Here is a 57,671-nt window from a genome sequence, read left to right as displayed (position 1 = left end):
CCTATTAATGTCCATACGCCCTTGATAGTCATAATCTATTCCCTGTCTATCTTCACCATCAGGTTTTGAATAAAAAATAAAGCGATTAAAAGTGGGACTTTTTTCAACAATTTCATTTACTTTTTCACGTAAGGCATGTTGTTTACCATTATGTGTTCCGTGAATGAAATGAACAGAACGATTACTTTGTTTTTCATGCAGAAAAGACAGCATGGAATACATGGGAGTAATTCCAACCCCGGCACTCATAAGAATAATCGGATTTTTCCCTTGCTGATTTAGATAGAATTCTCCTGCTGGTGCAGACAGATCTATGATATCCCCAACATCATAACTCTTATGAAGTAGATTGGAAACCTTACCTGCCGGAGTTTTCCCCTTACCATCTTCACGTTTAACCGTAATACGCAACGTATCTTTTCCAGGAGAATCAGATAATGTATATTGACGCGGCTGAATTAAATTCCATTCTGGGACATAAATTCGAACTGAAACATATTGTCCAGGATAAAATTCCGGAAGCTTGCCCCCATCAACCGGTTGTAGATAAAACGACGTGATTTGTTCGCTTTCAGGAATTTTCTTGACTATTTTAAATCCTCTCCAACCTGTCCATGCATGTTCCCTGATCTGTTCTTTGTATATGCCCAATTCAATATCAATTAACAGTTGAGCCAATTGTTGATAGGCAGCTCCCCAAGCTTCGATCAAATCATCTGTAGCGGCTTCACCCAATACCTCACTAATAGATGCCAGAAGATGTTCCCCAACAATAGGATAATGTTCCGCCCGAATATTCAGGCTTACATGTTTATTGGCAATATGAATGAAAGCATTTTCTAGTATGGTTGGATTATCGATATTTTCTGCATATGCCAGGACAGCCGTAGCAAGTGCATGTTGTTGCTTTCCGGCTTCTTGATGTCCACGGTTAAAAATCTGTTTAAGTTCAGCATTATTATTCAACATCCGTTTATAGAAATAGGAAGTTAGTTCAATGCCATGCTCTCTTAAAACTGGCACTGTATTTTTAACAAGCGTTTTTTGAGCTTCGGTTAGCATTTATAGTGACCCTTAATTTTAATTAAATAATATATTTAAAATACATCTTTAATAAAAATCTTAACAAACCCTGTTACAACTAAGATAAATCATTAAAGATGTATTCAATATACTCTTTTTAAGAAAAAATAAAAGTAAATTATTAATAAAATTTTATAATTTTAATTTTAACTTTGCTTGATTGATGATCTCATCTGTATCATCAATCGAGGTGACACGCCATGTTTCAAGTTTCCCCTCAAACATCCTGATTCGTTTTTCATTAAACATTGAATTGATGAAGGAAGAAATTCTTTTTGATTTACCGGGCAATGGCAAGATCATTACTGGTACAGAAGTGGCAATAGCCTCAGAAACCATTGAAACACTATCAATTGTAACCAATATATAATCAGCACATGCCAGTAATCCTAAATAGGGATTTTCTCCCTCACCATTCCAAATATATACACTAAATGGTGATAATATCTCTTTCAATCTTTTTAAAGCTGAAGGATTCGTTCTTCTTGAAGGAGTTACCGCAAGTGAAATATTGTTTTTGGTAATAACCCTTTTTAATTGATAAGCAATCTGTTCAGCTTCTTTTACACCAAATTTGAATCTGCCATTATTTCCGCCCAGCAAAACACTTACCAATGGTTTTACCGGATCATGAAGAATGGAATTCCAATAATGCAAATTTTCAGACAGCAATGAGGGAGTTATATGATGCAATGCATTACGCGATACAAGAACATTATCCGCTTTAATATTATCATGAGGATTGGCAATGATAAGATCGAATTTATTTAATGCGATACGCGGATTCTGTATATGTATGGCTATATGATTTTTCTTGCGTAAGTCGGCATTTACAACACCCCCCACACTTCCTACGCTTACAATTACAGAATTATCTTTTGGTTGAAAAGGAAATACCGCTTTCAAAGGATTGGGCCAAAAGGGTGCTGAAATAAATTTCCAGGGAAATCTAGGTTTTAACTGATGAAAACTGTAATCAAATTGTGCTCTTTTAACAAACCCAAGGGCTTGCGTTTTCATTCCAGCAAAATTTTCTGTCAAAATTGAAACTTCTGTCATCGAGTATCTAACTTTAAATGAAAATTGAATTTCTCGTTTATTTGCGAAATTAAATCCTTTGCCATTTTTTTCCATTCATGTGACGTATCCATATGTTCTCTTTTTAACGGAAAAGGCAACTCCAGAATTTTATCAATATTTTTGGCTATATCTTCAGGATTGGGATTGCATAAAAAAACAAGGTCTTTATGATTGCATTGCTCCATTAATCCTCCTACCCTTGTTATTAAAACGGGTTTTGAAAATGCCAGGGCAATGGCCAAAACACCACTTTGACTGGCCTCCTCATACGGCAAGATTATAGCATCCGCCCATTCAAAAATGGAGGCAATTTCATTTTCCGGAACCCATCTATTTTCGACATATACATTTTTTCTACGATTTAACAATTTTAAAACCTTGCTTTTTGGACCCTGCCCTACTATACGAACTATATAAGACCTATCCGATTTGACTAGTTTTAAAGCGTCATTTAACAGATTAAACCCTTTATAAGGCAAAAGACGACCAAAATTCAAAAGATGTATTTCATTTTTGTTTTTTGAAACAGAAATATTTTCATAATCATATTTTAAAGGGGGATGCCATACCCTTATAAATTTTGATTTTGATAAAAAATTCCTTTTATTTAATTGATTGTATACGTATTGAGTAAAAGTTACGATCAAATCTGAATTTTTAATCAACTGTCTTTGCAAAAAATGTTGAAAAAGATATCCATCCCCTGGATGAGGATAAGCATCGTGAATAATTACAACACATGGGATTTTCAATATTTTCAAGGCCGAAATCATAATCATATCTAATAATCCCGGCATTGTGCATATGGCCAAGTCTACCTTATTTTTTTTAAGATGATATATCAAATACAATATCCAATAAGGAGACTCTATCCATCGTATTAAATATCCCAATATTGATGAATATGTTTTAAACTTTATACCAATTTGACATTCCGGATTATAATCAATAATTTCAGCCCGATCGGATAAGGATAGTAAAATGTTTAAATTTTTAATAGATCTTAAAGCATTTGACAATTCAACAGCAATTTTTGGTCCCGCTCCCTTTCTACCCCATTGCCATACTAAAATATTAAATGATTTATCCATTATTTCTTACCAAATAATTATTAAATCTTTTTTTTAAAAATTTTGAATTAAATATCGTTTTAATTTTATTTTTAGATAAAACACCTAAATTATTACGATAGTTTTCATTGTAAAACAATTCATTAATTTTTTTAGCGGTGAATTCAATATCAGGTTCAGCCCACAAGGCATTCGGCAATTCATATACTTTACGTGGGTCTTTTACAGGTATCAGTTTGTAATTAACAGGAACACCACAGTTTTCATCAATATACTCACTAGTTGCAGACCAATTAGTGGAAATAACAGCTTTTCCGTATTGCATAGCTTCTGCTGGCACCAACCCAAAACCTTCACTGCGATGAAGTGACAAAATAATATCAGAATGAAATATAAGCGCCCTATTTTCCTCTGTTGTCAATAAATTAGTATAAAGAATGATATTTTTTTGTCCATCTATCGCTTTCTTTAATTCATTAAAATCCTGACGGAAATCATTAATATAAGAAACCTTGAGAATAAGGCTAATTTTATCATGCGCTATTGTTTCACACGCTTTTCTAAAAGCCCTGATTGCGGCTATAGGATTTTTTCTAACAAAAGATGAAGAAAGATTAAAAGATGTTAATATATTTAAAGTTGCTTGGGGTAAACCAAGACTTTCACGAGTTAGACTTGACGCAATTGCTACAGGATATGCTGCAATAGGATGTGGAACAACCGTAATCTTTTTTTGATATTTATTAGCCCAATGTTTAACGGCTTTTGCGACAAAACGAGAGGGTACCCATATTTCATGAGCAAATCTGAAACCCACCTCCCATTCTTTTGGCAAAATTTCAAGCTCCCATGCCCAATAACCTATTATTTTTCTGTTTTTCAATAAAAAACGAGGTAAATTCAATAATGCAAATGCCAATTGTGGGGCATTGATATGAAAAATCAATGATGCGTATGGATAAACTGATAAAATTCTACACGCTTCCTTATATTTTGTATAAGAAAAACCATAGGGGTCAATATCAATTTTCTGAACGGTTACATTTTCGTTTTTAAGTGCATTATACATTATACGCGCCCCTTCACCCAAACCAGAAGCTTTTGAAAACTCACCAATTATAATTACGCTTTGATCACAAAAGGATTCTGATGATATAGAAGGTGCTAATATTCCCCCCACTTTGCTTAGATAAAATCTTCGCTGATATGGGGGCAATAAACGCCATAATTTATGAAATGGCTGAATCTGCAATACCCTTGAAATAATTACTGTTTATATATGGGAAAGCGTTTACATAAAGCCATGACTTTATTGCGAACAGCTTTTTCCGCAAAACTGTTATCATTATCTTTGGCATTTGCCAATGGAGTTAGAACTTCATTTATCAAGAGACCAATTTCACGAAATTCTGCTTCACCAAACCCTCTAGTTGTCCCTGCTGGACTACCTAGACGAATACCGGAAGTAATGGCCGGTTTTTCCGGATCAAAAGGAACCGCATTTTTATTTGCGGTTATTCCCGCTCTTTCCAAACTTTCTTCCGCCTGTTTTCCCGTTACTTTCTTGGGACGCAAATCAACAAGTAACAAATGGCTGTCCGTACCATTTGTAACAATATCAAATCCACATTCAATCAAGGTGTCTGCCAATACACGGGCATTGTTTGCCACCGCTTTTTGATAGGTCTTGAATTCTGGACGCATTGCTTCAGCAAAGGCCACCGCTTTTGCAGCGATGACATGCATCAATGGACCACCCTGTAATCCGGGAAATACTGCTGAATTGATTTTTTTAGCCAAATCGGGACTGTTTGTTAAAACAATTCCTCCACGAGGTCCACGTAAAGTTTTATGCGTTGTACTGGTGACAATATCAGCGTAATCCATTGGGTTTGGGAAAAGGCCTGCTGCAACCAATCCGGCAAAATGAGCCATGTCAACCATCAGAAAAGCACCAACTTCATCGGCAATTTTTCTGAAACGGGCGAAATCAATAATTCTGGGATATGCAGATCCACCTGCAATAATCAAACGTGGTTTTTCATTTCTTGCAGTCGCCTCGAGTTCGTCATAATCAATCAAGCCATCCTCTTTTCGAATTCCATAGTGCAATGCATGGAACCATTTTCCAGAAAAATTAGGTGCCGCACCATGGGTTAAATGTCCACCCGCTGCCAAATTCATTCCCAATACTTTTTCACCAGGTTTGACAGTAGCCATAAATGCAGCCAGATTGGCATTCGCACCAGAATGTGGTTGAACATTGGCAAATTGCGCGTTGAAAATTTTCTTGACACGTTCAATTGCAAGAACTTCCACCTTATCAACTTCACTACATCCGCCATAATAACGACGTCCGGGATATCCTTCAGCATATTTATTCGTCAATACGCTACCCTGAGCCTCTAAAACTGCCTTGGAAACAATATTTTCACTTGCTATTAACTCAATACCGTCCTGTTGACGGGTAAGTTCGCTTAGTAAAGCTGCGTAAACCTCAGGATCTGTTTGAGAAACATCAGATTGAAAAAATTGATGATATAAATTATTTTCGGACATTCATGGATTCCTAGAAAACTACATATTTAAGAGACTCTCTAATAAATATTCAATTTTGTGATTTTCTGCAATTAAATATGTAAGATAATACGCTATTACTGAAAAAATAAATTCCAAAAAAATATGATTTATTTTAAGAACTTTACACAATATTGTGATAAATTTTAAAAAAGGGCTATTCTATGGATCTATCCAAGAGAAAATCACTATTTAGAAAAAAATCCATAGAAAATAACCAGCATGAAAACGGTTTGGCGCGCGTAATCGGCATGCCTAGTCTGATTTTTTTTGGCGTTGGTGGAATTGTTGGAACCGGACTCTTTACGGTTACAGGTATTGCTGCATCAGAACATGCTGGTCCCGCCGTACTTCTTTCCTTCCTAATAGGAGCATTGGCATGTTCATTCATAGGATTATGTTACAGTGAACTTGCTGGAATGATTACAGAATCGGGCAGTTCTTACAGTTATATCTATATCGCTATGGGAGAATTTATAGCCTGGATTGTTGGATGGAATTTGGTGCTTGAATATTCTGTCGGAGCAGCAGCGGTAGCGGTAAGTTGGTCACAATATTTAAAGTCAATTCTGATAAGTTTTCACTTACACCTACCCTATCAATTTTTCGCTTCACCACTAGAGAAAATAAATATAGACGGCCAGAATATTTCTGGGATATTGAATCTTCCATCCACATTTGTCATCATATTTCTGTCTCTTTATCTGATACAAGGGATTAAACAATCCTTTCGAATGAACAATATGATTGTTTTGATCAAGTTGTTTGTTGTATTTGCTGTTATCGCTTTTGGATTTTCCTATGTTGATTTTGACAATTTCAAGCCTTTTATCCCAGAAAATACAGGTCAATTTGGTCATTTTGGCATTTCAGGAATCTTTCAAGCTGCCGGCATGATCTTTTTTGCCTATATAGGTTTTGATAGCGTAGCTTCTACTGCACAGGAAGTTAAAAATCCATCAAGGGATATCCCGAAAGCTATTTTAATAATCATTACAATTACAGCACTCATTTATGTCACGTTTGCCTTTGTTATTGTTGGGCTTGTCAATTTTCATCAATTGCTTGGTAATGGCGCACCTGTGGCAACAGCCATTGATCACACCCCTTATAAATGGTTACAGCCCGTAATCAAATTCAGTATCATCATTGGTTATTTTCCTGTTCTTGTATTACTTCTTGTAGGTCAAACTCGTATCTTTTTTACCCTTTCTAAAGACGGTTTGATTCCCAAATTCTTTTCTGTTATTCATCCCGACCATAAAACTCCTCATCTATCACACATGTTTTTTATGGTTTTTATCTGTATTCTATCTGCCTTTATTCCTATTTCAATTTTAAGTGAAATGTGCTCTATAGGTGCATTATCCGCCTTTTTTTTCGTATGTATATCAGTAATGATTTTACGTCGAACCCATAAAGATTTCCCTCGGCGTTTTAAGGTGCCAGGTGGCGATATCATACCGATATTTGGCACTTTGGTTTGTTGTGTGCTGATGTATTCCCTAAGCAATATAACATGGTTAACCATTGGGGGATGGATGTTCATAGGTATAATTATTTATTGGCTTTATGGTCATAAACACAGTAAATTACAACAGAAATTTCATAATTAATTAAGGATTGATACCATGATTGGAAGCTTTCCTCTGACTCGTATGCGACGCAATCGAATTGATTCTGCAACGCGTCGTCTGGTAGCTGAAAATAAATTGAGTAAAGATGATTTGATTTGGCCAATTTTTATTATTGAGGGCAACAATATTGAAACAGAAGTTTCTTCAATGCCTGGAATTAAACGGGTTACTGTTGATCGTCTGGCTGCATATATAGAACCTGCTGCAAATCTGGATATCCCCGCGCTTGCATTATTTCCTGTAACCACCAACGATAAACGTGATCCAGAGGGAAAGGAAGCCTATAATCCCGATAATCTAATTTGCCGTGCATCAAGAGAACTTAAAAAAAGATTTCCAGAAATATTATTAATCGGGGATGTAGCTCTTGATCCTTATACCAGCCATGGTCATGACGGTATAATAAAAAATGGTTATGTTGCCAATGATGAAACCATAGAGATACTTGTCAGGCAATCGATTAATCAAGCCCGAGCAGGTATGGATTTTATCGCACCTTCTGACATGATGGATGGTAGGGTCGCGGCAATCCGAAAGGCATTGGACAATGATAATTTTGTTAATACACGAATCATGTCATATGCCGCAAAATATGCCAGTGTTTATTATGGACCTTTCAGAGATGCGCTGGAATCAGGAAAACTTTTAAAAGGCGATAAAAAAACTTATCAGATGGATCCTGCCAATAGTCGAGAGGCTCTTTCTGAAGTCGAACTCGATATTCAAGAAGGTGCTGATTCAGTTATCATCAAACCGGGATTACCCTATTTGGACATAATCCGAATGGTAAGAGATAGATTCAATATTCCAATTGTCAGTTACCAGGTTTCTGGTGAATATGCCATGTTGAAAAACGCGATTAACCATGATTACCTTGATAATAATCAGGCTATTCTTGAAACGCTTCTCTGTTTCAAGAGAGCTGGAGCAAATGCGATTATGACATATTTTGCTCCAGAAGCGGCAAAATTATTAAAACAGTTATAATTTTCATCTATAAAGGGATATTTTAAATATTAATTAATTATTTTATAAATATCCTTTGGACTAGAATAAGACTAAATTCTCAACCAATTAGGAGATTTATGTCCAACAGATGCACGATTACCTATATAATTTTCCAATATTTCAAAATTTCTGACTTTTGTTTGACCAGGCATTGTAAAACCAATCTTAGAATCAAAAACTATAACCAGTTTCAGTTTTCCTTTACCCAATTTCTGTAATAAAACACCACTACCCTTTTTTAATTCAGGAATTTGTTCTAGTGGAAATATCAGAAATTTACTGGATGAATTCGCAATGGCAATATAATTTCCATTACTTTCAAGACAAGCGAATGTTTTTTCATTATCCTTTAAAGTTAAGACTTGTTTACCCGTTTTCCGTTCAGTAACTAGATTTTCCCCAGAAATGACAAATCCTTTTGCTGAGGTTGAAACAAGAACATATTTCTTTTTTTCATCTAAAATAAAAAATTCAATAACCTCAGCATCATTTGCTATGTCAGCAAGAAGACGTATGGGTTGACCATCACCTCGGCCTCTTGGTAAATCTAATGCCTTTATATTGAATGATTTACCTTCACTACCGATAATGCAAATTCGATCATTACTATGACATTCCAATATTTTAAATAAATGATCCCCTTCTTTGAATTTCAGCTTATCACTGTCAAGATTATGTCCTTTCAAAGCACGTATCCAACCTTTGGAGGATAAAATAATTGTCAGAGGTTCACGTTCCACCTCTTCCAGAATATCCATAACATCTATTGTTTTAGGCGCTTCAGAAATTTCCGTTTTTCTCAAACTATCATCGGACTGACCGAACGTTTTCAAACCCTCTTTCAATTCTTTGTTTATTTCTTTCCAGCAAAGAGATTCACTTGCCAGCAACGTTTTTAAATTAGATTTTTCATTGGTGAGTTGTGCATATTCATTTTTTATTGCATTTTCTTCCAATCGTCTCAAACTTCTCAAACGGATATTGAGAATGGCTTCAGCCTGAACATCCGACAGATTGAAAGTTTGCATCAAAACAGTTTTTACTTCATCTTCATCTCGAATTATACGAATAACTTCATCGAGATTTAGATATACCGCTAATAAACCCTCCAGAATTTCCAATCGCTGTTCAATAACATTTAACCGATATTGACTTCGACGTTTGAGAACTTCATAACGATGATCCAACCATGATTTCAAAATGGCTTTCAATCCCATCAATTTAGGAACGGCATTGCGATCAAGCACATTCATGTTGTAAGCAAACCGGTTTTCCAAGACAGTCAGTTTAAACATGGATTCCATTAAAATTTCAGGCTGCACCGTTTTAACTTTGGGCTCTAATATAAGCCGTATTTCATCAGTACTTTCATCTCTTATATCTGCCAATAATGGAAGCCTCTTCTGTTCCATCAAAGTGGCTATCTGTTCAATCAATTTGGATTTCTGCACTTGATAGGGTATTTCTTTAACAACGATAACCCAAGTTCCAAATCGACCATGTTCAATTTCCCATTTTGCCCTGAGCCTTAATGAGCCTCGACCAGTTTCGTAAGTTTGTTGAATAACATTTTGATTTTCAACAATTTTCCCACCTGTTGGAAAATCTGGACCTTTTACAAAATGCAACAAATCCTGTGTAGAGGCTTCAGGATTTTTAATAAGGGTCATAGCGGCCTGATAAATTTCACCCACATTATGTGGGGGAATGTTTGTTGCCATTCCAACAGCAATTCCGCTTGCACCGTTTGCCAAAAGATTTGGGAATGCACCTGGTAAAACAACGGGTTCTTTTTCCTCTCCATCATAGGTATCACGAAAATCAACACAATCTTCATCGATACCTTGCAATAAAGACTGGGCAATTCTTGTCATACGGGATTCTGTATAACGCATAGCCGCAGCATTATCACCATCAATGGATCCAAAATTCCCCTGTCCCTCAATCAAGGGATACCGTACAGCGAAATCCTGTGCGAGACGAACGAGCGCTTCATAGACAGCGGCATCCCCATGAGGATGATATTTACCAATAACATCCCCAACAATACGGGCGCATTTCTTGAATCCTGATTTTGGATCAAGTTTCAATTGACGCATGGCATATATCAAACGACGATGAACAGGTTTCAATCCATCCCTTACATCTGGTAATGAACGCGACATTATTGTTGACAGGGCATAGGCCAGATAACGTTCACTTAATGCCCTTGCAAAGGGAGCGTCCTTGATTAAACCGTCAGATGCAGCAGTCATATTATACTCTTGTATGTTTTAATTTTTTATTTGTATATGATTATACAGAATAGAGAATTAGTCCATCATAGGCAACTTCGATGTCCGGCGGCAGATTTGCCTTTAGCCAATTCCAATCCATATCAGGTCCCATATGCGTTAAAATCGTTCTTTTAGGCTTGATAATTTTTTTCCATTCCAGAACCTTGCCAATCCATGCATGAGCAGGATGTTCATTCCGTTGAAAACATCCCACAATAAACAGATCAAGATAGGATAAAATTTTCAACCCTTGTTCCGGAATCCGAACCACATCGGTACAATATGCCACATCACCACATCGTATACCCATGGATTTACAAAAACCATGTACCTGTTCACATGTTTGAATAGATTGATTTTCAATCATGAAATTATCATAATAATCAATCTGATGAACATCCAAAACTGGACGAAAAAAATATGGTTGGGTTTTCCATGGCTTAAATGCGTAGGCAAATCTTGATTTCAATTCGGATAATGTATCTTTCGTTGCATATATTGGTAAGGCTTTACCCAAAACTCTGTTGATTGAACGCAATTCATCCAGACCAGCAATATGATCTGCATGTGCATGAGAATAAATGACAGCGTCAACCCTGCCAATTTTTTCTCTCAATAACTGAGTTCGTATATCAGGACCTGAATCAATTAGAATTCTTTTGCCATTATTCAACTCAATAACGATAGAGGATCGAGTTCGTTGATTCTTTTGTTCCAGGGGATCACATATTCCCCAATTCCCCTGACCATCATCACCTCCTACCAATGGGACACCACCCGAACCTCCGCATCCCAGAATAGTAATTTTCATTAAACAATTTACCTTTTAAAAGACGCCTTTTTAAAAAGACGATGAAAATTATCTGTTGTTTGTTTTTTAAACGTTTCAAAATCGATTGCCAACAATTTGGCCATAAATTCTGCTGTTTGATAAACATATGCAGGTTCATTTTGTTTGCCCCGAAATGGTACGGGAGCCAGATAAGGAGAATCAGTTTCAACAAGAATTCTATCTTGAGGTAAATGGAGAACGATATCGCGTAAATCCTGGGCTTTTTTAAAAGTGATTATACCTGAAATACTAATATATCCACCCAAATCTAGAACTGTTTCGGCCAGTTTCATACTAGATGTAAAACAATGAATTAAAAATGGAAATCGTCCTCCTTTTTCTGTCTCTCTCTTTAAGATTTTGGCAATATCATCATCTGCATCCCGGGCATGAATACATACAGGCAATCCAGTTTGTTGCGAGGCACGGATATGATTTTCAAAAGATTCTTTCTGTCGTTCAAAAGCCTCTTGTTTACCGTAAAAATAATCAAGTCCGGTTTCACCTATACCTATAACTTTGGGATGATTGGTTAATTCAACAATTCTGTCAACAGAACAAAAAGGTTCATCCATCACATATTCAGGATGAGTTCCAATCGTGCACCATACACTCAAATGATCAGTTGTATAATCGGTTATTCCTATTTGCTGCCGCGCATTTGATAAACGCGTTCCTATTGTTACAACTTCACCCAAACCTGCATGTGTTGCACGATCAATAATGGCTTTTTTTTCATCATCATCAAAAAAATCAAGATGGCAGTGTGAATCAACCAGATGCATCAGATTTGTTCAGCTTCCGTATAACGAGGAAAAATAGGAGAAGGTAAAGGTAATTTTATTCCTGAATGAATTTCTTTTTCAAGATCTGAAAAATTACGTTCATTTTTACCAACCCCAAGCTGGGTCAATAATTTATCCATACTATTAGGCATGAATGGCTGTAAACAAGTAGCAATTTCGCGCAACATATCAACCAAGGTTCTTAAAACAGTCTTCATACGCTCGAAATCAGTTTTTTTCAATTTCCATGGCGCCTGATGATCGATATATGCATTTGAAGCGCGTATAACCTTCCAAATATCCTCTAAAGATTCATTAAAAGCCTGACGGTCCATTTGTTCCCTTAATAAAATCGGCAACAGTTTAGCTTTTGCTATCAACTGTATATCCACATCCAATCTTTTTCCAGTATCTGGTAAAATACCGTCACAATTTCTGGTAATTTGAGTCAAAGTTCTCTGTGCAAGATTACCCAGATCATTGGCCAATTCATTATTCATGCGATTGATCAGGGATTGTCTGCTATAGTCTCCGTCTCCACCGAAAGGAACTTCACGCAAAAGAAAAAATCGGACAGGATCCAGTCCGAACTCATTGATCAATTCAATAGGCTCAACAACATTTCCTACTGATTTACTCATTTTTTCACCTTCTACGGTCCACCATCCATGCGAAAATATTCGTCTGGGAACTTCCAAACCCGCCGCCATTAAAAAAGCTGGCCAATACAACGCATGGAAACGTGCAATTTCCTTCCCCACCAAATGCAAATCTGCTGGCCAAAAACGCCACCGATCTGATAATTCCGTATCAGGATAGCCCAATGCGGAAATATAATTTGTCAACGCATCGAACCATACATACATGACATGATCCTTATCGCCTGGAACTGGAATACCCCACTTGAAACTCGTACGACTGATGGATAAATCACGTAAACCAGATTTTACAAAACTTAACAGTTCATTCTTACGACTTTCTGGGCCGATAAATTCTGGATGTAACTCATAAAATTCCAACAACTTGTCTTGCCAGGCAGACAATCTAAAAAAATAGGATGGTTCTTTTAACCATTTAACCTGTGCCCCTGTGGGCGCAATCTTTTGTCCATCTGCTGTAGTAGTTAGTTCATCTTCACTATAATAACACTCATCCCTGAGTGAATACCACCCTTCATAAGCGCCAAGATAAATGTGACCAGCATCAGCGATTTTTTTCCATAAAGTCTGGCAGCTTCTTTTATGACGTTCCTCGGTCGTTCGTATAAAATCATTATATGATATGTTTAACTGATCAGCCATATTTCTGAATTTTGCAGAAATTTCATTTACAAATACTTCCGATGTTTGTTTATTATTGTGGGCAGCCTGCTCTACCTTTTGTCCATGCTCGTCAGTACCCGTCAAAAAGAATACATCATATCCATCCAATCGTTTGAATCGGGCCAAAACATCCGCAGCGATTGAGGTATAGGCATGACCAATATGGGGTAACCCGTTTACATAATAAATCGGGGTGGTTATCATATAATGGTTTTTCATAATTCACTTACTAGTTCGAAATCGGAAATTAGGGTTTGTCTTTTATCCAAATTAAAAGATTCTGTATCTTTATGCCATTTTAAAATTTTTTGCCAAATATCAATCCATTCCATTAATGTTCGAGATGGATTGCCAAATCGTTCCTGCCTTGATTTTATAGCCTCACCGATCAGCATATTGAATTTATCTGTCAATAAGCTAAAAAAAACAGAAAATCCATCTTCTTTTTGTAAAATATACTTAACTTTTTCATTCAGCTCACTTCCTTTGAAAGGCTTCTCGAAAAAGGCATCAACAATATTTTGCAAATTTGAGGCGTCAGAATTCAATAATGATAATGCTTTACCAATCGATCCCTGAGACAGGGTAATTATTTTTTGATATTCTGCCTCAGAATATTCGGGAGCTAATTTAATCAAGGCTTCTAATAAAACAGTATTTGATAAGGGATGAAGCATTAATTTACGACAACGACTTGAAATCGTTGGCAACAAACGGTTTGGATGTGCAGTGATCAAAAAAATTAAAGCAGCATCTGGAGGCTCTTCCAAAATTTTTAATAAACTATTGGCCGCATTCTGATTCATCAAATCCGCCTCTTCGATAATGACAATGCGCCACCCGCCATTGGCAGAAGTCAATCGTAAAAACGTTCCAACCGCTTTTATATCATCCATCAAAATTTCCGAACGAAGACGGTTTTTCTTTTCATCTATTCTTCGACTAACCGTTAATAAATCAGGATGACTACCCGCCTTTATCTTAGCCAACACATTTTCAGAGCTACCAAGAATCAAACGAATGACATGATTGACAAAAGTTTTTTTGCCTACCCCGACCTCACCACATATCAACCATGCATGATGAAGCTTATTCTGGAAAATGACTTGTTTGAAACAATCATATTCCTTTTCATGTCCCCATAAAGAGTCATCTAGTTTTGCTGTCATTGTTTTTAATATATCTTGATTCAGATAGTTTATGCGTGACGAGATTGTAAACTTCCCGAGTTACCTCATGCAATAATTTATGAGCTTTGATAACTTTACATCGATTTTTATTATTTTTAGCTATCAGTTGAAAACCATTCAGAACACGATAATGAAAATCATACCCGAGTTGTTCATAAGCATCAATTTTTGTTTGACGTTTTAGACAACGCTCAATAAGCGTTTCATAAGGAGCATCAAATATCAATGTTAAATTGGGAATTAAATCTATCAAATTGGATAATTTTTGAATAAAATTCAAAATATCCGGATTTTCCTTACCTAATCCATATCCTTGATATGCCAAGGTTGAATCAATAAAACGATCACACAGCACTATTTTACCCTGTTGAAGCGCTGGTTTTATGACCTGATCTACATGATCGCACCTTGCGGTAAAATGAGCCAGGATTTCAGCTTTAAGCGAAAAATCGCAATTCCCAAATAATAATAATTTCCTAATGGCCTCGGCACCCGTTGTTCCACCTGGCTCACGGGTTAAGAGCACATCAATATTATCTTTTTGCAGCTTTTCTTTCAATAATTGAGCTTGTGTAGATTTTCCAGCACCTTCACCGCCCTCAAAAGTAATAAAATATCCTGACATAAATAATAAAATAATGTTGATTAATTTTTATTCGTTAAACGATAGCTTACATTTTTCATCATACGTGAAATAATATTAGCTTTTTCAACAGTCTCACCAGCTATTATGGGAACTTGTACAGTAATTCCACCATTTTTTACAGACAGAGAGGCCTCAACATTTTGTCCTTTCATAACAGGTGCGGACAATGGGGCGTTATAATCAAGGGTTACCTTCAATTTATCACGCATCCCGACAGGCAAGGTTAAAACAAGATTTTCACCTGCAACCAGTGGAACTGTTTCTTGTGCTCCCAACCAAACTGGTGCCTGTTCAACAATATCCCCTTTATTGAATAACTTAACATTTTCAAATTGATTGAAAGACCATTCTATCAAACGTTCACTCTCATGGGCCCGCATATTCATCGAGGTTAATCCGTTGACCACCATTATGACCCGACGACCATTCCGTTCAGAACTGGCACATAATCCATAACCGCCAGCATCTGTATGTCCTGTTTTCAAACCGTCCGCAAGCCCTTTGTCTACCAAAACATTTCGATTGCCCTGGGTGATTTTATTGAAAGTGAATTCTTTTTCGGAAAAAAAATGATAGTATTCGGGATAATCATGAATAAGATGATAGGCTATCAGAGCAATATCACGGGCAGACATCAGATGATTGCTATCCGGCCATCCGGTACAGTTCATAAAATGAGAATTCCGCAATCCCATCTTGGGCGCCATTTCATTCATCATGGATACAAACTGCTGTTCAGATCCGGCAATTCCTTCGGCAAGTACAATACAGGCATCATTCCCGGATTGTATAACAACACCCTGGATCAAATCTTGGACAGAAACTTGTCCATTCAGGGGAACAAACATTTTTGATCCTTGCATTTTCCAGGCTTTCTCACTTACGGGAAGCAACTGATCAAGCTTTAAACGCCCGGTTCGCAGCATGGCAAAAACAATATAACAGGTCATGATTTTTGTCAAAGACGACGGATGCATAGGTTGGTCTGCCAATTTATCCATCAAAACGGTACCTGTATTATAATCCATGATAAAGGCGTATTGTGCCAGCGTGTCAAAAGGACCTATTGGTGTTACGGCTGGTGGACCATTCGAAATCGCCTCTTGAGTTGCTGACGAGAATTTCCTGCTTGCCGCCTTACGAATGGCTCTTCGGGCACTTGCTGAATTTGAATCTATCAGAGCCAGAGATGCAGCTACGCTACTAATTCCAGTCAATATTGATCTACGAGTATGCACGCTTGTTCCTATTCAACTATAATTTTGGCACCCTTAATGCCAGATTTTAACAAATAATCAAGATTTTGATCTGCACTTTCGACTGATTGATAGGGACCAGAACGAACATGCAATATTCTGCGCCCTCCTTCAAAACTATAGGTCACTCTCCCACCAATACGTGCCGCCAATTTATTAGCATAAATTCGCAAGGTGAAAGAGCCACAATCAATCCATATTTGCCCTCCTGTAATTTGACCCTGCGTAAAAGTGACGGGCAAATCTTTTAATATTAATGAAGAATTTAATGCTTTTTGGAAAGTGGGATCTGATTTTTTTTTCGCATTATTTTCGCTTGATTTGCCATTCAGATTTTCAACCATGATTGTATCCAAAGGCGCAGTGTTAACTTTCATTTCCGTTTGCGGACCATTGGGCATTTCAAAAGCAAGATTTTGGCTTTGATTTTCTTCCTCAACAATTTCGATTTTCGCTGTTTGACCGTTTGAAATTCCCAATAATTCACCAGCTTTTGGCGTCAATTCCAACAATCTTGAAGGATAAGATGATGGACGATCATTCAAACGAATTGAAATTTCCCTACCATTGTCAACATTGCGAACTTTTATAATACTTGGTAATTGCAATGTGGGATGTGCACCCGTCATACGTTGCGGATCATAATATTCCCCATCAGCAGTCACTTTATTTTTCTGATTTTTGGATATAACTGCCAAACCTGTTGCATGATAGGCAAAATTTTCCTCAGGATAATACCATTGTTCCCCAACCTGATAAGGTTGACCAACCACGTAGTGAATCTGAGCTGGTTGCAACGGTTTTTCTTCCTTGGTACAACAGGCTATACTTATCAACAATAGAGAAAATAAATATTTTTTCACGATATAATTCAAATTCACGAAATTAATATTTTGTTATTTTATATTTATATTACAAAAAAACAATCATTTTATGCAACTATCGCATCTCCCAGCAATCCGACTGCAAGTGCATAATAATCCGAAGGGTTGTAGCGGTGTATTACATTAAAATTATGATAAATCATAAAACCATTATTATTTTTCTCATCCGGTTTCAAAATACTGCCATAAATATCCAGACGGGAAAAATCCGAACCATCTGATCGCTTAACGCCTATTGATTTCCACTCATCAAGTGTTTTTGAAACATTATGTCCGATATATGAACCATTGAAATCATTTGGCAATAAAATTTTTTGTCCCCAGGGTTCAGATCCATGCCAACCATTTTTCCTCAGATAATTGGCAATTGAAGCCAGTACATCTTTTTCATTTGTCCAAATATTTGGATGACCGTTTCCTGAAAAATCAACCGCATACCGTAAATATGCACTTGGCATAAATTGGGGCTGGCCCATTGCACCAGCATAACTGCCCATCATATTTTCGGGATTGATATTTCTATGATTAAGAATTCTTAATGCATTCATGAGCTCAATTTTGAAAAATTTAGCTCTTCTACCTTCATAAGCCAAAGTTGCCAAAGCATCAATAACATTAAATTTTCCGAGAAATTTGCCATAAAAGGATTCTATGCCCCATATTCCAACAAGTATAGAAGGATCAACTTCATAACTCTGCCAAAGGGCAGTCAAAAACGTTTGAAGTTCCTGAAATTTATTGCGACCTTGTTCTATTTTTTCTACTGTTATGACTTTTTTATAATATTGTTGCCATGTCATGACAAATTCTGGCTGTTTATGATCAAGTTCAATCACTTTTTTATTCGGTAAAGAATAATTCAAAGCATGCCTCATAATAGAGGCATTCAATCCTAGCTGAACAGCCTGTTGATATATATTGAAAAGAAAGGATTTATATTCGGATGATGATCTCGCAAAAGCGGGGATATTCGAAAAAACAAATTTTCCACTTCCAACTGCCATAACTGCTGTGCCAATAGAATTTGCCAAAAATTGTCTTCGCTTCATCGCTATTACCCTTTTATGTCGATTAAAATATATTGGCTTACCAAATAATTTTAATTAAAATCATGTAATTATTTCACTTTTACTATAGCAATTTCATTTTCCTGCAAAAAGAGTGATATTTGATCCCCAAATTTCAGTTTACCTACACCCTTTGGCGTACCAGTGAAAATCACATCTGATTTTTTTAATGGAACAAACTGGCTAATATAGGATATAATCTTGCTGAAATTAAATATCATGTTATTGCTATTTCCTCTCTGACGCTCTTCTCCATTTAATTTCATTGAAAAGCAAATAGGAAGAGATAACAGTTCCTTTTTTACAAAAGAGGAAAGGTAACAGGAATCTTTAAAACCCTTTGCTAAAAACCAGGGCAATTTTTTCTCTTTCAATGCTGTTTGCAGGTCTCTAGCCGTCAAATCAAGGCCCAGAGCGATTTCATCATAATAATTCTCGGCTTTGTTCTCCGAAATTTTAAAACCATCCTGGGAAATCTTTAATACAATTTCAGTTTCATAATGAATATTCTGTGAAAAATCAGGTAGGATAATTGTATCTCCCTCAACCAAGGAGGTGTTGGGTTTACTAAAAATTACGGGGACAGATTCGATTTGATTTCCCAATTCTTTTGCATGTTCAGCAAAATTTCTGCCAACACAATAAATATTATTAATCATCATTTCATCCAATACACAAACAGGGAATTTTAGGTATTTTTTTAATTATACAGGTAAATTATGATGATTATATGTACAAACGAAAAACAATATTTTTTGAATTATGATTAGTTTTTTTTTACGGTTAGGATAAGATGGTGGGCGCAACAGGGATTGAACCTGTGACCCCTACCATGTCAAGGTAGTGCTCTCCCGCTGAGCTATGCGCCCATCTTAACGTTTGATAAACTGCTTGATACACATCTTAGTTTAAAAGCGCAAGTGGTCAAATGCAAAAAAATAAAATATTTTAATATAATCATTCTTTTTTTTCCGTTAGCAAGGTTATTTTGTGCCAATTCATAAAACAAAAATATATCATTTACAGAAACCTGATAATAATGTTTTACCGTTTTTAGTCAGCTCACCTCATTCTGGACAATTCTATCCAAAGAATTTGCTTGAACTAACAAGATTACCCTTGGATGAATTACGCAAGAGTGAAGACAGTTTTGTCCATGAACTTTTTCATCATGTATCTAATTATGGTGGAAGTTTGTTAAATGCAGAATTATCCCGTATTTTCTGTGATCTCAATCGATGGGCATGGGAACTTGATCCAAAAATGTTCAAAGAACAACTTCCCCCATGGTGTGATACAGAATCCGCTCGGGTAAACAACGGAATTGGAACAGTTCATAAAATCAGCAATTCAGGAAAAGTTATTTTCAAATATTATCTTTCATTTACCCATATTGAAAAACTAGTTCAAAATTATTGGTTTTCCTATCATCAACAAATTCAAAATTTCATTCATAATTGTAAAAATCGTTTCAATGGAGGCATTATCCTTGATGTACATTCAATGCCATCCCCACGCATCCAAACCTCTGCCTTTGCAGATATAATATTAGGGGACAATTTTTCAAAAAGCTGTTGCCCGCTATTAATAAACCAGACTGCTAGATATTTTCAATCAAAAGGCTTAACAGTGAAAAAAAATATACCTTATGCAGGAGGGTATATTACCAGTCATTATGGAAATCCTTTTAAAAATATTCATGTTTTACAAATTGAAATAAATAAAAAATTGTATTTGAATGAAGAATGTTTCCAACTCAATGAAAATTTTTTTAGAATTCAAAAAATTATGACTGAATTTCTGATTATGATTACCAGTCAGTGGAAAGAAATTTTAAAAATTTAATTGTTACCAAAAAAAATTATTAATTGTCTTCGTTAATTTCCAGTTTATTTTGTTATATAATTAATTCAAATTTAATTTTAACCCATAAATATGATAAAGGCTTACAAGTGAAAATGAGTGATGCAACATCTACGCATGCTGAAGAACAACACAATTTTAGTGCAGAAGTTGAACGCCTTATGGATCTGGTTGTTCATGCACTTTATTCAGAGAGAGAAATTTTTTTAAGAGAATTAATTGCCAACTCTGCAGATGCATTGGATAGAAGACGTTTTGAATCGCTTACCAATCAAACAGTTGCCTTGCCCGATAAACCCCAAATAATTTTAACCGTTGATAAAAAGGGAAATTTATTAACGATCAGTGATGATGGTCTCGGTATGAGTAAGGATGAGATGATCCAAAATCTCGGAACCATTGCAAAATCAGGAACAAGAACGTTTGAAAAACAGCTCAAGGATGCCAAACCCGAAGATCGTGTTAACCTCATCGGTCAATTTGGTGTTGGATTTTATTCAGCCTTCATGGTGGCGGATAAAGTTGAGGTGATTTCACGACGTGCCGGATCGGATGAAGCCTGGGCATGGAACTCTGAAGGTAAAGGCAAGTATAGTATCGCTTCCTCAACAAGAAATACACCTGGTACAGATGTTATTCTTCATATTAAAAAAGATGCTGAAGAATATTTGGAAAGCATGCGACTGGAGAATATTATCCGTAAATGGGCAGATCATATTGCCTGGCCCATTACGATTAAACAGGATGACAAAGAAACATCCGCCAATGAAGGTCAAGCAATCTGGACAAAACCACGTGGCGATATTTCCGATGAACAACTAGATGAATTCTATCGTCATGTAACCCATTTATTTGACAAACCACTGGCTACGCTTTTATGGCATGCTGAAGGCGTGATTGAATTCACTTCTTTGTTATTTATTCCCGGAATGGTTTCTCCATTCGCACCAGTTGATCAAGAAAGAAAAAGCAAGGTAAGATTGCATGTACGCCGTATGTTTATTACTGATGAAGCGGACATGCTTCCACCTTGGTTACGTTTCATTCAGGGGATTGTGGATACTGAAGATCTTCCCCTAAATGTATCTAGGGAAATGCTACAAAACACTCCCGTTCTTGCACGTATTCGTAAGAACCTTGTTAACCGTGTGATAAGTGAATTAAAAAAACTTTCGGAAGATAAAGAAAAATATACAAAATTTTGGGAACTTTTCGGGGCAATTCTTAAAGAAGGACTTTGGGAACCCAATGAAAACAATGATACAATTGCCAAAATCTCAAGATTCTATTCATCTACCGTTGATGGTTTGACAAGTCTTTCCGACTATGTGGAACGTATGAAAGAAAATCAGGAGGCCATCTATTTCTTGGCTGGAGATTCCCTTGAAGTCTTAAAAACCTCACCTCATCTTGAAGGTTTCAAGGCACAAGGAATCGAGGTCCTATTATTCACTGATCCCGTGGATGCTTTCTGGCCTGATCGATTTGGAAAATTTGAGGAAAAACCTTTACGCAGCATTACCCGTGCCAAGGAAGATCTCGATAAACTTATGGGAAAGGAGGAAAGATCAAACAGCGAGGAAGAAGAAAAACTTTTAAAAACTTTGATGGAAAGTTTGAAAGACAAAATTACGGATGCTCGCATGACGACACGCCTTGTTGACAGTCCTGTAATTTTGGCTGCAAAAGAGGACGGTCCCGATTTACAGATGCAACGTTTAATGCGTCGTAATGATCGCTCAATTCCTTCAGCCCCACCTGTTCTGGAAATTAATCCTAATCATAATTTAATCAAATCTTTAATCAAGAAGGTAAATTCAGGTGAGAATATAGATGAAGCTGCTTTTATACTGCTTGATCTTGCAAAAATACAGGATGGGGAAATGCCATCTGATCCAACATTATTTGCAAAACGTATTGCAGCCGCATTAGCATAATCTTATATATATTAAAAATGGCGATGCATCAATGAATGCTCGCCTTTTTCAAAACCTTAAACAAGAAATATTTGGTCTATTTTTCAAAACAGAATTCAGCGTTTGGAAACGTTCTGGATCTGACTTCCATGGCATATGATTTGACTGCCTCTTCCATTGTTTGACCAATTTGGGCATACCGTTTAACAAATTTTGGTTTAAATCCCTGAAAAACACCAAAAATATCATCACATACCAAGACTTGACCATCACAGGCTGGAGAAGCACCTATTCCAATTGTAGGTATTGATAATTGTTCAGTAATTGTTTTTGCCACTGATTCAACCACTCCCTCCAAAACAATTGCAAAAGCACCTGCTTTGGCAATAGCATTACTATCCCGCATGACTTTTTCAATTTGTTTGGTGTTTTTTCCTGCAATTTTAAACCCACCCATGGTTTGAACAGCTTGCGGCATCAATCCAACATGTCCACAAACAGGTATACCTCTTTTGACAAGAAATTCAACGGTTTCAGCCATTTCCTCCCCACCTTCGAGTTTCACTGCTGCTGCACCCGTTTCCTGCAATATGCGTGCTGCGTTCCTAAAGGCCTGCTGCGGATTTTCCTGATAGGAGGCGAAAGGTAAATCAACCATCACACATGCATTTTTTGATCCACGCATAACAGCCTTGCCATGTTCGATCATCATTTCAACTGTCACAGCCAAAGTCGTGTCAAATCCGTATATGACCATCCCGAGTGAATCACCCACGAGTATCAAATCAACATGAGGATCCACAATTTGTGCAACTGAAGCAGTATAGGCGGTCAAGGAAACAATTGGTTCCTTATTTTTTTTCGCCGATATCTGGGGAACAGTAATTCTTTTGATCTTATTCTCTATCATTCAAATCTCTATGATTTATAACTGATTAAACCTATTGTAAAATATTAATGACTATTTATTTTATGATGTTTTAACTAGCCCGATTAACAAATTATTTCAAAAAACTTTATTATAATTTTTTATTTTTTAGAATTGATCTACTTTTTCAACGCCATTGATCACTTTGATATGCTGTGCGAGAACGGGTGATACATTATAGTATCCTGGTAATAAAATTTCCACCTCTTGTTGCTGAACAAGATTGGGAATTAAAATGATTTTACCATTGCCTTTCTGCGTATTTTCCAACAATTTTGAAATTGTTTCTACAGCTTGGACGTCATCAATCCATATTTTGAGTTCCTTGACCAAACCCGATATCGATATTTCAAGATCTTCCACGTGATTTGCCGTTATACGCAAATTTTCTGCATCCAATCTTAAATCAACCGTTACGATAACCATTTTACCAGTCACAAGCAAATCACGGAAACGGTTCAAACTTTCAGAAAAAAAAGTTATCTCACAGGCTCCAGTTTTATCCGATAATCCAACCCAAGCCATTTTGGTTCCTTTACGGGTAGGACGTTCCTTACAATTTAATATACAGCCTGCAAGTTTAATTCTTCCCTCACCGGAACGAGCAATTGTTTCGAGATTATTTATCGGTTGTATTCCCAATTTGATCAGTAAAGCCCTAAACGAATCTAGTGGGTGGGCTGTCATATGATAGCCTATTGCCTCAGCTTCCAAAGTTAACCGTTCAATTTCGGGCCATTCAGCCACACTGTTAATTTTTAACGGTTCTGTCATTTGTGCCGTGGCATTTTGAAATAATCCAATTTGGCCACTTGCTTTTTCCTCTTTTCGTGCATGGGCTCTCCGTAAAATCACTTCGGCTGATGCAAAAACCTTATGTCTGTTATTTTCGATTGAATCAAAAACACCCGCCTTGGCAAGATTTTCAAGTTGGCCCTTATTTAAATTCTGATAATCAATGCGTTCGGCAAAATCTGCAAGATTTTTGAAATCTCGACCATCCCGATCATGAACCAAGGCTTCCATGGCGCTAAAACCCGCTCTTTTAACCGCAGCTAATGCATAGCGTATAGCCAAACTGCCATCAGGTTGTTTCTCAATTTCAAAATCAGCACCGGATTTGTTGATATCAGGAGGCAAGACAGAAATACCAATTCTTTTGGCCTCTTGTCGAAGAATGGCTAACTTATCCGTTTTTTCTCGTGCCAGTGACATACATGCGGCAAAAAAAGCCACTGGATAATTCGCTTTCATCCATGCTGTCTGATAAGAAACCAGAGCATAAGCAGCAGCGTGGGATTTATTGAACCCATAATCAGCAAACCGCGCCATCAAATCAAATATCTCTATCGCTTTTTGCCGATCAATACCATTTTTAGTTGCACCTTCAGTAAAAATCTCACGCTGCTTATCCATTTCGGAACGAATTTTCTTACCCATTGCTCGACGTAAGAGATCCGCCCCTCCAAGACTATAATTAGCCAATCTCTGGGCAATTTGCATGACCTGTTCTTGATAGACCATGATGCCATAAGTCTCTTCAAGAATATCCCTTATTTTTTCATGCGGTGATTGCCATTCCTCTCCATGCTTACGTCGACAATAATCGGGAATATTGGCCATCGGGCCTGGTCGGTACAAAGCGACAGCGGCAATCAGATCCTCTATACGACTGGGCTGCATTTGACGCAAAACATCACGCATTCCGGCGCCTTCAAATTGAAAAACGCCTCCGGATTCACCTCGACTCAACATTTCATAAGTCAGGGTATCATCAAGCGGAATTTTCGACAGATCAATATGTTGTCCCAACTTTTCCAGCATTTTAACAGCTCGCTGCAAAATCGTCAGGGTGGTTAATCCTAAAAAGTCAAATTTAACCAACCCAACTTGTTCGACAAATTTCATATTATATTGCGTAACAAGCATATCACTTTTCGGATCACGATAAAGTGGCACAAGTTCAACCAGCGGACGATCCCCTATAACCACACCCGCTGCATGCGTACCTGCATGACGGTATAATCCCTCCAACTGCAAAGCCACTTGTAAAAGACGATGTATATTTTCATCTGTTGCCTGCATTTCCTGCAATCTAGGTTCAGTTTCAATGGCCTGTTTCAAGGTAACTGGATGGGCGGGATTATTTGGAATGAGTTCAGCAACCTTATTGACCATTCCGAAAGGAAATCCAAGAACACGACCAACATCACGAACAGCAGCACGCGCAGCCAATTTTCCGAAAGTTATAATCTGTGCCACCTGATTGGTTCCATAGGCTTGTCTTACATATTCAATGACTTCATCTCGCCGGTCTTGACAAAAATCGATATCAAAATCCGGCATTGAAATACGTTCAGGATTTAAAAAGCGCTCAAACAGCAAATTAAAGCGCAAAGGATCCAAATCAGTAATCGTCAATGCCCAGGCCACCAAGGATCCTGCCCCAGATCCCCTTCCCGGTCCGACAGGAATATCATGTTCCTTGGCCCACTGAATAAAATCAGCAACTATAAGAAAATAACCTGAAAACCCCATATTCTTGATAATATTTATTTCGTAATCAAGACGATCTACATATTTCTGGCGATGATCTTGTGTAAGATCGCATATGGATATCAAACGTTTTTCCAGACCTGTTTTTGCCATATGTTCAAGCGTATCCTCGGCCGTTGTCCCCGCCTTGATTTTTCTACTATGTGGCAGCATCGGTTTTCTTGTTTCTATTTTCACTGCACACCGTTTTGCGATTTCAATCGTGTTACTGCATGCTTCAGGAAGATCCGAAAACAGATTACACATCATTTCCGGAGGCTTGAACCAGTGTTCAGGTGTAACTCTCCAACGATCCTGTATATCAACAGTGCATCCCTGCGCAATACAAATTAGCGCATCGTGCGCTTCGTACATTTCAGGAGTCGGAAAAAAACATTCATTTGTTGCTACAAGGGGTAAGCCATACCGGTCTGCCAGATCGATTAAACCTGGCTCAACCGATTTTTCCTCAGCCAGATTATGACGTTGCAATTCAACAGCCAGACGCTTTGGAAACGCTTTTGCAAACTGTTCAAGCAACATGGATGCATGCTTTTCCTGACCCTCAGATAATAATTGAAATATAGGCCCCCGTGTTCCACCAGTCAAAAGAATCAAACCCTCTGAATGTTCACATATTGTATCTATATTGACAAAGGGATCCGATGGATCTCCATTTAGAAAACCTTCTGATGAAAGAAATTGTAGATTCAACAATCCAATATCATTTTGAGCCAACAAAACAATTGGCCAATTTGTAATATGACGCGGTTGCTCACCTAAAACGGGAATACCGATCTGGGACCCGATAATCGGCTGTATGCCTGCTTCAACACAGGTTTTTGAAAATTCTAATGCCCCAAACAGATTTCCTGTATCCGTAATTGCGATAGCTGGCATGTTCATTGTCTTGGCCAGCTTAACCATTTGAGGTATGCGAATAGCCCCCTGACTTAGTGAATATGCAGAATGGCTACGAAGATGGATAAAAGAGGCAAGAGACATCTATTTTTATACCTTATTATAAATGAAAAGGAATTATTTTGCCCTCATGCAAGGTAACAACCCGATCCATTTTGGTGGCTAGGCAATGATTATGAGTAACGATCAAAGCTGTCAAACCTTCACTACGTACAACCTGTAACAGCAAATTAAAAACATGCTCGGAATTCTTTTCATCTAAATTTCCCGTTGGTTCATCCGCCAATAGAATTTTTGGTGAATTTACCAAAGCCCGTGCAATTGCAACCCGCTGTTTCTCTCCACCAGACAACTTTCCTGGGTAATGATCGACACGATGACCAAGACCAAATTTCTTTAACCAATCCCTACCTATATTTACCGCTTTCGTTTTAGAACTCCTTGCTATCAATTGTGGTATCAAAACATTTTCCAAGGCAGTAAATTCAGCAAGCAAATGATGAAACTGATAAACAAATCCTATTGAATTTAATCTTAATTGCGTTCTTTCCCGATCATTCAATCTGGATGATTTTCGACCTTGAATAATAATTTCGCCCTTTTGGGGTTTTTCAAGCAATCCTGCAATATGCAACAAGGTTGATTTACCCGTACCAGAAGGAGCAATCAGGGCAACAATTTCACCATGATTGAGCGTAAAATCAGCATTGTGCAAAATTTGAAGGTTCTCATCACCACTTTTATAGGCATGTGAAATTTTATCTAACTGAAGGACAACTTGATTATTCATTTCTCAATGCCTCAACTGGATCCGTTTTTGCTGCTTTCCAAGATGGGTATAATGTCGCCAGTAAAGAAAGAAACAGAGCCATTGACACAACCTGTATCACATCTGACCAATCTAACTTAGCCGGCAAATGTTCAAGATAATAAACCTCAGGATTAAATAGATTTGTTCCCGTGATTTTTTGCAAACCCTGACGTATATGTTCTATATTTTTACAAAATAAAATTCCCAATACAGTTCCTATCAGTGTTCCTGTTACCCCAACAGATGCCCCGCACATCAGGAATATCCGCATTATCGCACCACGTGATGCCCCCATGGTTCTAAGTATGGCAATATCACGTGTTTTATCCTTGACCATCATAATCAAAGAGGATATGACATTAAAAGCAGCAACCAAGATAATTAACGCCAGAATAAGAAACATCACATTCTGTTCAACTTGCACTGCTCCAAAAAAAGCATTGTTGCTCTGAGTCCAATCGACAAATTTCAGATTATCATTTCTAAACGAATTCTCAAGTTGATGCGTAACAGCTTGAATATGGGTTGAATCATTCGAGAATATCTGGATCCCTGTTACCTCATCATTAAGCTGAAAATATTTCTGTGCTGCCCGCATCGGTAAAAAAACATAACTGGAATTATATTCATGCATACCAGAATCAAAAATACCAATAATTCTATAGGATTTGATTCTGGGAATATTACCCATTACTGTTGCGGACCCTTTAGGTGAAATTAAAGTTAACCTTGAACCAACTCCCAGATTTGCTTGCTCAGCAAGAGTTTCACCAATAATGATGACATCATCGCCTTGAAATTGTTTCAAAACTGTTGGATCGAGAGTTTTGCTAATGACTTTAAGTTTTTTCAAACCAGAAGCTGTCATTCCCCTAACCATTCCACCAGAGTTGAAATTTCCAGCATTTATCAACACTTGTCCTTCAATAAAGGGAATGGCTGATGTAATATAGGACATTTGTTCAATTCTGTTGGATAAATTATTATATCCCCTTAAAGAGGTTGGCCCATCATAAGATTGACTGTATACACTCAAATCTCCATTCAAGCCTAGTATACGTCCCAATAAATCAGCCTTGAAACCATTCATGACAGCCATGACGACTATTAATGTTCCAACACCCAAGGCTATTCCTATTAATGAAAAAATAGCTATTATTGAAACAAAACGCTCGCCTTTTCTTGCACGAAGATATCGTTTTGCAACCATTCTTTCAAAAGAGCCAAACATAAATCCATTACCTTTGATAAGAGGAAATATAATTCATCACCTGTTCTATAGATACTTCCGTTCTTTCGCCGGTTTCACGACGTTTAATTTCGACAACATTATTACCTATCCCTCTTGGACCGATAATAATTTGCCAAGGGTGCCCCATCAAATCAGCATCTGCAAATTTCACTCCAGCCCGTTCATCACGATCATCATATAAAAACTGTTCTTGATCCATTTTATACAATGCTTCACAAGCATCCTTACAAGCTTGATTCTTCAATCCCAAATTAATAATCACGGCTTTGAAAGGAGCAATAGCATCTGGCCATATTATCCCCTGATCATCATGTGATGATTCAATTATTGCCCCGACAAGACGGGAAACCCCAATACCGTAAGAACCCATATGAGGATTTATTTTGTAACTATCAGGTCCTATCACAGAAACATTCATTGCCTCTGTATATTTTGTACCAAAATAGAAGATTTGACCTACCTCAATTCCACGCCCTTCACAGCGTCTGGATTCTGGAACTTTTTGCCATTCATTCTGATCATGTTTTTCATCAGTGGCGGCATAAAATCGTGTCATACGTTGGAAGAAAGCGGCCAAGGATTCCTTATCATTTATATCAACCGGCATTTCAAGCCAGTTCTGTTCCGTGAAATCAGAATCAAAATAGATCCCGCTTTCACCCGTAGGTGCCAGAATAATAAATTCATGGCTTAAGTCCCCGCCTATCGGACCTGTATCAGCCAACATTGGAATTGCTTTTACACCAATTCTTTGAAATGTCCTGAGATAAGAAAGCATCATTTTATGATAGGTTACAACAGCATCTTCATAATTAAGATCAAAACTGTATCCATCTTTCATATAGAATTCCCGCCCGCGCATCACGCCGAAACGTGGACGAATTTCATCCCTGAATTTCCACTGAATTTGGTATAAAAGCTGTGGAAGCTCTTTATAGGACTTTATAAATTGTCCAAATATATCGGTTATCATTTCTTCATTCGTGGGACCATATAAAAGATCACGTTTGTGACGATCAACAATACGAAGCATTTCCGGTCCATAAGCATCATAACGCCCAGAACGTTTCCATAAATCCGCCGATTGCAAAGTTGGCATCAAAACTTCCTGTGCATTGATAGCATTTTGTTCTTCCCTCACAATTCTCGATATATTGTCAAGAACTCTCAAGCCCAAGGGCAGCCATGCATAAATGCCAGAAGACATTTGCCGAACCATCCCTGTTCTTAACATGAGACGATGAGAGATAATTTGAGCTTCAGCTGGATCTTCTTTTAAAGTTGGAAGAAAACTGGACGATAGACGCATATTTATCCTATTAAAACCATATTTTTATGAAACATTACAATCGATCAATATTACTCAATATCAATAGAATATCACAACCGTATGACGTGAACCTCGATAAGCGGTTTTTTACCAAGCTTACGCCCTAGAATACGTCTTAGTATTGATTTCGATTTGTCAATTAATTCTTCGTCATTCAACCGAACTGTTCTTGGCAATTGTTCAATTGCATCGGCAAAATTATCAATAATCAGATCACAATCATCATACTGATCCAGTAAACCGGGCGCGCTTATATTTGGATCACTCAACAACATACCCTCATCATCCACTGCAAAACTTGCAACAATAACACCGTTATAAAGCATGCGTCGACGTGCCGCCAATACGTTCCCATCTATGGATAAAAGCCTGTTTCCATCAACTGTCAAGCGGCCATAAGGTACACTATTTACAATTTTGGTTGGTCCTGGTGCCAATTGAATGATATCTCCATCCTCCAGCAGGATAGGTTCAGAGTTACAAGATTTTGCAATTTCCGCCTGTGCATTCAAATGAACCCACTCACCATGAACAGGAATGCCGTATTTTGGTTTTACCAGTTTATATAATTCTGTAACTTCATCATGACTGGCATGTCCTGAAACATGAACCAAATGATCTACGGATGTTATTACCCTGACCCCGCGACGCACCAGATTATCCTGTACACGCATGATTGCCAATTCATTACCGGGAATTGTACGACTGCTGTAAATAACAGTATCTCCAACACCAAAAGATATATGTTGATGTGTATCATAGGAAATACGGGTTAAGGCTGATCTTTCCTCACCTTGACTTCCCGTAATAATGAATACAACATTTTCCTGATCAATTTCATTCATATTCTGTTCCGTATAAAACGGAGGAATATCACGAAAATATCCATTTTCACGTGCTGCAATTTCAATATTCTGCAAAGAGCGGCCAATAATTACCACAGGGCGATTTGCCTGTTTTGCTGCATAAGCAATCGTCTCGATCCTTGAGACATTACTTGCGAAACAAGTTACTGCAACTCTTCCCCTGATATTGGCAATAAGATCAACCATGCTTTTTCTGACGGCACCCTCTGATTCAGGCGCACGTCTGACAATCGCATTCGTACTATCACAAATCATTGCCAAAACACCTTCATCACCTATCTCGGCAAATTTTGAAAGATTTGTTGGATGACCTATTACAGGATCAGGATCGAATTTCCAGTCACCTGTATGTAATACTGTTCCATAAGGAGTGCGAATTACAACACTTTGCGCTTCAGGTATAGAATGCGTTACAGGTATAAATTCCAGATCAAATTCCCCAATTCTGATACGGGCTCCAATATCAATCAGATGAATTGTGACATCATTCAGTAAGTTAGCCTCTCTCAATTTTCTTCTAATAATTGAAGCGGCAAACGACGTTGCATAGATTGGACACTCCAATGCTTCCCAAAGATATGTTATCGCACCGATATGATCTTCATGTGCGTGAGTGATAACCAATCCTAACAAACTATCTTTATATCGAATAATGAACTCAGGATCAGGCACCAGAATATCGGCTTCCGGCATGTCGTTACCACTAAAACCAATGCCACAATCAAATGCAAGCCATGACCCATTAAGACGATATAAATTAAAATTCATACCAATTTCACCTGTTCCTCCTAAGGGAAGAAAGGCAAAATCGTTTGCAGTTTCATTCATGTTTATCCTTTTTATTATTTTTACTATGATGTTTTATTACGATTTGCAAGCAATCTTAATCCTTCTAACGTTAATTCCAGACTAATTTTTTCAAAAATATCGGTACCTTCTGCCAATAAGGATGCCAATCCGCCTGTTCCTATAACGCGATAGGAACAATTAGCTTCGGCTCCAATCCTTTTTATGATACCCTCAATAAGACCTATATATCCCCAATATATACCTGATCGCATTGCGTTAACTGTTTCTTTACCTATTACGGAAATGGGTTTCGTTATACCGATCTTTGGTAATCGAGCTGCGGCTTTATGTAGAGATTCCAAAGATAAAGTGAGACCGGGTGAAATAATTCCTCCGCAATAATTTCCTTTTTCATCAATAACATCAAATGTTGTGGCTGTCCCTAGATCCACAACAATTAAAGGACCCCCAAATAGAGTATGAGCTGCTAGGCCATTTAGCAAACGATCAACACCCACTTCATGAGGATTATCAATTAAAATTTTGAATCCCCAATCCAGATCAGATGAAGCGATAAGAGGTTCGACGCCAAACCATTGTCGACACAATAATCTCAATTGATATAAAATCGGAGGAACAACAGTACCAATGATAATGTTGTCAATCTGATGAGTTTTTATCCCACGTGCTTGCAGTAAAATAAATAATGTCGCGGCGTATTCATCTGATGTATGGTTGGGAATAGTACTCATTCGCCATGAACCCACCCATTTTTCACCATTATGTATAGCAAATACAACATTGGTATTGCCCGCATCAATGACCATTAACACGCTTTAACAATCCTGAGAATTATCTAACCAAAAAACTTCACCCGTAGAGAAACTTCGCATTTCTTTTACAGTTTGTAATAATAGTAACCCATGTTCATCAATACCACAATAAATTCCTTCCCAACTATTTTGCTGTAAATTTACAGTTAATTTTGAATTTAAAGGTATTGATTTCTCTATCCATGCCTCACGTATAACTTTTTCCTGATCATTTGTTAAAAAATTTATCCAGTAATCAAAATAATATATAATTTTCTCTGATAACTCTTTTGCTAAGGGTGGTTTAATGACAAAATCTTTTAAACAACCCAATTTTCTATTCAAATCAGGATAACTATTGATATTGACACCAAAACCCATAACCAACCATTCTAATTGGCTGGTCTTGGAAATATTGCTTTCAATTAGAATTCCACCAATTTTCCTGTTTTTAAACAATAGATCATTAGGCCATTTAATAAATAATTCATGATCAACTTTGCTGTAAAATCTTACAGCATCATAAAGAGATAATGCTGCAACAAATGGAATCCAATTCAATTTTATATTCGATGATCTTGGCCAATATAATAAAGAAAAAGCTAAATTACCCTGAGGTTCGATCCATTTGCGCCCACGGCTTCCCCGTGGTGATGACTGAGAGTCAGCCAAAACAGCCAGATCGGTTTTATTTCCTAATCTGGCAATCTCAATGCAGTAATCATTGGTAGACGATAACGTGGAATAATGTTCAAATTTCCAGAACCTTCTTTTTTCCACGTTTAGACACTTGAATGATTAATTAAACAAAGATTTAGCTGCAATGCGTCCAACATGCATCATTGGACCCATAAATATGATAAAAATTACCGTTAACGCGCTCATACCAAAGGACATAAAAGAAATTGATAATGAACGATGATCAAGTTGTCCATGAGATCTGTCCATGAAGATGATCTTGACAATCCTAAGATAGAAAAAAGCACTTAAAACGCTGGCAACAATTCCAACTGTTGCAAGTACATATAAATGCACCTGAATAGCTGCCCAAAAAACCATAAATTTACCAAAGAATCCTGCAAGTGGCGGAACACCTGCCATACTAAACATGAAAATTGCCATAGCAACTGCTATGCCCGGATCACTTTTACCAAGTCCAGCCAAATCATTTATGTTTTCTACAACCTTACCTTTTCGCGTCATAGATGTAATCACGGCAAAAGTTCCGACATTCATGAAAAGATAAGTTGTCAAGTAAATGATAGTTCCCAAAACACCATTTGAATTTCCTGCGGCTAATCCAACCATTGCATATCCCATATGTGCAACTGAAGAATAAGCCATCATTCTTTTAATATTTAATTGAGATATAGCACCAATACTTCCAATAATTATGGATAACAATGATATAACTTCAATCAAAAACTGCCATTGATAGGATAGGGTTCCAAAAGGCCCCGACATTAACCGTAAAAATAATGCAAAAGCTGCAAATTTTGGCGACGTCGAAAGAAAGGTTGTAACAGGCGTTGGAGCACCTTGGTAAACATCCGGTGTCCACATATGAAAAGGTACTGCAGAAATTTTAAAGCATATTCCGATTAAAACAAAAACCAGTCCCACGACAAAACCCGTATTATTATAATTTGCCGCTGCGATGGCTTTATGAACATTGTTATATTCCATACTTCCAGCTGCGCCATAAAGCATTGAAATACCATAAAGTAAAATTGCAGACGCGACTGATCCCAAAATGAAATATTTTATCCCAGATTCAGATGATAACGGATTGTTACGATCAATTGCACATAAAATATATAAAGATAACGAAGATAACTCCAGTCCAAGATACAAGCTCATAAGATTATTGGAGGAGACCATAACCATTGCACCGACCGTGGAAAAAATGATCAACGCTATAAATTCAAAATATGTTGTTTTATTTTTTTTATTAAAATCCAAGGACAAAATAATTGTTAATAAACCTGCAATAAGAACCAGCAATTTCATGTAACGGGAAAATTCATCATTTACAAATAACCCGTAATATGCCAACCCATTTGCATTGGTTAACGTTAAAAATCCCGCGGCAATAAATATTGCCGTGGAAAAAATGGCAGAGGGAAAAAAGGAATTTTCCTCTTTTTGCAGCGCCCCGAATAACAATATAATAAGACCACCAATTGTTAATACAATTTCTGGAATAGCAAGCGTCCAATTCATCGGATTTATCCTGACTTAACTTAATATCATTGATAGATCAGGAAAGTGGCGACGATAACCACCAACCCAATTGCCATGGTAAAAGCATATAAAGCAAAAGAACCATTTTGAATCCAGGATATCCCTTTGGCAGAACGATTTGTAAATTGCGCCAGTATGACAGGAAATTCCTGGATAATATCTTTTTCACCAATTTTCCATAATGCCTTAGACAAAGCTGCATAAGGACGGATAATTATTACATCGTAAAGTTTATCAAAATACCATGCATTTAATAGAAAACGGTAAAACCCCTTCATTGACTGAGCTAATGATATAGGGATATTCGGATTAACAATATAACATAAATAAGCGATTAAAATACCCAGTATACCAAGTATAAGTGGCATTGATGCAATAATTGCAGGTGTATGTTGTTCAATAATCATATGCAAATTATCTGAAACATTAACAATTGACCCATCCCAAAATATAACTTGTTGAGAACCTATATAATAAGGATATAGGATAATGCCTCCAATAATTGATGAAACACCAAGTATGATCATGGGTAAAGTCATAGAGAAAGGAGATTCTTTTGCATGATCATAATTTTCCTTATGTTTTGGTTTTCCATGGAACACAAGAAACAACATCCGCCAGCTATATAGGCTTGTAAGAAACGCAGTTAATAACAATACAACCCAAGCCGCATATCCCAAGGAAGATTGGGTTGCCCAAACAGCTTCCAGAATGGCGTCTTTTGACCAGTAACCTGCAAATGGATATATTCCACCCAATGCTAGACAGCCTATCCACATCAATATGCAAGTCAAAGGTAATTTTTTATACAATCCACCCATCTTGAACATATCCTGTTCATCATGAAGCGCGATAATCACTGATCCCGCACAAAGAAACAACAATGCCTTGAAAAAAGCGTGTGTCGTTAAATGGAATACTGCAATTTGATAGGTTCCCACACCAACTGCGACAAACATATATCCAAGCTGAGAACAGGTTGAATAAGCAATGGATTTCTTAATATCTGATTGTACTAAAGCAACAGAACCGGCAAATAATGCTGTTAATGATCCTATAACAATAATGAATATCTTAACATGTGGAGCCAATTCAACCAGGGGTGACATTCTTGCCATCAAGAATACACCTGCTGTCACCATAGTTGCGGCATGAATAAGTGCGGAAACTGGCGTTGGTCCTTCCATTGCATCCGGTAACCATACATGAAAAAACAATTGGGCAGATTTTCCCATGGCCCCGACAAATAGCAGAAATGCAATAAATTCATATATCTGGAAATCAAAACCCAATAAATGATAATGCAGTTGAACTAAATCAGGTAATTTTTGAAATATTTCATTATAAAAAACCGAACCGGTCGTAATAAAAAGCAAACTAATACCAATGAGAAAAAATAGATCCGCAATACGATTTACAACAAAAGCCTTGATTGCGGCTGATATAGCTGCTGGACGCATATACCAGTATCCAATAAGTAAATAACTGCATAACCCTACCCCTTCCCAGCCAAAAAACAATTGAACCAGATTATTAGAGGTAATCAAGGCAATCATACTGAATGTAAATAAAGATAAATATGCAAAAAAACGATAAGTTGGCATCGTGTCATGCGACATGTATCCCATACTATAGATATGGATTAACAAGGATATGCTTGATACCATTGTCAACATGGCGACAGACAAACTGTCCAGTTTCAAATACCAATTAATGTGAAAATTACCGGCATTAATCCACTCCATGAAATGAACAACTTGACTATCCATATGATTGGCAAAAAATTGCCAAGTTACAAGCCATGCACATGTAACCGATATGGACATTCCAAGAATAGAAATAAACTTCGCAAATGAATCACCGATTATCCGCCCCATTAACCCTGCGCATAAAAAACCAGCCAAGGGTGAGATAACAGCTGTAATAAATAATGATGATGTCATATCTTTACCCCTTCATCATCATCGTATCTTGCACTTCCACCGACCGACGATTACGATAAAATACCATAATGATGGCAAGTCCGATGGCAGATTCTGCAGCGGCGACTGTAAGGCTAAACATAACCATAATCTGCCCTGTTAAATTGCTATATAAAGAAGAGAATGCAATTAAATTAAGATTTGCAGATAAAAGCATCAATTCAATAGACATCAATATAACAATTAAATTCTTCCGATTGGCAAAAATACCAAACAGACCAATTGAAAATAAAATACCACTGACAATCATATAGGGAGCAAGCCCTACAGAATTTAAAATATTCATTTCATTTGCTCCCTTTGTTGTCTTTTTTCAGTAATATCGGTTTTATCACCAGGTTTTGGACCGAAGGAATCCTCTTGTGCAACACCATAATAAGTCTCTTTGGGACGAAGGAAACCGCCAATATCCTGAATGCTTTTATTCAAGGGCACATCACGAATTTCCAGAGTTTGGCTCGGTTCGCGCATATGTTGGCGCATAATGTTCTGTCTACGGTTTTTAGGATTTTTATGCAGGGTCAAGACAATTGCCCCGATCATTGCAACAAGCAGGATTAATCCACAAATCTGGAATAACAAAACATAATGCGTATATAAAATACCCCCCAATGCTTTGGTATTCGGAATATCATACAACGCAGAATTTTGACTCTTGCCTATCAATTCAGGATCAATATGCCAATGGATGGCAATCATAATAAATTCAACGACAAGAATAAAAGCAATGATACAACCCACAGGCATGTAACGTTGCATTCCTTCCTTTAACTGGACCAGCTCTATTTGCATTGTCATTACAATAAACATAAACAGAACCATGACTGCACCAGCATATATGGCTATCAAAAGTATAGCCAAAAATTCGGCACCGGCCAGCATGAATAATCCAGCGGCATTACAGAATGCAAGAATTAGAAACAGGGCAGCATGAACTGAATTTCGAGCAAAAACAACCATCAATGCTGATAGAAGCAAAATTATTGCGAAAATATAGAAAAGAATAATCGGTGTCATTATCCTAATTCCTGATCAAAGATCTTTATAAGACCCGATATATAAATTAATTTATTCATTTTAAATGTTTCCTGCCTCACCGATATGGAGCATCCTGCTCCAGTCTTAATGCCAAGGCACTTTCCCATTGATCCCCATTGGACAATAATTTGCTTTTGTTGTACATCAACTCTTCCCGGGTTTCAGTGGCGAATTCGTAATTGGGTCCTTGAACAATCGCGTCAACAGGACATGCTTCCTGACATAACCCGCAATAGATGCATTTTGTCATATCTATATCATACCGAGTAGTTCTTCTCGAACCATCATTCCGCTCTTCAGCCTCAATGGTAATTGCTTCTGCTGGACACGTTGCCTCACACAATTTGCACGCAATGCAACGCTCTTCTCCATTGGCATAACGACGCAAGGCATGCTCCCCTCTAAACCGTGGTGAAAGAGGACTTTTTTCATAAGGATAATTGATTGTTGCCTTCGGTTTGAAGAAATAACGTAGTGTTATTCCCAGTCCAGTCAACAATTCTGATAATAAAAAAGACCGTGCGGTTCTATCAATAAAACCCATTAACCAGCTCCTCCATATATCCCTACGCCGGTTACCATTACAAACGCAGCGGTAAGCACAACCCATATTAATGAAAAGGGTAAGAATATTTTCCAGCCTAATCGCATTAACTGATCATAACGGTATCTTGGAAACGCGCTTCTTACCCATATAAAACAGAATAGACAAAATAAAACTTTAATTATCATCCAGAAAGGTGCAGGTATCCAGGTAAACGGCACACAATCAAAGGGTGGCAACCATCCACCTAAAAATATGATGCTGGTAATTGCAGACATCAAAATCATGTTACCATATTCGGCCAGAAAAAATAATCCGAAGGCCATTGAGGAATATTCCACAAAAAAACCTGCCACCAGTTCACTTTCACCAACTGAAAAATCAAAAGGTGGACGATTGGTTTCAGCTAAACATGAAATAAAGAAAATAATGAACATGGGAAACATTGGCAGGAAAAACCAGACATGTTTTTGTGCCAGGACAATATCGTTCATATTTGCACTGCCAACAAGCAACAGTACGGAAACGATAACAAGTCCAATTGAGACTTCATATGATATCATCTGTGCCGTGGCACGCATGGCCCCCAATAAAGAGTATTTCGAATTCGAAGCCCAGCCGGCCAACAAAGTTCCGTAAACACCCAAGGAGGAAATCGCCAATAGGTAAAGGATACCAATATTAAGATTTGCAACAGCCCAACCATCATTCACGGGAATTACCGCCCATGCGAATAGGGACAATGTAAAGACCAGAATTGGCGCGACAAAAAACAAGACCCGATTTGCCTTGGCAGGAATGATCGTTTCCTTAAAAATCATTTTAACCGCATCAGCAAAGGGTTGCAACAAACCGAAAGGACCAACAACATTCGGACCTTTACGAAGCATAATTGCAGCCAAAACTTTACGTTCCAACCAAGTCAGATAAGCGACACCGACAAGCACTGGAACCAATAGTGCCAGTGTTTTTAATATAATCAGGATAACTGATCCGAGTAATGTATGAAAAAAGAAATGTTCCATGATATCACTCCGCAGCTTTTGCCGATGAATTGGCAGCACGTGTTTTTGAACATTCATGCATTGTGAGGCTGGCTCTACTGATTGAATTCGTTAAGAAATAATCTGAAATAATCGCCCTAAAAGATTGTTTTTCAATGTTTTTTTCTGAAATATTTATGGAAGAACACATCTGGTTTCTAACTACTCCCTTTTCCTTAAATACAGGATAGGACTGTGCCAGGCAAGTTCTTAACTCATATAAATTGGAATAAGGAAGATCAATATTCATTGATTGGGCAATTTCTGAAATAATTTTCCAATCTTCCTTGGCATTTCCAGGAGGTAAAATCGCCCTGTTACCCTGCTGAATTCTGCCTTCAGTATTAACATAAGTACCTGATTTTTCTGTATAAGCAGCTCCAGGTAAAATAATATCAGCACCTTTGGCAGACTGATCTCCATGATGTCCCTGATAAATCACAAAGCAATCGGCAGCCAATTTTGAAAGATCAATTTCATCTGCATCAAGCAACCACAAAAGATCTGTGCCACCCGTAACCATCGAGCGTGCATCTTGTGAATCCGATTTAGGATAAAATTCCATATCCAGACCCGCAACACGAGCGGCTGCATGATGAAGGACATTGAATCCATTCCAATTTTCGGTTACGGCGCCAATTTTATGAGCCAAAGCCAAGGTTTTTTCAAATATTAATTTTGCATCTTCACGAACCAATGCCCCATGTCCAATAATAATCATTGGGCGTTTCGCATTATTCAAAATTTCGTTAAAGGCAAGCTCATTTCGTAACAATGAATCAATTAAAGTTGGATCCTCTCCTAAATTCTCAATTTTATACGTAGGATCATCAATAAGTTCACCTATAAATGCAATTGGGAATTGTTCGGTAAGAGATAACCATCTTTTACGAATACGGGCATTCAAAACAGGTGCCTCTTGACGTGGAAAAGCACCTATCATCAATAAAGCATCAGCCTGCTCAATTCCTGCAATCGTACTATTGAAAACATAATGTCCACGATAAGAGGTATCGTAATATGCCCCATCTTGACGACAATCTAAATTGCTGACCCCAAGATCGTTCATCAAATTTTTTAATGCAAACATGCTTTCTGCATCACATAAATCGCCTGCAATGACGCCTATACGCTCTTTTTTGGTAGATTTTAATTTTTGGGAAACAACCTGGATTACCTCATCCCATGAAGCTTCGACAAGTTTGCCTTCTTTTTTTATCCATGGTCGATCCAGACGTCGCCGTTTCAAACCATCCAGAGAGAAACGACCCTTATCAGCAAGCCAACTTTCATTAACATCATCATTTTGACGGGGGAGAATTCTTAAAACCTCACTTCCTCGCACTTGTAAAGTTATATTCGTTCCCACAGAATCCATCACATCAATTGAATCAGTATTTTTCAGTTCCCACGAACGGTAACGAAACGCGGTTGGTTTGGCCGTTAAAGCCCCAACAGGGCAAACATCAATAAGATTTCCGGAAAGTTCTGTATTGATACCCTCTTCAAGAAAAGGGGTGATTTCAAGATTGGTACCCCGGTTGATTCCGCCAAGTTCTGCCGTACCAGCGATTTCATTCATAAAACGAATACAACGTGTACATTGAATGCAACGTGTCATGACAGTGCGAACCAACGGTCCGAGATATTTATCAGTAACTGCCCTTTTTTCATCCCTGAATCGTGAACATTCACGTCCATAACCTAGTGCCTGGTCCTGTAAATCACATTCACCACCCTGGTCGCAAATAGGACAATCCAAGGGATGATTGATTAATAACAATTCCATCGTACTGCGACGCGCTGCCCTGACCATTTCTGTGTCGGTCAAAACCTGCATTCCATTCATTACTGGCTGTGAGCATGATGAAACCAGAGGTTTACGAGAACCGGTTATCTCAACCATACACATTCTGCAGTTTCCAGCCACAGAAAGTTTTTCATGATAACAAAAACGAGGGATTTCTTTTCCTGCTGCCTCACAGGCCTGTAATACTGAAGAACCATTGGGAACATCCACAGGAATACCATCAACGATAACTTTTACCATAATTCCTTCCTATCCCAATACCGGCGTTCCAACAGGCACCTGGACCTGAACAGCACCACCATGGGTTTTCTTATAATCCATAATTCTTTGTTCCATCATTGGACGGAAATTACGAATTAATGCTTGCACAGGCCAGGCAACAGACATACCCATTGCACAGATTGTTGTGTTTTCAATCTGTTTCGTTATATCCATCAACATATCAATTTCTTCTATTTCTGCACGTCCCTCTGTCATTCTCTTCATGACCTTCAGTACCCAATTGGATCCTTCCCGACATGGCGTGCACTGACCACAGCTTTCATGTTTATAGAACTGAGAAATACGTGTAATCGCCCTAATAAGATCCGTTGACTTATCCATCACAACTATGCCAGCCGTTCCCAACCCGGACCCAACTTCACGCATACCGTCAAAATCCATTATAACGGTATCACACACTTCCTTGTTCAGCATGGGCATTGACGTACCACCCGGAATAACAGCTAAAAGGTTATCCCATCCACCACGTACACCCCCGCCATGACGTTCAATAATTTCCTTCAAGGGCAATCCCAATGCCTCTTCAAATACACAGGGAGTTTGAATATGACCCGAAATCGCCATTAGTTTTGGACCAGTATTGTTTTTACGCCCTATACTTGAAAACCAAGCGGCTCCTCTACGCATTATTGTAGGGGTTACCGAAATGCTTTCAACATTATTGATCGTGGTAGGACAACCATATAATCCCTTACCCGCTGGGAAAGGTGGCTTCAGACGCGGCTGTCCCTTTTTGCCTTCAAGACTTTCAAGCTGGGCTGTTTCCTCACCACAAATATATGCGCCTGCACCGCGATGAATATAAAAATCAAAATCCCAACCACTACCACAGGCATTTTTACCGATCAATCCCGCTTCATATGCCTCGTCAATGGCAACTTGCAGTCTGTTGGCTTCATTGTAATATTCACCACGAATATATATGTAGGCAACATGCGCGCCTATCGCAAAAGAGGCAAGCAATGCACCTTCAACAATTTTATGAGGCTCATGACGTAAAACTTCCCTGTCCTTGCAAGTGCCAGGCTCTGATTCATCCCCATTAATTACCAGATAATGAGGTAAGGGACCATCCCCTTTGGGCATAAACGACCATTTTAGACCTGTAGAGAAACCTGCGCCACCACGCCCCCTTAACCCTGAATCAATTACCTCTTTGACGATTTTTTCACGCCCTAAAGCTAAAATAGCCTTGGTATTATCCCAATCACCCCGTTTACGAGCACCTGCCAATTTCCAGTCATCCTGACCATGCAAATTGACATAAATACGGTCTTTAGATTCTAGCATCGTTTTTTGGCCTTTGAATTATCTGATAAGGAATGATCTTGACGCAAAGGAGCCGAATTCAAACGATTTAATGCAGATCCTGGAGGCGGTTTTTCCCCTCTTCTCAATGCATTAATTAACTCAATGGTTTTTGGACCATTCATGTCTTCATAATAATCATGATCAACCTGTAGAATAGGCGCATTTGCACAGGCACCCAAACATTCAACCTCGGAAAGCGTGAACAATCCATCTTCACTGGTTTGACCAAATTCCCTGATTCCTGTCGCTTTTTTACAGGCTTCAACCACTTCATCCGATCCCCTCAACCAGCATGGTGTTGTTCCACAAACTTGCAAATGATATTGCCCTATGGGTTCGAGGTTAAACATTGTATAAAATGTGGCAATTTCAAATACCCTCACAGGCGCAATTTCCAGACGTTTTGCAACAGCAGCCATAGCCGCCTTTGGCACCCAAGCACTTTTGGTCAAACGTTTCATCTGATCTTGAACGATATATAATAAAGGTATAACAGCACTTGCTTTTCTCCCTGTCGGATATTTTGCAAGCACCTTCTCTATCTGCATTTCACTTTCTTTATCAAAAGTGAAGTCAGATGGCTCAATATTCATTTTACTTTCTGACATTACACCCTATCTATCCACTTCACCAAAAACCAAATCCAACGAACCAATAATTGCAACCATGTCAGCCAACATATATCGATGGGATAATTCATCTAATGCTTGAAGATGCGAAAAACCTGTCGGACGTATTTTACAACGATAAGGTTTGCTTCCGCCATCCGCCACAAGATATACCCCAAATTCACCTTTTGGACTTTCAACAGCAGTATAGGTTGTGCCTGCAGGAACATGAAATCCTTCACTATAAAGTTTGAAATGATGAATCAATGCCTCCATTGAATGTTTCATATCTTTACGTTTTGGAGGTGAGATTTTATTATCTTCAGTCTTAATTGGACCAGGTTTTATCTTGCTTAGGCATTGCTCAATTATTTTGGCGCTCTCGCGCATTTCAACAACACGAATCAAATACCGATCATAACAATCCCCTTGCCGAGCAACGGGAATTTTAAAATCAACTTTATCATAATTATCATAGGGTTGGGATCGCCGCAAATCCCATGCAACTCCCGATGCTCGCAAACATGGACCAGAAAATCCCCATGACAATGCATCTTCAGTTGTACAGATTCCAATTCCAACAGTTCGCTGTTTCCAGATACGGTTTTCTGTTAACAATCCTTCAATATCATCAATTAATTTTGGAAAATCTCTAACCCATTTTCCAATTTTCTCTTCCATACCTGCGGGCATATCCTTAGCCACCCCCCCATGTCTAAAATAATTCGCATGAAAGCGGGCGCCAGATACACCTTCATAAAATTCCATTAATTTTTCGCGCTCTTCATAAGCCCACAATGCAGGTGTCATCGCCCCACAATCGAGACCCATGGCAGTCACGTTCAGTAAATGATTTAATATACGGGTTATTTCAGCAAACAGAACTCTTATCCATTTTGCACGATCGGGAACATCAATCCCCAACAATTTTTCTGTAGCAAGAACATAGGCATGTTCCTCGCTCATTGGAGAGGCATAATCCAAACGATCAAAATAAGGCAGTCCCTTATGATAAGCCTTGTGCTCCAGTAATTTTTCTGTTCCACGATGTAATAAACCAATATGCGGAGTTGCCCTTTTAACAACCTCACCCTCTAATTCCATCACAACGCGCAACACACCATGAGCAGAAGGATGTTGTGGTCCAAAATTAATCGTGTGCGTATCACCTGATAAAACATGAGATATATTCTGAGAAATTTCAGATTTCACCTGTGATGTTTTATCGGTTACCCCTTCTTGTATAATTTCACTCATCAAATATCCTTTTACCGTTTAATCCTATATAGAATACGGTTTAATATTTTGACGCTTCTCATGAATCTTTTCGTCACCAGGAAGTGTTACAATACCTTCCCAGGGTGAATCAAAATCAAAGTCCCGCATCTCCTGTGTCAAATGGACCGGTTCATAAATTACTTTATTTTGATCAGCATCATATCTAACTTCTACATATCCTATAACAGGGAAATCCTTTCGCAAAGGATGTCCATCAAATCCGTAATCCGTCAAAATGCGCCTCAAATCAGGCTGTCCGGAAAATAATACACCAAACATGTCATAACATTCACGTTCCCACCACGTTGCATTTTTCCATAAATGATGAACGGAGGGAACCGGTTCTTTTTCATCTGTATGAACAATGATACGAATACGCTGATTCAATGTTACAGATAAAAGATTATAGACAACATCAAATCTTTTTTGACGGTAGGGATAATCAACACCGCACAAATCCATCAATTGTTCGAATTTGCAAATGGGATGATTTTTAAGCAGAATTAACACATCAAGCAAACAGTTGAGTTTAACCAATATGATTAGTTCATCGTGATCAAACTCAGCCTTGACAACGCCATTTGACGAAGACATGAGCATCATGCCAATCGCTTGCAAATTTGCTTTTTGATTTAAAGTTCTTTTTTTTGAATTTTCTTTAAAATTAACCACGAAGAATTGTCCCTGTACGCTTGATTTTCTTTTTCAACAACATAATACCATAAATCAATGCCTCAGCGGTTGGCGGACACCCGGGCACATAAACATCTACAGGGACAATACGATCACATCCCCTTACGACTGAATAGGAATAATGATAATATCCCCCACCATTTGCGCAGGACCCCATTGAAAGAACCCATCTTGGTTCTGACATCTGGTCATATAATCGACGTAAAGCAGGTGCCATTTTATTCGTTACCGTACCAGCCACAAGCATGACATCTGCCTGTCTGGGCGATCCCATTGGTACAACCCCCATACGATCCAAGTCATAACGTGGCATATAGGCATGAATCATTTCAACAGCACAACAAGCCAATCCAAAAGTCATTGGCCAAAGACTGCCAGTTCTTCCCCAATTGATTAATTGGTCAAGCTTGGCAACAACAAAACCTTTATTTGAAATTGCCCCCGTTATTCCTTTAATAACTGCATCCTGTTCAGATCCAGGAGGTAACGTTTCTTGATTCCAGTAAATCTGATCAGGATCAGATTTATTTGTTATTTTTATATTCATTATCTACTCGTTTTAACCGACAATGGACTTATTTTTACTTAATCCCATTCCAGTGCACCTTTGCACCATTCATACGCGAAACCTATGGTCAGGACTAAAAGAAATACAACCATAGAGAAAAAACCGAACATGCCAGTTTTAGACAGGGTCAAAGCCCATGGAAACAGAAACACCATTTCCAGATCAAATATCGTGAATAATATTCCCACCAAATAATAGCGCACGTCAAACATATGACGTGCATTTTCAAATGCCGGAAATCCGCACTCATAAGGCGTTATCTTTTCAGCATATGGTTTTTGTTTTGCACAAAATAATGCCGCACCCAACATTGCAACCGCAATTATTAAAGAAATAATCCCAAATATTAACACGGGTAAATAACTGTTTAAAATTGCCTGCATGGCTAATACTCTTTAATTTTTTATAGAAAATTAAATCATTTATCAAAAATGAACTCAATTCTTTATATCAAAGAAAAAAAAGAATTACACTGTTAATATTAAATATATTGATTTTTATTGATTATTTTAATAAATTTGATGGAACAAATTATTTTGATGAAAATTTTAGTGATTTTCTATTATTGCGCCATTATACTATAAATTAAATGGCGCGAGTGACGGGGCTCGAACCCGCGACCTCCGGCGTGACAGGCCGGCGCTCTAACCAAACTGAGCTACACCCGCGCATTATATGAAGCTTTTCCAAAAGCTCTTTAATATTTTGTCAATATTAATATTTAATAAAACATTAATTTATGGTGGGCGATGACAGGCTCGAACTGCCGACCCTCTCGGTGTAAACGAGATGCTCTACCAACTGAGCTAATCGCCCGCTCCGTTTACCGGAACAACGACTTCTTAACACTGAAGCCGTTGTGTTGTCCAGTCATTTTTTCAAAAAAAATGAACTTTTTTTTAAAATTATTTACTAACAGCTTCTTTTAACAATTTACCAGGTTTAAAACGTACTGAAGTAGATGCTGGAATCTTGATTTCTTCACCTGTACGTGGGTTACGCCCTTTGGCTGCTTTACGATGAGCAGTGACGAAACTGCCAAAACCTACAAGGCGAACCTCTTGTTTTTTTGCAAGTGTTTCTTCAATAGTACTCAATACTGCATCGATAACCTCACCTGATTTGGCTTTTGACAATTCTGTTTTTTCAGCAACAGCGGCAACAAGTTCTTGTTTATTTAGAGGTTTTTCCATTCTTTTTTCTTTCTATAATAATCACAGACTAAATTTAACTGCTAATGGATATTACATCCATATCTTAAACTATTGAAGCACTTTTCAAGAACGTCAACCGTTCAGGGACTTCAATAGTTATTTTAATACATTTATTCTATTTTTGGTTGCAATATCACCACATTATTTAATGTGCCAGCTGTTTTTTTGATGAAACATTACTTTTTTTCGCAATTACTGGTGCAGAGGTTTCCTCTAGCTCAATAGATTCGTAGGGTCTAATCAATGCTTGATGAATAACATCATCTACCATTTTAACCGGAACAATTGTCAGATTTGATTTGACATTATCGGGTATTTCCACCAAATCCCTTTCATTTTCTTGAGGAATGAAAACTTTCTTAACTCCTGCACGCAATGCAGCAAGCAATTTTTCCTTAAGACCGCCTATAGGTAAAACCCTGCCCCGCAAAGTGATTTCCCCTGTCATGGCTATATCCTTACGAACAGGAATACCTGTCATAATGCTGACAATACTGGTTGCCATCGCAACACCAGCAGATGGTCCATCCTTTGGGGTTGCACCCTCAGGAACATGAACATGTATATCATGCTTTTCAAACAAGTCAGGATGTATTCCAAATTGTAAAGCTCGACTTTTTACATAAGATAAGGCTGCAGATACACTTTCCTGCATTACCTCGCCAAGCTTCCCGGTTATCTTTATATGCCCTTTGCCTGGAACCATGACACTTTCTATATGAAGAATGTCACCACCTACTTCTGTCCACGCAAGTCCAGTTACGACACCTATAATATCGCGTTCTTCACTTTCACCATAAAAATACCGTTTAACCCCGACATAATCCTCCAGATTATCCAACGTGATCTTTACATGGTCACATTCTCCAGAAACGATCTTCTTGACAATTTTACGAGCAATTTTCGCTATCTCTCGTTCAAGATTACGTACACCTGCCTCACGGGTATATGTGCGGACAAGTTCACGCAAAACCTCATCATCAATTGACCATTCTGTAGGTTTAAGACTATGAGATTCCCCCTCCTTCTTGATCAAATGCTGACGGGCGATCTGAACCTTCTCATCTTCTGTGTAACCGGCAATGCGGATAATTTCCATACGATCCAATAAAGGTTGTGGCATATTGAAACTATTTGCCGTTGTAATGAACATTACATCAGAAAGATCATAATCGACTTCTAGATAATGATCTACAAACGTGGAATTCTGTTCAGGATCAAGAACTTCCAAAAGAGCGGAAGCTGGATCTCCGCGCCAGTCTGCTCCAAGTTTATCAATTTCATCCAGTAAGAATAAAGGATTAGAAGTCCCAGCCTTTTTCATTCCCTGAATAATTTTACCGGGCATTGCACCAATATATGTTCGACGATGCCCACGAATCTCGGCTTCATCACGTACACCCCCCAAGGACATGCGAACATATTCACGTCCCGTTGCCTTGGCTATAGAACGGGCAAGGGATGTTTTACCAACACCTGGTGGTCCAACAAGGCATAAAATTGGACCTTTAAGTTTGGAAGAGCGGATTTGAACAGCAAGATATTCAAGAATTCTTTCCTTTACCTTTTCCAGTCCATAATGATCGTGGTTTAAAATTTCCTCCGCTTTTTTTAGATTCTTGGAAATTTTGGAACGTTTTTTCCAAGGCAGACCTACAATCCAGTCTAAATAATTACGCACAACGGTCGCCTCTGCAGACATCGGACTCATCCCGCGTAATTTTTTAAGATCAGATAGTGCCTTGTCACGAGCTTCCTTGGTTAAGCGAAGTTTTTTTATCTTGTCTTCTAGTTCTGTCAACTCATCTTTACCGTCTTCACCCTCGCCCAATTCTTTTTGAATAGCCTTTAACTGCTCATTCAAATAATATTCGCGCTGTGTCTTCTCCATCTGTTTTTTAACACGGTTTCGTATACGCTTTTCAACTTGCAATACTCCAACTTCTGTTTCCAAATGTTCAAGAAGTTTTTCCAAGCGTTTTTTCAAATCAACCGTTTCAAGTATTTCCTGTTTTTCAGAAACTTTAAGATTAAGATGGCTTGTAATTGTATCTATAGCCTTGGAAGAATTTTCAATTTGATTGACAGCTACCAGAACTTCAGGCGCGATTGACTTGTTCAGTTTAACATATTGCTCAAACTGATTAGTCATTGTTTTTTTTAAGACATTAATCTCCTTGTCATCATTTTCCGTTTCTTCAATAAGCTCAACCTCTGCCTCAAAAAAAGCTTCATGATCAATAAATTTCTTGACCTTGGCACGTTGAATACCCTCTACCAATACCTTGACTGTTCCATCAGGTAATTTTAACAACTGTAAAATAGTTGCAATTGTTCCAAATGAATAAACATCCTTTTCCGTAGGATCTTCAACTGAAGCATCTTTTTGGGAAACAAGCAATATTTTTGAATGATTTTTCGTAACTTCCTCTAAAGCGCAGACCGATTTTTCTCGCCCTACAAATAAAGGTACAATCATATATGGAAATACAACAATATCCCTTAACGGTAGAACAGCCATAATATTGGGCTGTCTTATTTCATGGTCTTTATTGGCATCCTTCTCTTTTTCTTCAGAGATTTCGGATTCAATTTTCTTTTCTGTCATAAATTTATGACCTCCTTATATGGACGATCCTGTAAGAATGCCCAGGATGGCACATTCTATAAGATTACAATCTTAATATTATATATGCAGTGTATTAATTTTTTTTAAAGTAATAAACAGAATTAATTATCCTGAACCTTTATGAGTAAAAAACAATCCTAAATATCAAGATTTATTACAGATAATAAATTAATATAAAAAAAATTTACATCAAAAATAAGATATTTCTCAACCTTTTTTGATAATAATAAAAAAGACCCATTTAAAAGAGTCTTTTCCATAAAACAATAAGTGTTTATGCTGTTTGTTCTTTATGAGGAGATATCTCCTCATAAACATAAACCGGTTCCTCTTTATGGTTAATCACCTCTTTATTAATGACAACTTTGCTTACCCCTTTAAGATCTGGCAATTCATACATTGTCGACAAAAGAATATCTTCCAGAATTGAACGCAACCCACGCGCACCTGTCTGTCGTTCAATGGCCTTATTAGCAATTTCCTGAATAGCTTCTTCTGTAAATTGCAATTGCACGTTCTCCATTTCAAACAGTTTTTGATATTGTTTTACTAGAGCATTTTTTGGCTCAGTCAGTATCTTCATCAAGGCTTTCTGATCAAGATCATCAAGTGTAGCGATTACGGGCAATCTTCCAATAAATTCAGGAATTAACCCGAATTTCATCAAATCTTCGGGTTCCATCTGTCGAAACAATTTCCCAACTTCTTTATGATCTTGTGAATTTACATCTGCACCAAATCCAATCGTGTACCCTACACTCCTATCACTAATGATTTTATCCAAACCTGCAAATGCACCACCACAAATAAAGAGAATATTCGTAGTATCCACTTGCAGGAATTCCTGTTGCGGATGTTTCCGTCCTCCTTGAGGAGGAACAGATGCAACAGTACCTTCCATAATCTTAAGAAGAGCTTGCTGAACCCCTTCACCACTCACATCCCTTGTAATTGAAGGATTATCGGATTTACGTGAAATTTTATCAATTTCATCAATGTAAACGATACCCCGCTGCACCCGTTCCACGTTATAATCTGCAGCCTGTAACAATTTCAATAATATGTTTTCGACATCTTCACCAACATATCCTGCCTCGGTCAGGGTTGTTGCATCTGCCATTGTAAAAGGAACATCAAGAATTCTTGCAAGGGTTTGGGCCAACAAGGTTTTACCGGTTCCGGTTGGTCCAATAAGTAGGATATTGGATTTAGCTATCTCCACATCACCAGCTTTATCGATCTGGTTTAACCGTTTATAATGATTATGAACAGCAACGGACAAAACCTTTTTTGCGTCTGTCTGTCCTATAACATAATCATCCAAAATTTTACAAATTTCTTTAGGAGTGGGTAGATTGCCTTGTTTTTTTGCTATTTGCGTTTTATTCTCTTCACGCACAATATCCATACATAATTCGACACATTCATCGCAAATAAATACGGTTGGACCTGCGATTAATTTACGCACCTCATGCTGTGACTTCCCGCAAAAGGAGCAATATAATGCATTTTTTGAATCTTTTTTATTATCAGTCATTTTAACCTTCACCCCCAATTAAAGTCAGGGTCAGAAATACCAACCAGTAAATATCATTATATAAATTATTTAGTTAAATAAGATAATTTTTAAAGAAATCTTATAATAATATTATGACTATTTGTCACTTTCTTTTAACAAATCTGCATTACGATTTTGAACTACCTTATCAATTATACCAAAATCCCTAGCCTCTTCAGGTGACATATAACTGTCTCTTTCAAGACGTTGTTCAATTTCCTCTAGTGTTCTTCCGGTATGCAATTTATAAATCTCGTTAAGCTTTTTACGTATTTCCAATATTTCTTTGGCCTGAATTTCTATATCGCTTGCCTGACCTTGCGCACCACCAGAAGGCTGATGAACCATGATTCTCGCATTGGGCAAGGCAAATCGATTATTGGGCTCACCTCCACATAAAAGTAATGACCCCATTGAGGCTGCCTGACCAATGCAGACAGTACTCACAGGACAACGTATATATTGCATCGTATCATAAATTGCCAAACCAGCCGATACTACACCACCAGGACTGTTGATATAGAAAGAAATTTCTTTTTTTGGATTTACACTTTCTAAATATAATAACTGAGCAGAAATCAAAGATGCAACTTGATCATATACAGGACCCGTGAGAAAAATGATTCTTTCCTTAAGCAGACGAGAATAAATATCAAAAGCACGTTCCCCTCTGGACGTTTGTTCAACAACCATTGGAACAAGTGTATTATCATATATTTCCAGAGACTTGAAATCTCTCATTAATTTTCTTCCCAAATTTATGTTTGATTAAATAATAGTATATTTATTCAATTTAAGAAAATAAATACAACAAAAATAAGATAGAATTCAATTTTCCAAAAAAAGAATGTCTGGAAAAATTTCCAGACATTCCCAATACCAAAATCTATAAAATTCCTAAATTTTAACAGTGGGCATCTTTGAGAGCTCTTCCGGACTTACCTCTTTATCCTCTACCGTGGCAAGCTCTGTAATATAATCAAGAACTTTATTCTCGTAAAGTGGACCGCGAATAGATTCGACAGCCTGCGGATTTTTCTGAAAAAATTCCATAACTTCTTTTTCTTGCCCCGGATAACGCATCGCCTCAGCCCGCATCGCCTGAACAAGTTCGTCTTCATTAATTGTTATCGAATTGACTCTTCCAATTTCAACAACCAGCAATCCAAGGCGAACACGTCTTTCTGCAATTTTGCGATAATCTGCCTTTAAAGTTTCCTCGTCTTTATTCTTGTCTTCTTCATCAAGAAGATCATTTTTACGGTCATTTTCAATACGCTGCCAAATTTGCTTGAATTCTGTATCAACCAGTCCTTCAGGCAATTCAAAATTAACTTTCTCAGCTAACACATCCAAAATATCACGTTTCAATCTCAAACGGGACATCTGATCATATTCAGCAACAATTTGCTTTTCAACAGCCTCTTTTAGTTTATCTAAATTTTCAAATCCGAGTTTGGTTGCAAATTCATCGTTCACTTCAGGAACAATAGCCTCTTTTAAGGTTTTTGCCTTGATATCGAATGTTGCCTCCTTGCCAGCCAAATTTGCAGCCTGATAGTTTTCAGGGAAAGTAACCGTTATTACTTTTTCCTCTCCTGGTATCATTCCTTCAATCTGTTCTGCAAATCCCGGAATAAACCCCTTACCACCAATTTCAACATCAACATTCTCTGCGGTGCCACCTTCAAAAGCTACGCCTTCAACCTTACCCACAAAATCAACAGACAGAACATCACCGGATTTAGCAGGCCGCTTTTCATCAATAGCCTTAAATTCACGTTGCCGTTGGGCAATTGTGTCAAAAGCAGATTTAAGCGATTTTTCATCTGGCTTGGCTTTTAAGCGAGTCAAATGAATATCTTTAAGATCTGGAATTTCAAAGTCTGGAATCAATTCAACTTCAAAAGTGAATTCCAGATCATCCCCCTTTTTATAACCCTCTTTGAGATTGACCGATGGTTGACGGGCAGGTCGCAGACCTCTTTCACTCAATGTATCTCTGACTGCATTTGAAATCGCCTCATTGACAACCTCATTCTGAACAGATTCTCCATAACGTTGCTCAACAATCGTTAATGGCACTTTTCCCGGCCTGAAACCAGGGATATTCATCTCGTGTCCAAGTTTTGTTAATCGTTGATTTCTCGTTTCAGCGAGTTGTTTTTCTTCAATAATGATTTTGAAGCCGCGTTTTAAGCTTTCAGAAAGCGTTTCAGTAACCTGCATCAGCCAGGCCATCCTCTCGGTCTAAATTAAATTTTACCCTAATATTATAGAGCGTTTCAGAATTAACATTAATTTATATCACTTTAACAGCCAGATCACAAAAATCATATGGAATTAACATCATACGTTTTTGGTGCGGATGGAGGGACTTGAACCCCCACGACTTGCGCCACTAGATTCTAAGTCTAGCGTGTCTACCAATTTCACCACATCCGCACGTCTGTGCATTGAAGTTTTTCTATTTAACGCACTATCTATCGCAGGGCAACAATTTTTTTAACAAAACTCAATTTTTCTTATTTTCATTTTTCCACGTGATATCGACCATTATCTCTCGCCTTGCCAAGATTGTGAATTAAGTCCATTGCATTAGGCCAAGAATTGTTATGTAAAAAAGCTGCCTCTCCATGAATCCAGACCGCGGCACAAGACGCTTCCCATACCTCCATACCACATGCAAGCAAAGTCGCGATGACTCCCGTTAGTACATCCCCAGATCCTGCTGTCGCCAATCGTGCATTTGCATGACAATTGACCGCTACCCTACCATCGGGAGAAGCTATTAATGTATCCGGACCTTTGAGAATGACCACTGTATTAAGAATACTAGCTGCCTTTTTAACCGCTTCAATCCGGCAATCTTTAAAATCACCAAATATCCGTTTAAATTCACCTATGTGAGGCGTAATAACGGCACATTGTTTCAACAAATCAAAATTTTCTTTTGTCAAAGCGCTTGCATCGGCAACAATCGTTTTATTTGTCTTGATTAAATTTGTTAGGGATATTTTAACCTCATCTTCTGTCAGACCAGGCCCGCATACCCAGACTTTTCTTCGTTTATCCTGTAAGGTATCAGTGAAGTCACCCTCATCAACCATAAAACAGGGTGAAGTTAACAAATATAAATCACGGCTACCAAAGGCAAAGATATGCACCAATCCAGCCCCGCAGGAAGAAGCTGCTAATGCTGATAAACGAGCGGCTCCTGTTACCGTTCCCCCTCCCACAACATTTACAATGCCACGATGATATTTATAATCTTCAACGTCTGCAATTGGAAGTTCCCATAATCCCGGTTCGTTCAACCAGGTATTTATTGATAGCTCTGACAATATATTTTCTGGTATACCTATATTTGCAATAACAAGTTTACCTATATATTCTCGTCCAGGTAAAAGATAATGTCCCGCTTTGGCTCTACAAAACGTTACGGTCAATTCAGCGTGGGGAGCATAACCTCTAATTATACCTGTCTTGCCATCAACACCAGAGGGCATGTCTATGGCAACAAGATGATCTGCAGCTTTCAACACCGAACTTATATGATCATCAATGTCACGAGATAATCCCGCACCAAAAACAGCATCCACAACTAAATCTGCATCCTTAACAGATTGAATATTAAAATCAGTTTTATCCCCACTCCATTGAACAAAAGCCTTGTAAGCATCAGTTCCCTTTTCTGGAGGTTTCAAAGAGGCAACCTTAACTGGCCATCCCTCATTGGCAAGTATGTGTGCCACGACATATCCATCACCTCCATTATTTCCAGGACCGCATAAAACAAGTATTTTACAAGGTTTATAAAATTGCATAATTGCCCGTGCAACGGCTAATCCAGCATTTTCCATCAAAGTTAAAACAGGCAAATATTGCGTTGCGATCTTGTCAACCTGATTCATTTCTTCTGGATTTATCAGAAGCAAATTAGTTTTTTCATTTTTTAATTGCATAATGATATATCTTTCAATTTGATGAATTAAGTATATCACTTATAATTATAACTACGAATGATTATAATATGACAAACTATAAAGAAAAATTGCTTTTTTGCCTTTATTTGACATGAATGATTTTAACAATCATCACGCCAATGATAAGACGGATTTAATCTATCGAAACCACAATATCTAGGGAATTAGTATGGCTCATATGAATTTTTACTGGGGAATTATCACTTCAATTAACTCTATTGCTCTTTCCTTATGGATCGGAAGTCTGTTTTTTTATTGTCTGAGTGTTCGATCATCAGTTGGATTACTTGATAAAACACTCAAATCTTCCGTATTATTGCAAAACCTGAAAAGAATTTATCAACTTAATGGTTTTAACGCTTTTGCCATTCTGATTTGTCAATTGATTCTTTTTATTCACCACTTTTTTGTCAAAACTGTAAACTGGTCTGGTTATGCCGCCATAATTACCACTATTCTAATGATAATTCTCCATCTATATAGTTTTACGTCAGCCTATCAAAAAGCAAACCGATCTATACGACCAAAGGCTGATCTTTATAATAAAATTTGTAATATTTTCAAATTAATTATATTTTTGGGAATAATAGACATTTTATTATTAAATTTTTAATGAAATTATTATTAGTTATTCTATTTCACAACAAAATAAGTATATTGATTAATTACAATATTCTTATTATATAAATGAATAAGCTATTTTTATTATTTTAAGTGTTAATGGTAAGTTTTATTTTGCCTTCTCATATACAAAAAAACAAATTAATTGACAACAATACATCTACAAATCTTGAGATTGAAAAAATTGAGACTTTTGAACAACTCAAATTGTCTCCCTCAATTTTGTCAGCCATTGATAAAATAGGATTTAACAAGCCTACGGAAATTCAGGCAGCTGTCATTCCCATGGCTTTGCAAAAAAAAGATATCGTTGGGATAGCCAGAACTGGTACCGGTAAAACCGTCTCTTTCACATTACCAATTCTCGAGATGCTTTCCCAGTCCAAGGGACGGGCAAGAATGCCACGCGCTTTAATTCTAGAACCCACTCGTGAATTGGCACTTCAGGTTGCAGATAATCTGAAACTATATAATAAATATGTAAAATTTTCCCATAGTTTACTCGTTGGTGGCGAAAGTCAGTCTGAACAGAAAGAAAATCTTCGACGTGGAACCGATATTATTATTGCAACACCGGGTCGATTGATTGATTTGTTTAGTCAGGGAGCAATTTTACTCAATCAGATTCAGATACTCGTCATTGATGAGGCAGATCGTATGCTTGATATGGGTTTCGTCCCAGACATTGAAAAAATTGTTTCCTATTTACCCCAACAAAAACAAACCCTGCTTTTATCAGCTACGATGCCCCCAGAAATCAAAAGATTGACAAATTCTTTCCTTGTAGATCCAATTGAAATATCTATTTCACCACCTTCATCAGTAGCCTCAACTATTGAATCGAAAGTTATCATCGTTCCTGATAACAAAAAAAGAAAAATTTTACGCACTCTTTTACAGCAGGAAAATGTAAAAAATGCGATAATATTCTGCAATAGAAAAAAAGATGTTGACATTTTAACTCGTTCCCTGAAGAAACATGATTTCAAAAGTGCCTCTCTTCATGGTGATATCGCACAACATCATCGTACCCAAACGATGGAAGATTTTAAAAATGGAAAAATTCAGTTCCTCGTTTGTTCTGATATTGCCGCACGAGGGATAGATGTTGAAAATCTAACGCACGTTTTCAACTTTGATATACCTCTTCAACCCGAAGATTACGTGCATCGCATTGGAAGAACAGGAAGAGCGGAAAAAACGGGTTATGCTTATAGCCTTGCAACACTTGAGGAAAAAGAGTTAATTGTAAATATCGAAAAACTTATAAATGAAACCATTCCCGTTCTTGATATTAACGATTTTATGAATACCTCTAAAGAAACAGATAATTCAACAGATAAGAAATTGGTTAAAAATAAAAATTCTCGTCAACAAAAAACCAAATCTAGAAAGGCGGATAATAAGAATTTGATTGAAGTTGCTCCACGTATTCCCCTAACACATGCATTAATTGATAACGATACACCTGTTATTGGATTTGGACAATTTGTACCTGCCTTTATGCTATCGCCGTTTCGTAAGCT

At 37.7% G+C, this 57,671-nt stretch carries 48 protein-coding genes and 4 tRNA genes (2 of these 52 running past the window's edge); 6 read left to right on the top strand and 46 right to left on the bottom strand.

The window, feature by feature from the left end:
• From hmpA to glyA, 5 genes are all read right to left on the bottom strand, one after another.
• Positions 1-1,062, bottom strand: partial view of an NO-inducible flavohemoprotein gene (gene hmpA, locus H3R28_RS05465; protein WP_155568056.1) — the 5' portion only. 153 nt of this gene lie to the left of the window's left edge; the window shows 1,062 of its 1,215 coding nt (coding positions 1-1,062); it begins with the start codon at positions 1,060-1,062; its stop codon lies beyond the left edge, outside the window.
• 153 nt (positions 1,063-1,215) lie between these two features.
• Entirely contained in the window at positions 1,216-2,142 is a 927-nt protein-coding gene (locus H3R28_RS05460) for a mitochondrial fission ELM1 family protein (protein ID WP_198210006.1), read from the bottom strand.
• Positions 2,139-3,254, bottom strand: coding sequence for a glycosyltransferase family 4 protein (locus H3R28_RS05455; protein WP_198210005.1), 1,116 nt, complete (start codon positions 3,252-3,254; stop codon positions 2,139-2,141). The genes H3R28_RS05460 and H3R28_RS05455 overlap by 4 nt, the downstream gene beginning before the upstream one ends.
• On the bottom strand, positions 3,247-4,485 hold the full coding sequence (locus H3R28_RS05450; RefSeq protein ID WP_198210004.1) for a glycosyltransferase family 4 protein: 1,239 nt from the start codon (positions 4,483-4,485) through the stop codon (positions 3,247-3,249). Before H3R28_RS05450 ends, H3R28_RS05455 begins: the two co-directional genes overlap by 8 nt.
• A 14-nt stretch (positions 4,486-4,499) precedes the next feature.
• Entirely contained in the window at positions 4,500-5,792 is a 1,293-nt protein-coding gene (gene glyA / locus H3R28_RS05445; RefSeq protein ID WP_198210003.1) for a serine hydroxymethyltransferase, read from the bottom strand.
• Between the two features lie 182 nt (positions 5,793-5,974).
• Here glyA and H3R28_RS05440 point away from each other — a divergent pair, with 182 nt between their 5' ends.
• Both H3R28_RS05440 and hemB read left to right on the top strand, forming a co-directional pair.
• A complete protein-coding gene (locus tag H3R28_RS05440; protein WP_198210002.1) occupies positions 5,975-7,426 on the top strand; it encodes an APC family permease in 1,452 nt (483 codons plus the stop codon).
• A 15-nt stretch (positions 7,427-7,441) separates the two neighbouring features.
• Positions 7,442-8,434: a porphobilinogen synthase gene (gene hemB / locus H3R28_RS05435; protein WP_122123524.1), complete on the top strand. Its 993-nt coding sequence runs from the start codon at positions 7,442-7,444 to the stop codon at positions 8,432-8,434.
• A gap of 71 nt (positions 8,435-8,505) precedes the next feature.
• Here hemB and parC read toward each other — a convergent pair whose 3' ends face one another.
• From parC to H3R28_RS05380, 11 genes are all read right to left on the bottom strand, one after another.
• The gene (gene parC / locus H3R28_RS05430; protein WP_198210000.1) at positions 8,506-10,710 is read right to left on the bottom strand and encodes a DNA topoisomerase IV subunit A; all 2,205 of its coding nucleotides are present in this window, start codon (positions 10,708-10,710) and stop codon (positions 8,506-8,508) included.
• A 40-nt stretch (positions 10,711-10,750) separates the two neighbouring features.
• Positions 10,751-11,542: an MBL fold metallo-hydrolase gene (locus H3R28_RS05425; protein WP_198209998.1), complete on the bottom strand. Its 792-nt coding sequence runs from the start codon at positions 11,540-11,542 to the stop codon at positions 10,751-10,753.
• A gap of 8 nt (positions 11,543-11,550) precedes the next feature.
• Entirely contained in the window at positions 11,551-12,348 is a 798-nt protein-coding gene (locus tag H3R28_RS05420) for a TatD family hydrolase (protein ID WP_198209997.1), read from the bottom strand.
• A complete protein-coding gene (gene metG / locus H3R28_RS05415; protein WP_198209995.1) occupies positions 12,348-13,889 on the bottom strand; it encodes a methionine--tRNA ligase in 1,542 nt (513 codons plus the stop codon). Before metG ends, H3R28_RS05420 begins: the two co-directional genes overlap by 1 nt.
• Positions 13,886-14,839 carry an AAA family ATPase gene (locus tag H3R28_RS05410; protein ID WP_198209993.1) on the bottom strand — a complete coding sequence of 318 codons (954 nt, stop codon included), beginning with the start codon at positions 14,837-14,839 and terminating at the stop codon, positions 13,886-13,888. The genes metG and H3R28_RS05410 overlap by 4 nt, the downstream gene beginning before the upstream one ends.
• Positions 14,820-15,485, bottom strand: a complete 666-nt coding sequence (gene tmk, locus H3R28_RS05405; RefSeq protein ID WP_198197179.1) for a dTMP kinase — start codon at positions 15,483-15,485, stop codon at positions 14,820-14,822. The genes H3R28_RS05410 and tmk overlap by 20 nt, the downstream gene beginning before the upstream one ends.
• Before the next feature lie 20 nt (positions 15,486-15,505).
• The gene (locus H3R28_RS05400; protein ID WP_198209991.1) at positions 15,506-16,744 is read right to left on the bottom strand and encodes a D-alanyl-D-alanine carboxypeptidase family protein; all 1,239 of its coding nucleotides are present in this window, start codon (positions 16,742-16,744) and stop codon (positions 15,506-15,508) included.
• 8 nt (positions 16,745-16,752) lie between these two features.
• Complete coding sequence (locus H3R28_RS05395; RefSeq protein ID WP_155565378.1) at positions 16,753-17,625, bottom strand: SPOR domain-containing protein; 873 nt, start codon at positions 17,623-17,625, stop codon at positions 16,753-16,755.
• Positions 17,626-17,693: 68 nt separating this feature from the next.
• Positions 17,694-18,695, bottom strand: coding sequence for a lytic transglycosylase domain-containing protein (locus tag H3R28_RS05390; protein WP_198209989.1), 1,002 nt, complete (start codon positions 18,693-18,695; stop codon positions 17,694-17,696).
• A 68-nt stretch (positions 18,696-18,763) separates the two neighbouring features.
• Entirely contained in the window at positions 18,764-19,375 is a 612-nt protein-coding gene (locus H3R28_RS05385; protein ID WP_198209987.1) for a fumarylacetoacetate hydrolase family protein, read from the bottom strand.
• A 132-nt stretch (positions 19,376-19,507) separates the two neighbouring features.
• Positions 19,508-19,582 (bottom strand) — tRNA-Val (locus H3R28_RS05380).
• 121 nt (positions 19,583-19,703) lie between these two features.
• On the opposite strand from H3R28_RS05380, the gene H3R28_RS05375 reads away from it, so the two are divergent.
• Both H3R28_RS05375 and htpG read left to right on the top strand, forming a co-directional pair.
• The gene (locus H3R28_RS05375) at positions 19,704-20,558 is read left to right on the top strand and encodes an N-formylglutamate amidohydrolase (protein WP_198209986.1); all 855 of its coding nucleotides are present in this window, start codon (positions 19,704-19,706) and stop codon (positions 20,556-20,558) included.
• A gap of 113 nt (positions 20,559-20,671) precedes the next feature.
• Positions 20,672-22,513, top strand: a complete 1,842-nt coding sequence (gene htpG, locus H3R28_RS05370; protein WP_198209984.1) for a molecular chaperone HtpG — start codon at positions 20,672-20,674, stop codon at positions 22,511-22,513.
• 76 nt (positions 22,514-22,589) lie between these two features.
• Here htpG and panB read toward each other — a convergent pair whose 3' ends face one another.
• From panB to H3R28_RS05220, 30 genes are all read right to left on the bottom strand, one after another.
• Positions 22,590-23,402 carry a 3-methyl-2-oxobutanoate hydroxymethyltransferase gene (gene panB / locus H3R28_RS05365; RefSeq protein ID WP_198209982.1) on the bottom strand — a complete coding sequence of 271 codons (813 nt, stop codon included), beginning with the start codon at positions 23,400-23,402 and terminating at the stop codon, positions 22,590-22,592.
• A 126-nt stretch (positions 23,403-23,528) separates the two neighbouring features.
• A complete protein-coding gene (gene dnaE, locus H3R28_RS05360) occupies positions 23,529-26,960 on the bottom strand; it encodes a DNA polymerase III subunit alpha (RefSeq protein ID WP_198209980.1) in 3,432 nt (1,143 codons plus the stop codon).
• 16 nt (positions 26,961-26,976) lie between these two features.
• Positions 26,977-27,666, bottom strand: coding sequence for an ABC transporter ATP-binding protein (locus H3R28_RS05355; RefSeq protein WP_198209978.1), 690 nt, complete (start codon positions 27,664-27,666; stop codon positions 26,977-26,979).
• The gene (locus H3R28_RS05350; RefSeq protein ID WP_198209976.1) at positions 27,659-28,918 is read right to left on the bottom strand and encodes a lipoprotein-releasing ABC transporter permease subunit; all 1,260 of its coding nucleotides are present in this window, start codon (positions 28,916-28,918) and stop codon (positions 27,659-27,661) included. The genes H3R28_RS05355 and H3R28_RS05350 overlap by 8 nt, the downstream gene beginning before the upstream one ends.
• Positions 28,919-28,925: 7 nt before the next feature.
• Entirely contained in the window at positions 28,926-30,248 is a 1,323-nt protein-coding gene (gene proS / locus H3R28_RS05345; RefSeq protein ID WP_155565370.1) for a proline--tRNA ligase, read from the bottom strand.
• A 71-nt stretch (positions 30,249-30,319) separates the two neighbouring features.
• Positions 30,320-31,963, bottom strand: coding sequence for a ribonuclease J (locus H3R28_RS05340; RefSeq protein WP_155566737.1), 1,644 nt, complete (start codon positions 31,961-31,963; stop codon positions 30,320-30,322).
• Positions 31,964-31,986: 23 nt separating this feature from the next.
• Positions 31,987-32,757 carry a type III pantothenate kinase gene (locus H3R28_RS05335; RefSeq protein ID WP_198209974.1) on the bottom strand — a complete coding sequence of 257 codons (771 nt, stop codon included), beginning with the start codon at positions 32,755-32,757 and terminating at the stop codon, positions 31,987-31,989.
• A 3-nt stretch (positions 32,758-32,760) separates the two neighbouring features.
• The gene (locus H3R28_RS05330) at positions 32,761-33,516 is read right to left on the bottom strand and encodes a biotin--[acetyl-CoA-carboxylase] ligase (RefSeq protein WP_198209972.1); all 756 of its coding nucleotides are present in this window, start codon (positions 33,514-33,516) and stop codon (positions 32,761-32,763) included.
• An 18-nt stretch (positions 33,517-33,534) separates the two neighbouring features.
• The gene (gene nuoN / locus H3R28_RS05325) at positions 33,535-34,959 is read right to left on the bottom strand and encodes an NADH-quinone oxidoreductase subunit NuoN (RefSeq protein WP_198209971.1); all 1,425 of its coding nucleotides are present in this window, start codon (positions 34,957-34,959) and stop codon (positions 33,535-33,537) included.
• A gap of 26 nt (positions 34,960-34,985) precedes the next feature.
• Positions 34,986-36,923, bottom strand: coding sequence for an NADH-quinone oxidoreductase subunit L (nuoL, locus tag H3R28_RS05320; protein ID WP_198209969.1), 1,938 nt, complete (start codon positions 36,921-36,923; stop codon positions 34,986-34,988).
• A gap of 4 nt (positions 36,924-36,927) precedes the next feature.
• Entirely contained in the window at positions 36,928-37,248 is a 321-nt protein-coding gene (gene nuoK, locus H3R28_RS05315) for an NADH-quinone oxidoreductase subunit NuoK (protein WP_110438948.1), read from the bottom strand.
• Positions 37,245-37,979 carry an NADH-quinone oxidoreductase subunit J gene (locus tag H3R28_RS05310; protein WP_198209967.1) on the bottom strand — a complete coding sequence of 245 codons (735 nt, stop codon included), beginning with the start codon at positions 37,977-37,979 and terminating at the stop codon, positions 37,245-37,247. Before H3R28_RS05310 ends, nuoK begins: the two co-directional genes overlap by 4 nt.
• A gap of 76 nt (positions 37,980-38,055) precedes the next feature.
• Positions 38,056-38,544, bottom strand: coding sequence for an NADH-quinone oxidoreductase subunit NuoI (gene nuoI / locus H3R28_RS05305; protein WP_155566732.1), 489 nt, complete (start codon positions 38,542-38,544; stop codon positions 38,056-38,058).
• Positions 38,544-39,569 carry an NADH-quinone oxidoreductase subunit NuoH gene (gene nuoH, locus H3R28_RS05300; RefSeq protein WP_122123501.1) on the bottom strand — a complete coding sequence of 342 codons (1,026 nt, stop codon included), beginning with the start codon at positions 39,567-39,569 and terminating at the stop codon, positions 38,544-38,546. The genes nuoI and nuoH overlap by 1 nt, the downstream gene beginning before the upstream one ends.
• A gap of 4 nt (positions 39,570-39,573) precedes the next feature.
• Entirely contained in the window at positions 39,574-41,637 is a 2,064-nt protein-coding gene (gene nuoG / locus H3R28_RS05295; RefSeq protein WP_198209965.1) for an NADH-quinone oxidoreductase subunit NuoG, read from the bottom strand.
• A gap of 9 nt (positions 41,638-41,646) precedes the next feature.
• Complete coding sequence (gene nuoF / locus H3R28_RS05290) at positions 41,647-42,969, bottom strand: NADH-quinone oxidoreductase subunit NuoF (protein ID WP_198209963.1); 1,323 nt, start codon at positions 42,967-42,969, stop codon at positions 41,647-41,649.
• Complete coding sequence (locus H3R28_RS05285; RefSeq protein ID WP_198196215.1) at positions 42,963-43,598, bottom strand: NAD(P)H-dependent oxidoreductase subunit E; 636 nt, start codon at positions 43,596-43,598, stop codon at positions 42,963-42,965. The genes nuoF and H3R28_RS05285 overlap by 7 nt, the downstream gene beginning before the upstream one ends.
• Before the next feature lie 6 nt (positions 43,599-43,604).
• The gene (locus H3R28_RS05280) at positions 43,605-44,855 is read right to left on the bottom strand and encodes an NADH-quinone oxidoreductase subunit D (RefSeq protein ID WP_155565359.1); all 1,251 of its coding nucleotides are present in this window, start codon (positions 44,853-44,855) and stop codon (positions 43,605-43,607) included.
• A gap of 24 nt (positions 44,856-44,879) precedes the next feature.
• Positions 44,880-45,548, bottom strand: a complete 669-nt coding sequence (locus H3R28_RS05275; protein ID WP_370552817.1) for an NADH-quinone oxidoreductase subunit C — start codon at positions 45,546-45,548, stop codon at positions 44,880-44,882.
• Positions 45,541-46,116: an NADH-quinone oxidoreductase subunit B family protein gene (locus H3R28_RS05270; protein ID WP_155565358.1), complete on the bottom strand. Its 576-nt coding sequence runs from the start codon at positions 46,114-46,116 to the stop codon at positions 45,541-45,543. Before H3R28_RS05270 ends, H3R28_RS05275 begins: the two co-directional genes overlap by 8 nt.
• A 38-nt stretch (positions 46,117-46,154) precedes the next feature.
• A complete protein-coding gene (ndhC, locus tag H3R28_RS05265; RefSeq protein WP_122123496.1) occupies positions 46,155-46,520 on the bottom strand; it encodes an NADH-quinone oxidoreductase subunit A in 366 nt (121 codons plus the stop codon).
• A 207-nt stretch (positions 46,521-46,727) separates the two neighbouring features.
• Positions 46,728-46,805: transfer RNA gene (locus tag H3R28_RS05260), tRNA-Asp, on the bottom strand.
• Positions 46,806-46,877: 72 nt separating this feature from the next.
• Positions 46,878-46,953, bottom strand: a tRNA-Val gene (locus tag H3R28_RS05255).
• Between the two features lie 89 nt (positions 46,954-47,042).
• Positions 47,043-47,330 carry an HU family DNA-binding protein gene (locus H3R28_RS05250; RefSeq protein WP_110438938.1) on the bottom strand — a complete coding sequence of 96 codons (288 nt, stop codon included), beginning with the start codon at positions 47,328-47,330 and terminating at the stop codon, positions 47,043-47,045.
• A gap of 166 nt (positions 47,331-47,496) precedes the next feature.
• Entirely contained in the window at positions 47,497-49,872 is a 2,376-nt protein-coding gene (lon, locus tag H3R28_RS05245) for an endopeptidase La (RefSeq protein ID WP_232351235.1), read from the bottom strand.
• A 382-nt stretch (positions 49,873-50,254) separates the two neighbouring features.
• On the bottom strand, positions 50,255-51,517 hold the full coding sequence (clpX, locus tag H3R28_RS05240; RefSeq protein ID WP_155565356.1) for an ATP-dependent Clp protease ATP-binding subunit ClpX: 1,263 nt from the start codon (positions 51,515-51,517) through the stop codon (positions 50,255-50,257).
• A 117-nt stretch (positions 51,518-51,634) separates the two neighbouring features.
• A complete protein-coding gene (locus H3R28_RS05235) occupies positions 51,635-52,279 on the bottom strand; it encodes an ATP-dependent Clp protease proteolytic subunit (protein ID WP_110438935.1) in 645 nt (214 codons plus the stop codon).
• A 156-nt stretch (positions 52,280-52,435) separates the two neighbouring features.
• Positions 52,436-53,767 carry a trigger factor gene (gene tig, locus H3R28_RS05230; protein WP_198209958.1) on the bottom strand — a complete coding sequence of 444 codons (1,332 nt, stop codon included), beginning with the start codon at positions 53,765-53,767 and terminating at the stop codon, positions 52,436-52,438.
• 131 nt (positions 53,768-53,898) lie between these two features.
• A tRNA-Leu gene (locus H3R28_RS05225) sits at positions 53,899-53,983 on the bottom strand.
• An 86-nt stretch (positions 53,984-54,069) separates the two neighbouring features.
• On the bottom strand, positions 54,070-55,503 hold the full coding sequence (locus tag H3R28_RS05220; RefSeq protein WP_198209956.1) for an NAD(P)H-hydrate dehydratase: 1,434 nt from the start codon (positions 55,501-55,503) through the stop codon (positions 54,070-54,072).
• 190 nt (positions 55,504-55,693) lie between these two features.
• Here H3R28_RS05220 and H3R28_RS05215 point away from each other — a divergent pair, with 190 nt between their 5' ends.
• Together H3R28_RS05215 and H3R28_RS05210 are read left to right on the top strand one after the other, a co-directional pair.
• Complete coding sequence (locus tag H3R28_RS05215; RefSeq protein WP_198209955.1) at positions 55,694-56,137, top strand: hypothetical protein; 444 nt, start codon at positions 55,694-55,696, stop codon at positions 56,135-56,137.
• Between the two features lie 122 nt (positions 56,138-56,259).
• Positions 56,260-57,671, top strand: the 5' portion of a protein-coding gene (locus tag H3R28_RS05210) for a DEAD/DEAH box helicase (RefSeq protein ID WP_232351226.1). 4 nt of this gene lie beyond the right edge of the window; the window shows 1,412 of its 1,416 coding nt (coding positions 1-1,412); the start codon lies at positions 56,260-56,262; its stop codon lies off the right edge, out of view.

This window comes from Commensalibacter sp. M0268 (genome assembly GCF_016101925.1).
Classification (GTDB): domain Bacteria; phylum Pseudomonadota; class Alphaproteobacteria; order Acetobacterales; family Acetobacteraceae; genus Commensalibacter; species Commensalibacter melissae.
This window is presented reverse-complemented; position numbering and strand designations above follow the sequence as displayed.

Coding starts and splice junctions, on each gene's coding strand:
- H3R28_RS05460 (WP_198210006.1), bottom strand. CDS start 2,142: ATGACAGAAGTTTCAATTTTGACAGAAAATTTTGCTGGAATGAAAACG.
- H3R28_RS05455 (WP_198210005.1), bottom strand. CDS start 3,254: ATGGATAAATCATTTAATATTTTAGTATGGCAATGGGGTAGAAAGGGA.
- glyA (WP_198210003.1), bottom strand. CDS start 5,792: ATGTCCGAAAATAATTTATATCATCAATTTTTTCAATCTGATGTTTCT.
- H3R28_RS05440 (WP_198210002.1), top strand. CDS start 5,975: ATGGATCTATCCAAGAGAAAATCACTATTTAGAAAAAAATCCATAGAA.
- hemB (WP_122123524.1), top strand. CDS start 7,442: ATGATTGGAAGCTTTCCTCTGACTCGTATGCGACGCAATCGAATTGAT.
- parC (WP_198210000.1), bottom strand. CDS start 10,710: ATGACTGCTGCATCTGACGGTTTAATCAAGGACGCTCCCTTTGCAAGG.
- H3R28_RS05425 (WP_198209998.1), bottom strand. CDS start 11,542: ATGAAAATTACTATTCTGGGATGCGGAGGTTCGGGTGGTGTCCCATTG.
- H3R28_RS05420 (WP_198209997.1), bottom strand. CDS start 12,348: ATGCATCTGGTTGATTCACACTGCCATCTTGATTTTTTTGATGATGAT.
- metG (WP_198209995.1), bottom strand. CDS start 13,889: ATGAAAAACCATTATATGATAACCACCCCGATTTATTATGTAAACGGG.
- H3R28_RS05410 (WP_198209993.1), bottom strand. CDS start 14,839: ATGACAGCAAAACTAGATGACTCTTTATGGGGACATGAAAAGGAATAT.
- tmk (WP_198197179.1), bottom strand. CDS start 15,485: ATGTCAGGATATTTTATTACTTTTGAGGGCGGTGAAGGTGCTGGAAAA.
- H3R28_RS05390 (WP_198209989.1), bottom strand. CDS start 18,695: ATGAAGCGAAGACAATTTTTGGCAAATTCTATTGGCACAGCAGTTATG.
- H3R28_RS05385 (WP_198209987.1), bottom strand. CDS start 19,375: ATGATGATTAATAATATTTATTGTGTTGGCAGAAATTTTGCTGAACAT.
- htpG (WP_198209984.1), top strand. CDS start 20,672: ATGAGTGATGCAACATCTACGCATGCTGAAGAACAACACAATTTTAGT.
- panB (WP_198209982.1), bottom strand. CDS start 23,402: ATGATAGAGAATAAGATCAAAAGAATTACTGTTCCCCAGATATCGGCG.
- dnaE (WP_198209980.1), bottom strand. CDS start 26,960: ATGTCTCTTGCCTCTTTTATCCATCTTCGTAGCCATTCTGCATATTCA.
- H3R28_RS05355 (WP_198209978.1), bottom strand. CDS start 27,666: ATGAATAATCAAGTTGTCCTTCAGTTAGATAAAATTTCACATGCCTAT.
- H3R28_RS05350 (WP_198209976.1), bottom strand. CDS start 28,918: ATGTTTGGCTCTTTTGAAAGAATGGTTGCAAAACGATATCTTCGTGCA.
- proS (WP_155565370.1), bottom strand. CDS start 30,248: ATGCGTCTATCGTCCAGTTTTCTTCCAACTTTAAAAGAAGATCCAGCT.
- H3R28_RS05340 (WP_155566737.1), bottom strand. CDS start 31,963: ATGAATGAAACTGCAAACGATTTTGCCTTTCTTCCCTTAGGAGGAACA.
- nuoN (WP_198209971.1), bottom strand. CDS start 34,959: ATGAATTGGACGCTTGCTATTCCAGAAATTGTATTAACAATTGGTGGT.
- nuoL (WP_198209969.1), bottom strand. CDS start 36,923: ATGACATCATCATTATTTATTACAGCTGTTATCTCACCCTTGGCTGGT.
- nuoK (WP_110438948.1), bottom strand. CDS start 37,248: ATGAATATTTTAAATTCTGTAGGGCTTGCTCCCTATATGATTGTCAGT.
- H3R28_RS05310 (WP_198209967.1), bottom strand. CDS start 37,979: ATGACACCGATTATTCTTTTCTATATTTTCGCAATAATTTTGCTTCTA.
- nuoI (WP_155566732.1), bottom strand. CDS start 38,544: ATGGGTTTTATTGATAGAACCGCACGGTCTTTTTTATTATCAGAATTG.
- nuoH (WP_122123501.1), bottom strand. CDS start 39,569: ATGGAACATTTCTTTTTTCATACATTACTCGGATCAGTTATCCTGATT.
- nuoG (WP_198209965.1), bottom strand. CDS start 41,637: ATGGTAAAAGTTATCGTTGATGGTATTCCTGTGGATGTTCCCAATGGT.
- nuoF (WP_198209963.1), bottom strand. CDS start 42,969: ATGCTAGAATCTAAAGACCGTATTTATGTCAATTTGCATGGTCAGGAT.
- H3R28_RS05285 (WP_198196215.1), bottom strand. CDS start 43,598: ATGTCAGAAAGTAAAATGAATATTGAGCCATCTGACTTCACTTTTGAT.
- H3R28_RS05280 (WP_155565359.1), bottom strand. CDS start 44,855: ATGAGTGAAATTATACAAGAAGGGGTAACCGATAAAACATCACAGGTG.
- H3R28_RS05270 (WP_155565358.1), bottom strand. CDS start 46,116: ATGAATATAAAAATAACAAATAAATCTGATCCTGATCAGATTTACTGG.
- ndhC (WP_122123496.1), bottom strand. CDS start 46,520: ATGCAGGCAATTTTAAACAGTTATTTACCCGTGTTAATATTTGGGATT.
- H3R28_RS05250 (WP_110438938.1), bottom strand. CDS start 47,330: ATGGAAAAACCTCTAAATAAACAAGAACTTGTTGCCGCTGTTGCTGAA.
- lon (WP_232351235.1), bottom strand. CDS start 49,872: ATGGCTGTTCTACCGTTAAGGGATATTGTTGTATTTCCATATATGATT.
- clpX (WP_155565356.1), bottom strand. CDS start 51,517: ATGACTGATAATAAAAAAGATTCAAAAAATGCATTATATTGCTCCTTT.
- H3R28_RS05235 (WP_110438935.1), bottom strand. CDS start 52,279: ATGAGAGATTTCAAGTCTCTGGAAATATATGATAATACACTTGTTCCA.
- tig (WP_198209958.1), bottom strand. CDS start 53,767: ATGCAGGTTACTGAAACGCTTTCTGAAAGCTTAAAACGCGGCTTCAAA.
- H3R28_RS05220 (WP_198209956.1), bottom strand. CDS start 55,503: ATGCAATTAAAAAATGAAAAAACTAATTTGCTTCTGATAAATCCAGAA.
- H3R28_RS05215 (WP_198209955.1), top strand. CDS start 55,694: ATGGCTCATATGAATTTTTACTGGGGAATTATCACTTCAATTAACTCT.